The organism is Photobacterium ganghwense (genome assembly GCF_017329545.1).
Lineage (GTDB): Bacteria > Pseudomonadota > Gammaproteobacteria > Enterobacterales > Vibrionaceae > Photobacterium > Photobacterium ganghwense.
Window position 1 is genome coordinate 1,438,160 of record NZ_CP071325.1, and the last position, 57,671, is coordinate 1,495,830.

Below are 57,671 nucleotides of genomic sequence, written 5' to 3' on the forward strand. Positions count from 1 at the left end.
AATACGACATCCGGGAAGAAAACGTCGCTAAATTCTGGGCCACCCTGTATGAAGGCCCCAACTTTGACAAAGGCTTTATTGTAAAAGAAGAAATTCCGCATCAGATACCGCAGGCGATGCAGGCGTTTGTCTTTAATATTCAGCGTCCGGTGTTCAATAATCCGAAAGTTCGCGAGGCACTGTCTTATGCCATGGACTTTGAGTGGATGAATAAGGCCCTGTTCTATGAGCAGTACACCCGGACCCGCAGTTATTTTCAAAATACCGACTACGAAGCCAAAGGGTTGCCGTCTGCCGGTGAAGTGGCTGTTTTAGCCCCGGTCAAAGAGAAAATCCCGGAAAGGGTGTACGCCGAGGAATACCAGCCGCCGATGACCGATGGCTCTGGCCGTATCCGTTCCCAGTTGCGTACTGCGCTGGTACTAATGAAAGAAGCAGGATGGGAGGTGCGGGATAAGGTGATGACTAACGTGAAATCCGGAGAGCCATTCACCTTTGAGCTGCTGATGTACAGTCCGTCGACAGAACGTATCGCGATTCCGTTTCAGAAAAATCTCAAGCTACTGGGGATAGATATGCGGCTGAGGACTGTCGATACCACCCAGTATATTAAGCGGGTACGCGATCGGGATTTTGACATGGTGTCTTCTGGCTACAGTGCAAATGCTTACCCCAGCCCTAATTTGCTGATCGCCTGGAACAGCAAGTTTTTAGACAGTACTTATAACACTGCCGGGGTCACGAATCCGGCTATCGATTACCTGACTGAACAGATTGCCGAGAATCAGGAGAACCCGGACAAGTTACTGGATTTGGGACGGGCTCTCGACAGGGTGTTGCAGTGGAATTTCTACGTCATTCCGCAATGGCACATCAGTCAGTTTCGGGTCGCCAGCTGGGATAAATTCTCGCGGCCAGCCATTCGACCCAAATATGCGCTCGGTAAAGATACCTGGTGGGTTGATCCCGCCAAAGTTGCCAAGCTACCGGAAAAACGGCGCTAGCGTATGACCGCATATATTATTCGGCGCTTATTGTTGGTGATTCCGACCCTCTGGGCGATCATCACCATTAACTTTTTTGTGATCCAGATTGCGCCCGGCGGGCCGGTGGAGCAGGCTGTGGCGCAGTTGGAAGGGCACGGCTCCGGTATCATGGAGCGCTTTTCCGGTGGCGGGAAAGAAGTTGGCGCGCCCGAGCCGGCAGAAAAGGCATCCGGTTATCGCGGTTCGCGCGGGTTGGATCCGGAAGTGGTGGAGGCGATAAAAAAACAGTTTGGTTTTGATAAGCCGCTGCATGAGCGTTACTTCGACATGCTCAAAAATTACGTCACCTTCAATTTCGGAGACAGTCTGTTTAAGGGCGGAAATGTCATCGATCTGATTATTGAGCGGCTGCCTGTGTCGATTTCGCTGGGGTTATGGAGCACCCTCATCATTTATCTGGTCTCAATACCGCTCGGGATCACCAAAGCTGTCCGGCACGGCTCCCGGTTTGATGTCTGGAGCAGTGCGGTGGTGATCGTCGGTTACGCCATTCCGGGCTTCCTGTTTGCCATTTTGCTGATCATTTTTTTTGCCAGCGGCAATTACGTCAGTTGGTTTCCGCTGCGGGGGCTGGTGTCTGCCAACTTCCACGAGCTGGCCTGGTATCAGCAAATTGCTGACTACTTCTGGCACCTGACGTTGCCCATCCTGGCCATGGTTATAGGGGGATTTGCCACGCTGACCATGCTGACTAAAAACTCCTTTCTCGATGAAATTAATAAGCAGTATGTCGTTACCGCCAGGGCGAAAGGGCTGGACGAACAGCGCATCTTGTATCGGCATGTGTTTCGTAATGCCATGCTGATTATCATTGCTGGGTTCCCGGCGGCTTTTATCAGTATTTTCTTTACCGGCGCGATGCTGATTGAAGTCATGTTCTCATTGGAAGGCATTGGGTTACTGGGCTTTGAAGCGACGATTCAACGGGATTATCCGGTGGTCTTCAGCTCGCTCTATATCATGACGCTGCTCGGCCTGTTGTTGAATATTATCTCGGATATCACTTATACCCTGGTGGATCCACGCATTGATTTTGAGGCACGCTGATGGCTGTGAACCCTCTGACAAGAGAGCGATGGGCGCGCTTCCGGGCACATAAACGCGGCTACTGGTCAATGTGGTTTTTTCTGTTGCTGTTTGTCGTCAGTCTCTTCGCAGAGTTTATTGCCAACGACAAGCCGCTGTTGATTCGGTATCAGTCGGCGTGGCTGTTTCCTGTTTTTACCGCGTATCCGGAAACCCGTTTTGGAGGAGAGTTTCAGTCTGAGGCTGACTACACCGACCCTTATGTGGCGGAGTTAATAGAAGCCGATGGCAAAATCTACTGGCCGCTTATCCGCTTTAGCTACGATACCATCAACTATAACCTGGAGGGACCGGCACCTTCGCCGCCGGATCATGTGAACTGGCTCGGCACTGATGATCGGGGGCGGGATGTACTGGCCAGAATCATCTACGGGTTTCGAATCTCCGTTCTGTTTGGATTTGCGCTGACCATTATCTCCACCATTATCGGTGTGATTGTCGGCGCGTGTCAGGGCTATTACGGAGGCTGGACAGATTTATTCGGTCAGCGGTTTATTGAAGTCTGGTCGGGGATGCCGACCTTGTTCCTGCTGATTATCCTGTCCAGTTTCGTCGAGCCGAATTTCTGGTGGCTGCTGGGGATCATGGTGCTGTTTAGCTGGATGGGACTGGTTGGGGTGGTGCGGGCGGAATTTTTGCGCTGCCGGAACTTTGATTATGTACGGGCGGCACAAGCGCTGGGAGTCGGTGACGGGCGCATCATGCTGCGGCATATGTTACCCAATGCCATGGTGGCATCGTTAACCATGATGCCGTTTATTCTGAGTGGCTCGGTGACTACATTGACGTCACTGGATTTTCTGGGGTTTGGCTTGCCGGCCGGTTCCCCTTCATTGGGGGAGCTCTTGGCGCAGGGGAAAGCCAACTTGCAGGCTCCTTGGCTGGGATTGTCTGCTTTTGTGGTGTTGTCGCTGATGCTGAGTTTGCTGGTGTTTGTCGGTGAGGCGGTACGCGATGCCTTCGACCCCCACCATCAAAGATAATTCATGGCAGTGATAAACTATGTCAGATGGGAATTATGACCAAAGCACTGTTAACGATTAAAGATCTGTCGGTCGGGTTTCAGAGCGGCAAAACGGTGTCGCAGGTAACGGACAATGTCAGTCTGACCTTGCGGCGCGGCGAAACGCTGGCTTTGGTGGGGGAGAGCGGGTCGGGAAAATCGGTAACGGCCAATGCCATCCTACGGTTGTTGCCCAAAGCCAGTGCCCGGTATCTGTCCGGTGAGGTACTGTACGACGGGAAAAACATGCTGCACTGCAGTGAACGGGACATGCGTCAGTTACGCGGCAATTATATCGGCATGATTTTCCAGGAACCGATGATGTCACTTAACCCGTTACACAAAATTGGTCGCCAGCTTTGCGAAACCTTGGCCATTCACCGCGGTATGCGGCCACAGGCCGGAGAAAAGCTGGCACTGGAGTGGCTGCAGAAAGTCGGGATACGCGATCCGGAGAAAAGGCTGCAGGCTTATCCTCATGAGTTGTCCGGCGGTGAGCGCCAGCGCGTGATGATTGCAATGGCACTGATTAACGAACCGGACTTACTGATTGCCGATGAACCAACCACAGCGTTGGATGTGTCGGTGCAGGCACAGATTTTGGACTTGCTGAAAAATCTGCAAAAAGAAATGGGTATGGCGATGTTGTTTATTACCCATGATCTCAGCATCGTGAAAAAAATTGCCGATCGGGTCGCGGTCATGCAGTTGGGCAAGGTGGTGGAAACCAACAGCCGCAGCGAGATTTTTGATAACCCACAAGATCCTTACACCATCAAACTGATCCATTCCGATCCTTCCGGTTCACCTGTGCCGGTGAAGGGGAATGTTGAACCGGTCTTCGAAATCGAAAAACTGCGGGTCTGGTTTCCTATCAAAGGCGGTGTTCTTAAGCGGGTACAGGATCATATCAAAGCCGTGACGGATGTGAGTTTTGTGCTGCGCCGCGGGCACAGCGTTGGTTTGGTCGGAGAGAGCGGGTCGGGTAAATCGACCACAGGGATGGCGATTTTACGGTTGCTCAGCAGCGAAGGTGTGATCCGGTTTGATGGTCACGAGATTTCCCGGTTAGGTCGCAAAGGTATGCTTCCGTACCGGAGTAGAATGCAGGTGGTATTCCAGGATCCTTTTTCGGCGCTGAATCCGCGGATGTCTGTTGCGCAGATCATCGGTGAAGGGCTGAAAGTACACCTTGCATTGTCCCCAGAGGAGGAAGACCGGGTAATCTGTGAGGCGATGCGCGAGGTCGAGCTTGACCCTGAAACTCGCCACCGATACCCGAATGAATTTTCCGGCGGGCAGCGTCAACGCATTGCGATTGCCCGCGCGTTAGTATTAAAGCCTGAATTTATTTTGCTCGATGAGCCGACTTCATCACTGGATCGCACGGTTCAGTTTCAAGTGCTGTCGCTTTTAAAATCCCTGCAGGAAAAATACGGGCTCAGTTACCTGTTTATTAGCCATGATTTAAATGTGGTTAAATCTTTATGCCACTACACGTTAGTCTTGAAAAACGGGCAAGTTGTGGAGCAGGGGGACACGGAAACCTTATTTTCACAGCCGCAACATGCTTATACCCGCCATCTTGTCTCTTTATCGACCACTTAGGTGGTAATACCTGCCACGTCAGGCTAGGCATACAGTCAGTTCTGCCGCATAATGGGGCGCCCAAAAGGCGCAAATGTCACTGCCGACTAAAATATGAGCAGATTTAGATTTTACCTATCGCTCTCATAGGTAAAATCGACTGTTACTTTTTTTTCTTAGTGATAACATTCGCAACACTAATAAAATGAATTACTTGTCCTGATGGATTCAGGCGAGTGGGAAAGCATTATGATTAAGCCTGAAAATAATTGTATCGTCATCTTCGGGGCGTCAGGGGATTTGACCCAACGCAAATTGATCCCAGCCTTCTACCACCTCTATGCGAACGGATTGCTATCTGAAGAGTTTGCAATTTTAGGGGTAAGCCGCACACACTACTCGGATGAGGAATTCCAGCAAAAGCTGAAAGCGTCCCTTACCGCAAACGAGAAAGTGGATCCGGAAACACTTGATGCTTTCTGTCAGCGTCTGCACTATCAAGCCATTGATACTTCAGATGTTGAAGATTACGCCAATCTTAAAAATCGTCTTGAAGATATTGAACAGGCTTATCAGACAGGCGGCAACACCACCTTCTATCTGGCGACACCGCCAAGCCTTTACAGCGTGATCCCGCAATGTCTAGCTCACTACGGTCTGAATACAGAAGATCACGGTTGGAAGCGCCTCATTGTAGAAAAGCCGTTTGGTTACGACCTGGCGACCGCTAAGCAACTCGACAAAGACCTTCACGCTCACTTCCAAGAGCACCAAATCTACCGTATCGACCACTACCTGGGTAAAGAAACCGTTCAGAACCTGCTGGTATTCCGTTTTGCCAACGGTATGTTCGAGCCGCTGTGGAACCGTAACTTTATTGATTACGTTGAAATCACCGCTGCTGAATTCCTGGGCGTGGAAGAGCGTGGCGGATACTACGACGGTGCCGGTGCGGTACGTGACATGTTCCAGAATCACTTGCTTCAGGTGCTGGCGATGGTTGGCATGGAACCCCCTGCCGCTATCAATGCAGACTCCATGCGTGATGAGGTCATGAAAGTCTTCAAGAGCCTTAAACCGCTGTCTGAAACTGATCTGCATAACAACCTGGTACTTGGTCAGTACACCGCTTCTGAGGTTCGTGGTGATCATCTGATCGGTTACCGTGAAGAACCGGGCGTAGCGGAAGATTCCCGTACCGAGACTTACGTTGGCCTGAAAATGTTTATCGACAACTGGCGTTGGAACGGCGTTCCTTTTTATGTCCGTACGGGTAAACGTTTGCCAACACGGGTGACGGAAGTGGTGATCCACTTTAAAAAGACCCCGCACCCGGTATTTGGCGCTAACGCACCGGAAAACAAACTGATTATCCGTATCCAGCCGGATGAAGGCATCCTGATGAGCTTTGGCCTGAAAAAACCAGGCGCGGGCTTTGACGCGAAAGAAGTGTCGATGGATTTCCATTACGAAAGCCTGGAAGAAACCCATATGCTGACAGCGTATGAGCGTCTGCTGCTGGACTCAATGAAAGGGGACGCCACCCTGTTTGCCCGCTCAGATGCCGTGAACGCCTGTTGGCAGTTTGTTCAGCCGATCCTGGACTACAAAGAAAATCCTGAGCACCTTTACGGTTACGCTGCAGGTACCTGGGGACCCAAAGAAGCAGACGAGCTTCTGGCGCGTGATAATCGCGAATGGCGTTTCCCATGTAAGAACCTGACCAATACGGATTATTGTGAACTATGAGTAAGATGAACTACCACGTTTTTGACAGCTCACAGCAGGTTGTTGAAGCGCTGGCGAAAAGCATGCAGGAATACAGTGAACTGGGCCGTCCGGTTCATATCTCCCTGTCGGGGGGCAGCACGCCTTCGCAGCTGTTTTCGTTCCTGGCAGCCTCTGCTTACGCCACCTCTATCAACTGGCAAAACCTGCACTTCTGGTGGGGCGATGAACGTTGCGTGGCACCTGAAGACGAGCAGAGTAACTACGGTCAGGCGAAAGCCCTGTTATTTGATCACATCGAGATTCCGGCGCAGAACATTCATCGCATTCGTGGCGAAGAATTTGCAGCAACGGAAGTAACGCGTTTCGCCGAAGAGATGCTGGACGTCATTCCACACAAAGACGGTGTGCCTGAGTTTGACTGGATTCTGCTGGGTATGGGTACCGATGGCCACACGGCGTCTCTGTTCCCGGGCCAGACTGATTACGAGTCCAAAGAGATTGCGATTATTGCGGCTCATCCGGAATCACGTCAGATCCGTGTGTCGAAAAGCGCCCACCTGCTGGCACACGCCAAACGTATTACCTATTTGGTACTGGGTGCAAGTAAAGCCCCGGTCATTAAAGAAATTGCTGAACAAGCCCCGGCTGCAGAGCAGTATCCTGCAGCAAAAGTCATCGCGAAAGATGGCATTACCGAGTGGTATTTAGATTCAGAAGCAGCCAAAGAGCTGGCATAAGGAGAAGTTAGAATGAAAGCTGATATTGGTGTTATCGGACTGGCAGTAATGGGTCAGAACCTGATCCTGAATATGAACGATAACGGGTTTAAAGTGGTTGCCTACAACCGTACCGTTGAGAAAGTGGAAGAGTTCCTGAACGGTGCAGCAAAAGGCACCAACATTGTCGGTGCAACTTCTCTTGAAGATTTGGTGAGCCAACTGGCAACGCCGCGTAAAGTCATGCTGATGGTGCGTGCAGGTGATGTGGTGGATCAGTTCATCAACAACCTGGTTCCTCTGCTGGAAGAAGGCGACATCATCATTGACGGTGGTAACACTAACTACCCTGATACTAACCGTCGTGTTGCGGCACTGCGTGAAAAAGGTATCCGCTATGTGGGTGCCGGTGTATCAGGCGGTGAAGAAGGCGCGCGTTTCGGACCATCTATCATGCCGGGCGGCGATCCTGAAGCATGGCCACACGTAAAACCGATTTTCCAGGCGATTGCTGCGAAAACCGACAAAGGTGAAGCGTGTTGTGACTGGGTAGGTAATGACGGCGCTGGCCACTTCGTGAAAATGGTTCACAACGGCATCGAATACGGTGACATGCAGCTGATCAGCGAAGCGTACCACTTCATGAAAGAAGGTCTGGGTATGTCTCACGATGAGATGCAGCAGATCTTTGCTGAGTGGAACAAAACTGAGCTGGACAGCTACCTTGTAGAAATCACGGCTGAAATTCTGGGTTACAAAGACGAAGACGGCGAGCCGCTGGTCGAGAAAATTCTGGATACCGCAGGCCAGAAAGGTACTGGTAAGTGGACAGGCATTAACGCCCTGGATCACGGTATTCCGCTGACGCTGATCACTGAATCTGTGTTTGCGCGCTGCCTGTCTTCTTTGAAAGATCAGCGTGAAGAAGCCGAAAAGCTGTTTGATAACCCAATCAGCCACATCGACGGTGACAAGGCTGAGTGGTTGGACGCGCTGCGTCAGGCACTGCTGGCGTCAAAGATCATCTCTTACGCACAAGGCTTTATGCTGATCCGTGAAGCGTCAGAATCTAACAACTGGTCACTGAACTACGGTAACGTAGCGCTGATGTGGCGTGGTGGTTGTATCATTCGCAGCGCATTCTTGGGTAACATCCGTGATGCTTTTGATACGAATCCTGAGCTGGCATTCCTGGGTCTGGACCCATACTTCAAAGATATCCTGCAAGGCTGTCTGCCAGCATGGCGTAAAGTGGTCGCGAAGTCATTTGAAGCAGGCCTGCCAATGCCATGTATGTCTTCTGCCCTGACGTTCCTGAACGGTTACACCACTGCTCGTCTGCCAGCGAACATGCTGCAGGCACAGCGTGACTACTTTGGTGCGCACACTTATGAGCGTACTGACAAGCCACGTGGTGAGTTCTTCCACACCAACTGGACGGGTAAAGGTGGTAACACGGCATCGACAACGTACGATGTGTAATTAATCCTCAGGATTGATTTTACCCTCAAAAAGCGCAGGCCCTGGGTCTGCGCTTTTGTCATTTTTGACCCATTTCACTCATTCCCCAATCATTATCTCGTTAAAATCCCTGCACTTTTTATAAAAAAGACAAGCAAAACTCTGTCATCACTGACTTCGTCTGATATCTTGTGTTGCTTAAATGTGATGAGTTTGATTGAAAAGTGTTGCATTAAGCGTCGGTGTTTGCCATGGAACAGGTAAGCCGAACTCCCAAATGTCTTTTTCATTCTCCGCAGCCTGATGACTCAAAAGCACATTTAAAAACACGATCAAAAGTAGTGCCAAACGAAAAGACACAACACGCAAATACATAAAGACAAATACACAACTCAAAGCCGCTGCAGGCGTGCTCCGAAAACCACAGAGCATGCTATCAGCGAACACTAGACAGACAGGAAGTTATGTTTCTTACTCGTTATGCCATAGCGCGGCCGGCAGTGATCGCTGTCGCCGTAGCGCTGACCGTCCTGTTCGGGCTGCTCAGTATTCGAACCTTACCCATCCAGCTGTTTCCCGATATTACCCGTCCCCAGTTAGCCATCACGGTGTACTGGCACGCCGCTGCGGCCGAAGAAATGGAATCGGAAGTGGCTGAGCCGCTGGAGCAGGTGCTGCAGGGGCTCTCCGGCAATAAGCACATTTTTACTGAAGCCGGAAACGGCAGGGTGGAAATCGGGCTTGAATTTGAGCTTGGGACGGACATGGAAAAGGCGATGATTGAGGTCATCAGCCGGATCAATCAGGCGTCTAATCTGCCTGGTGATATCGACGGCCCGTTTCTGCACAGCGGTTCGAGCAATGACACCCTGACCTCACTGTTTCTGCAGCAACTGCCCGGCAATAACACACCTATTGTGGCGTATCAGGATATGGTTGACAGCCAGATTAAACCTCGGCTGATGGCGATTGAAGGGGTATCGCAGGTTGAGGTCAATGGTGAGAGTGATCGTCAGGTGGAAATCCGGTTTGACCCATACCGGCTGGCAGAGCTGGGGATCACGGTCCCCGAACTGGTTCAGCGAATTTCCGCCGGAAGAGATGCCTCTGCCGGACAGCTGGATATAGGCCGGAAAGAGTACAAGCTGAGATTTGCCGGGCGTTACAGTATCAACGAATTTGGCGACATGGTGGTCGCATGGCGTGACGGACTGCCTGTTTATCTGCGGGATCTGGCAGACGTTGAGATTCGCCGTGATGAATCGCGAACGCTTCGGGTGCAGAACGGTAATCCGGCCATTAACATGTCGGTGAATAAAGAGAGTGGCGCGAATGCCCTCGAAGCCCTGCTGCGGGTCAAAGCAGAGATGCAAGCCCTGAATGACGAAGTGTTGGTCCGAAACGGTATCCAGCTGGAAATGTCTTACGATGCCTCAGTGTTTATCCTGCGGGCACTGAACATGGTCAGCGGCAATCTGATGTTTGGCGTCTTTTTGTCCGTGGCGATTTTATGGGGCTTTATTCGAAAGGCACGAGCCACGCTGATCATTGCTCTTTCCATTCCGGTCAGCATTCTGCTGACGGTATGCGTACTCAAACTGACAGGCCGCACCCTTAATGTCATTTCACTGGCCGGGCTGGCGTTTGCCGTCGGTATGGTGCTCGATGCGGCAATTGTGGTGCTGGAAAACATTATTCGGTTGCGGGAAAAACAGACTCAGCAGCGGCAAACCGGTTCAGAGGATGACTTGCATCAGCGCGAAGACTTGGCCGAGCAGGGTACGAAACAGGTCTGGAGTGCTCTTCTGGCATCAACTCTTACGACGGTGGCGATTTTCCTGCCGATTCTGATGCTCAACGATGTCGAAGGTCAGCTGTTTGCCGATCTGGCGATCACCATCGCAGTGGCGGTCACGATGTCGCTACTGGTGGCGGTGACAGTATTACCTGTGGCGGCATCGCGCTGGCTGACGGACAGCACGCTGAGTGACAGCTATGTGACGATGTGGAAAAGGATGGCTGGTATGAGTATGCGACTGACAGCCACACCGCTGCGGCGGGGACTGGTCGTGATGATACTGCTTGCGTTGCCATTGGGACTGACCCGCCTTGGTATGCCCAAAATGGATTATTTGCCCGATGTGAAGCGTGATGCCGTCGATGTGTGGTTCTCCATTGCGCCGGGCATAGGGATTAACACCGTGCGCGATGAGGTGATGAATACCATGGTCGAGCGGCTGCGTCCTTATATGAACGGCGAGCAGGAGCCGGCACTGAAAAACTACTATTTCATCATGTGGCCGGGCGGCGCGGTGATGGGGGTGAGGGCGGTTGATCAAAACCGGATTAAAGAGCTGGAAGCGCTGGTACGGGAAAAAATTACCGTGGGCTTGCCGGATGTGGAAGCTTTTGCCCGCCAGGGCTCACTGTTCGGCAACTTCGGCTCCGGTAAAAACATCGACGTGATGCTGAAAGCCAATGACATGGCCTCGTTGTTTCAGTCAGCCAAAGAAGCGAAAGCACTGATTGAGAAGGCCATGCCGGAAGCACAGGTCTGGGTTAATGGTTCGCTGGAGTTTACGGCGCCGGAACTGCGTCTGATTCCCAATGATCGCCGTCTGGCGGAAGTCGGCTGGGGGCGGGGTGATCTGCCTGCTGTGATTCGCTCGCTGGGCACTGGCATGATACTCGGCAACTTTTTTGACGGCAGTGAGCAACTCGATATGGTGTTGCTGACCCAGAAAGTGACCTCGCCGGATGAGCTGAGTGCCATCCCACTGGCAACACCGTCGGGAGCGATTGTGCCGCTGGGGGAATTGCTCCGGGTTGAAACCGTGCTGGGCCCGCAGTCTATCGACCGGATTGATGGCAAACGGGCGTTGGTGCTGTCAGTTGTCCCGGATTCAGATATGACGCTGGAATCGGCGATGGAAGAGATGCAGGGCAGCGTCATGGGGCAGATTGAAAACATCCTGCCACCGGGCGGCACGGTTGAATTCTACGGAACCGCTGACAGCCTTAAGCAGGCCATTAATAATATGTTGGCGATTTTTGCTTTTGCACTGTGCATTTTACTGCTGCTTCTGTGGGGATTGTTCGGCACGCTGCGCGATGCGTTGCTGGTGATTCTGACTTTGCCTCTGGCCACGGTGGGCGGTGTGGTCGCCATTCAGGTGATGCACTATCTGGTGGATCAGCCGGTGGATTTGCTGACGATGATTGGCTTTGTGATCCTGCTGGGGCTGGTGGTCAATAATGCCATCCTGCTGGTACACCAGACCAGAACCAGTGAGAAAGCCGGACTGTCCCGGGATCAGGCGGTGGAGGATGCATTGTTACGGCGTATTCGCCCGATCTTTATGACGACGCTGACCAGCGTATTCGGGATGTTACCGCTGCTTTTAAGTCCGGCCACTGGTAGTGAGATATACCGTGGTCTGGCTGCGGTGATTGTCGGCGGTATGCTGGTCAGTACGCTGTTTACACTGATTCTGCTGCCAGCGTTACTGCGAATGGGGAAAGGGGTAACGCACGAACGCGACGCGGCGGAACACATGATAAGACGTAACACCTATTAATAGGGAAGGGGCTCAGCGTCATCACATTAAGCCTGAACCAGCAGTGGGAAAAACACCACTGGCAGATTGAGCGCTGCGCTCGGTTCCTGAAGCCAGCCAATTTTTATCAATGATGCATTGTCTGGTGAGCTGTTAGGCGATGGTAATCAGTGACCTGACCCCAAGAATGCGACACCAAGGACGGAAAGCGATTTATGAAACACGTAATCAGCACACAATTGGAAGAAAGTCAAAACCACTGTCGCCAGAGCTTCAGTGTTCGGTATCGCCCAGCCACTTTTTCCCGCCCGGCAGGGCTGGGTTGGTTAAGAAAGTACCGCCAAACGATGAAGTCAAGGTTGCCCCGGGGTGCCTGGCTGGTCATGGCGTTGGGAGCCATGGGATTAACCGCGTTTTCAGCGCAGGCGGCTAAACCGGTGGCGCTCGCGGTGGTCGAAAAAGTGCAGCATGCGCCAGTCACTTGGTACAGCGGAACAGTACGCAGTCAGCAGGAAGCCCGGCTGAGTATGGAAACAACCGGGCGATTAACCCGATTGGTTGAATTCGGCCAAACGGTGAAGCAAGGACAAGTGCTGGCGGAAGTCAATGCTGATGCACTGGCGCTGGAGCTGAAAATTGCCAAGGTGGCGGCAAAACGGGCTCAGGCGGTTGTGAGTCATCAGGAAACGGAACTGGTGAGGCTGGATAAGCTGGCGACGCGGCGCAATATCTCTGAAACCGAGCAGGCTACAGCGCGCCATGAGCTGTCAATTAGCCGTATAGCGCTCGAAAACGCCCGTCTGGAAGTGGATCTCATCGAAGAGAAGCTGGCACGTACCCGATTGGTGGCACCTTTCGACGGAACGGTAAATGACGTGTTCAAATCGGGCGGGGAATACGTCAATCAAGGGGAAGCGTTGATTCATCTGGTAAATACCCGCCTGCAGGAGATTCGGTTACAAGTACCCATCGCAGTGACGGAAAAGCTGACAACGGGCACGGCATTGAAAGTGGTTGCCGGCGATCAGCCCCTGACGGCCTCGCTGAACACAAAGAGTGCGGGCGCAGACTTACGGTCTCGTTTGATTGAAATGCGATTGCACCCGGAGAATGCCTCCTTGACGGTTGGTCAACCGGTGCGCATTGCGATTCCCGGCCAGTTTGCTGAAGACAGTGTGCTGGTTCCTCGTGATGCCGTGATATCGCAGGCGGGTGGAACGGCGTTGTTTGTTGCCTCCAAAGGGGACGACGACAAAACGACAGTACGAGAGGTGCCGGTTAATGTGCTTTACAGTCTTGACGGTAAAGTTGCTGTGAAAGGCGAAATCGGTATTGGAAAACAGGTGGTTGTACGCGGAGCCTCAGGGCTGACGGATGGTCAGCAGGTTGAGGTGATGTCAGGCAGTTGAGCAACGATGTGATTTTTTATGCGATTCATGTGAAGGTTTATTTGTTACGAACGGATGTTGAAATGGCATGCATCACGCTTTTTAGTGAATTGTGTAGCGATAAATTGTGACAGGAAGAGAAAATTTGGCTCGATTGCTTGTTTTTTGAACACTCAATAAGGGCTGAACTTTCTCTTTTTTAGTCATAATGTCTGAAAAATCGTCTTTTCAAAGAGTGAGGAATTGCTTGTTAATAAATTGTATGTGCATCGTGCTGATGATCACGTTCAATTGAGTGATAAAATAAAAACCTTAACATTTAAGTTACATTCTGCTTATTATACTGACGAAGCATTAACCAAACATACAGGGAGTTTTTTAATGCAGTCGTTAGTAGATTTTCTCAATGGAATAATTTGGAGCCCGGTGCTGATTTATCTATGCTTGGGTGCCGGTTTGTTTTACTCCATCATGACCCGCTTTGTGCAGATCCGTCATTTTCGCGAGATGTGGCGCCTGCTGTTATCAGGAAAAAGTTCAGACGAGGGTATTTCCTCTTTTCAAGCACTAGCCGTTTCTCTTTCTGGACGTGTAGGTACTGGTAACATTGCCGGTGTTGCTGCGGCAATCGGCTTCGGTGGTCCAGGTGCTGTATTCTGGATGTGGGTGGTTGCCTTCCTTGGCGCTGCGACTGCATATACTGAATCTGCTTTGGCTCAGATCTACAAAGAAAAAGATGAAGAAGGCCAGTTCCGTGGTGGTCCGGCTTACTACATCGAAAAAGCCATGGGGCAGAAATGGTATGCATGGGTGTTTGCTCTGGCAACGATCCTGGCTTGTGGTGTGCTGCTGCCGGGTGTTCAGTCAAACAGTATCGGTAATGCGATTGAAACTGCCTTTGGCAGCGGCCCGATGATTGATACCACGATTGGTACTATCAGCTTGGCGAAAATCATGACGGGTACGTTTGTGTCTGTGATTCTGGCTTTCATCATCTTCGGTGGTGTGAAGCGTATCGCGCACTTTACCCAGATTGTGGTTCCGTTCATGGCGCTGACTTACATCATCGTTGCGTTCGTTATCATCCTGCTGAACATTGACATGGTTCCAACGGTTATCAGCATGATCGTCGGTGACGCATTCACACCAATGGCCGGCTTCGGTGCGGCAATCGGGTGGGGTGTTAAACGTGGTGTTTACTCGAACGAAGCCGGTCAGGGAACAGGTCCACATGCCGCTGCGGCTGCGGATGTTCAGCACCCTGCACAACAAGGTCTGGTTCAGTCGTTCTCTATCTACATCGATACACTGCTGGTTTGTTCTGCAACGGCGTTCATGATCATCATCACTGGTGCTTACAACGTACACGGCAGTGAAGAAGGCATGTTCCTGATTCAGAACCTGGCGGCAGATATCGGCGCGAACGGTCCAATGTTTACTCAGCTGGCAATTGAAAACTCAATGCCTGGTTTCGGTAAACCATTCATCGCCTTTGCACTGTTCTTCTTCTCATTCACCACGATCCTGGCTTACTACTACATTGCGGAAACCAACATTGCTTACATCCGCCGTACAGTGAAAGTTCCGGGTATGATGTTTGCTCTTAAAATCGTACTGACCGTTGCGGTGTTCTACGGTACGGTGAAAACAGCAAACCTTGCGTGGGCAATGGGTGATGTGGGTGTAGGCCTGATGGCATGGCTGAACATTGTCGGTATCCTGATTATCTTCTTCATGGCTAAACCAGCGCTGATTGCTCTGAAAGACTATGAAGTACAGCAGAAAGCCGGTGTGAAAGATTTCACTTTCAACCCTGTTCAGCTGGGCATCAAGAATGCGGATTACTGGGAAGAGCGTTGTAAAGAGCAGAACACTGCCACTGAAGCAGCCACAGAGCTGGATGGTGAGCAGGTTAAGCCAACGGCGTAACCCACTGAAAATTTGACAGACAACGTCACTAAAAGGCCAGCGAAAGCTGGCCTTTTTCTTTGGTTCACTGACAGAAGAGCTAGTCGGTCAGGCTGCGTTGCTCGTGACTGAAGAGACACGACCAGTTGCACATCTTATATGATTAATATACATTCCATTTATAAAACGTATTCAAGGTGTATCATGGGAATTGTGAAAATTTCAGATGAGCTGCATGAAGAGATCCGTAAAGCCAGTACGGTGATGGCGCGCTCTATCAATGCCCAGGCTGAGTTCTGGATCAAAATGGGTATGCTGGCTGAGATGAATCCGGGCCTGACTTATAATGAGTTGGTTCGTCAGCTACTGGCCAGCCAAGACGTGAATCTGGCAGGTGTCGTTAATGAATAATGTCACGATCAAAACAGCGCAAGAAGCGGAGCTGATGCGTGAGTCCGGCCGTTTGCTGGCGCAAGTGTTTGCGATGCTGGATGACTATATCCAGCCGGGCATTACGACCATGGACATTAATAATGTTGTCGAGCGCTTCATTACCGATGAACTGAAAGCCCGGCCTGCCAGCAAAGGGCAGTACGGTTATGAGTATTCGCTGAATACTTCGATCAACGAAGTTGTGTGCCATGGTGTTCCCAGTGAGCGGAAAAAGCTGGCCAGTAAAGACATCATTAACGTCGACATAACACTGGAAAAGAATGGCTTTATTGCAGATTCCAGCACCACCTATGTCATGCCTGATGCGACGCCGATAGCAAAAGCGCTGGTGAAAACCACGTATGAAGCGATGTGGGAAGGGATCAAAGTCGTGAAACCGGGTGCCCGACTGGGAGATGTCGGCCACGCTATCCAGCAACATGCTGAAAAACAGGGTTACAGCGTGGTACGCGAATATTGCGGTCATGGCATTGGCCGTGAAATGCATGAAGACCCGCAAGTTCTGCACTACGGGCTGCCAAATACCGGGCTGGTCTTGCAGGAAGGGATGACCTTTACGATTGAACCGATGATCAATGCCGGGACAGAAAAAACCAAAACGAAAAAAGACGGCTGGACGGTGATTACACGCGATAAGAAGCTGTCGGCGCAGTTTGAACACACGGTGCTGGTAACGGCTGACGGGTATGAAGTGCTAACCTTGCGTGCACACGAACAGCAGGGCTGACGTCTGCTTCAAGATGAGTTGAGAGCACGCCCGATAAAAAAGCCACGGCAGATGCCGTGGCTTTTTGTTACGTGAAAAACAATACGGGTACTCAGACGATAAATTTGTTCATGACATCGTCCTGTTCACGAACCCTGCTTATTTGCTCGCCCATGGCTTTGTTGGTGTCTTCCGCCGCGTTGGCCACCTGCACCGACAGCTCTTTGATATTTAAAGTGTTGGTGTTGATTTCTTCTGCGACCAGGCTCTGCTCTTCGGCAGCAGAAGCGATTTGCAGGTTCATATCATTGATCTGTTGAATCGCCGTACTGATACGAATAAGTGCCTCGTCGGCCTCGTTAGATTTCACGACCGTTTCGGCTGCTGTCTCTTTACTCAGTCCCATGACTTCAGCCGCTGAACTGGCACCGCTTTGCAGCTGTTCAATCATCTGGCGGATTTCAGTGGTCGATTCCTGCGTACGCTTGGCTAGGGTGCGAACTTCATCTGCCACGACGGCGAAACCACGACCGGATTCACCAGCGCGGGCGGCTTCAATGGCGGCATTCAGCGCTAGCAGGTTGGTTTGATCCGCAATCTCATTAATGACTTTCAGGATTTTCTCGATATTGCCGGTCGATACTTCAAGCTGACGGACCACTTCAACGGCCTGATCGATCTGGCTGGACAGCGCCGAAATGGCTTCTGCCGTGTGGGATACGACCTGGCTGCCGTCTTTCACTGCTTCATCGGCTTGCTGTGCGGCAGTCGCTGCGTTCTGAGCATTGCTGGCGACTTCAACCGACGAGGTTGCCATTTCGTGCATTGCGGTGGCCAGTTGATCCAGCTCTCTGAGCTGAATGGACATCGCTTCTGCGGATTCCTGTGCACCGCTTGCTGACTGCTCGGTCCCGGTCAGAATCTCACGGCTGAGCGATTTAGACTGGAGGATCAGTGTCTGCAATTTCTCGGTGAACGCATTGAAGCCGGTTGCCAGCTCAGCAAATTCGGCGTCAGTGTTCGTATCCAGACGGCGGGTCAGATCACCGTGACCGGAGGCGACATCCTGGATCGCAGCGTTAAGTTCACGCAACGGTTTCATCAGGATCTTGATCAACAGCAACAGGGCAATGATCCCGGCGATCAACGACACAACGGAATAAATCATAGCTTCATTTTTAAGGGCATTGACTGCCGCGAATGCCTGGTCTTCATCCAGCAGGGCACCGATGTACCAGTCCTGACCATTAATCTGGGTAAAGGACAGCACCATTGATTGCCCGTTCATGTCGAAGCGTTGTGCATCACCGGAAATCTGGTGAGTACCCAGAAAATCGCCCATTGGTTTGCCGTTCAGTTTGGCATCCGGGTGCGCAATCACTGTGCCGGCTTTATCGACAATGAACAGGTAACCGGCATCAAACAATGATACCTGATTAACCAGACTGGCCAGATCGCTCAGGCTCATGTCAAAGAAAATCGAACCTTCGAACTGTCCCTGATGAATCATCGGGCTGGCAATCGAGACCAGAATCTCATTGGAAACTGCATCGGAATACGGTGCGGTCACGATCAGTTTTCTGGCCTGCTTACTTTCGATATACCAGGGGCGGGCACGTGGCTCCCAACCTGCGCCGGGATCCCAGCTTGGATCGTTACTGGTGAAACTTCCGTCTTGCTCGAAACCGAGGCCGGTCAGAAGAAAAGCGTCTCTGACAACAGGCTGGTCAATCACAGTGTGAATGTTTTCACTGGTGAGATCCTGACTGACCAGACTGGTCACATAGCTTGCCAGTGAAAGACTGCTGGTGAGTTTGGCATCCACTGTGTTGCTCATCCCAGTGATGATTTCATCCATGCTGCGCATGACCAGTGTCTGAATATGGTTTTTGGTAGTGAAATATTGATTCGTGGACAGCAGCGACAATGCAGCCAGCATAATTGCTGAGGCTGTCGCGACCACTTTATGACTGAACTTCATTAGATCCCTCAAAAGCGCAGATAAATGCATGTGCTAAGCATTGTGTCGGCCTGGTAATAAAATTGTTAATATCGCTTTTCGGAATATGTGATCTAGATCTTGATTTTAACGGCGTATTTTCACCTCAGTCTCGATACGCACAGCATTTGTGTTTGGTGCTGATATGTAACAAAGTGATTCGTGGTTGTTTTTTGACCTGTTATGGGATTTTGTCAGGCGTGGCTATTTGACCATAACATGGGCAACTTTTGGCACTGTCATGGTTGATGAATGCCCAGGATTGTTATGTGTATTGTTTTATATCTCATATTTTGCAATCCACTGTATTCCGTGCTTGGTGAATGGTGAGCTGTCGCTCATAGTGTGGTTCGTGAAGCAACTCGCGGGCTGATGCTGAACGTGGACAATAAAAGTGCTGGACAACGAACGTGTGGCAATCAAACTTGCTGACGCCTTTTTCCCATATGTCCAGAGACAAGAAATCAACCGAAATCCAAGCGGCTAAATCCGGTTAAGGACAGTTAAGTCAGCCCCAAGCAGAGTTAAAGCCAGTAAAACCAATTAAAGTCAGTAAAAGGAAGGGACATGTACCAGATTGCCATCGTCATTTTTGATGATTTTACGGATGTTGATTTTTTTCTGATGCGAGATGTTCTCGGCCGTTCACAGAAAGACTGGACGGTGAGCGTGCTTGGCACAAAACCTCAGCATCATTCTGCGTTGGGTATGGCGGTCAAAACAGACGGGCCACTTGATGACGCTAACAAGGCTGACGTGGTGCTGTTTACCAGTGGTTACAAAGGTGTCCCTGCCGCTTTGGCGGATGAGGCATTTCTGTCTGCCTTCCGTCTGGATCCGAAACGTCAGTTGATCGGCTCAATTTGCGCGGGAGCCTATATTTTGCAGGCTTTAGGATTACTGGACGGGATACAGGCCACCACACATCCGGATGCCAAGGCGGGCCTTGTGAAATTGGGCGTGGATGTGCTGGATAAACCGCTGGTGGTGGAGGGCAATATTGCAACAGCTGGTGGCTGTTTGTCTTCAATGTACCTGACCGGCTGGATAGCAGAACGCTTGTATGATGCAGATAAACGCCGTGAAGTGCAGCGTCAGCTGATCCCGGCTGGCCAACAAGCGCAGTTTGAGGCACTGATAGCCGGGACGATTGCTGAGGCGATACCAGCTGTTATTGACTAGTTGCCTGAGCAGGTGCTGACTCCAAAGCCAAAGCCAAAGCCAAAGCCAAAGCCAAAGCCAAAGCCAAAGCCAAAGCCGAGGATTGACCTGGCGGCTGAATATGCGTAATCCAAGCCCGAACTGACTATTCCTTCGGGGCTGGATATGATTGGGGCTGGATCATACGTGCTTGGCAGCACGACGCATATTCAATCGCTATCTAAAATGGAATCCGGCCAGCTTTCAGCTTCGATTTTTGCCAGCGCATCCGCCGCACGTTGCAACGCGGGCAAGAAATTCAGGGCTTGATCCGGCTTTAAGCGCATAATGGGGGCTTGTATCGCAATCCCTAGATTTGAGCGCCCGGATGTTGCTGGCACTAGTACCGCCACACAGAATAAGCCCGGTAAAAACTCTTCATTATCGGTAGCAAAACCGTTCCGTTTTATGTGTTCAAGTTCGGTTTCCAGCGCATCAAAATCCGAGATGGTTTTCTCCGTGTATTGGGTCAGCTCAACATTTTTGAGCAGACGTCGTCGCTGTGACGGGGTCATGTTGGCCAGAAATAATTTGCCCGTGGCCGAACAATGAACCGGCACGCGAGAGCCCGGGTGCAGGTAAAACCGCAGCGGAGCTTCTGTTTCAACCCGATCGACATAAATGACCTCACCACCTGACAGGGCGGTAAGGTTACAGCTTTCACCCACTTCTTCTTTCAGCTTACGCAGCACAGCATGGCGTGCGCTGTGAGTGGTGCTGTTCAGCAGTAACCGCTCAGCAAGGCGACGCAGTCTTACACCTGAACTGTAGTGTCGCTCATCACCATCACGCTGAATAATGCCGGCATTTTCCAGTTGCTGAAGCATCCGGTGCAGGGTCGGCTTGGGCAGCCCTGTTTCCTCGACCAGTTTCTGCAGAGAGAAAAATTCATCCTTCTCAGCAATGACTTCCAGTAGAGAAAACAGGCGCAGCGTCGGGGTGTCTCCCTCCACACGCGCTGGTGTCAGGGTCGGTTTATCTTTCACTGTACTCGTCATATTGCTTTGATTTCCTTATGTATCCTAAATACATAATAGCAATTATACCGTTTTTTTGAATATTCGTTGACGATAAACAGGTGAACAATTAATATTCAAATTAAATATCGTTAATCGGAATATATCGTCTCATTATTTGTTGTTTTTGTGGTGAGACCCATAAGGCAGGCACATATGAAGGCAATGAATCGCATCATCGAAAAAGCCAGACAGGACAAGGTTCGCATTGTGCTCAGTGAAGCGGATGATCCGAGAGTGCTTAAAGCGGCAGCGATGGCTGTTGAGCAAGGGATTGCGACAATCAGTCTGGTCGGTGACGTAAGGAGCATGAAGGCGCTGGCTGCACAGGAACACATTGATATTAGCCATTGTGAACTGATTGAGCCCGCCAGTTCGCCATGGCGGGCTGAACTCACCGACGCGTTGTTCCAGTTGCGTGCAGCCAAAGGGATGACCCGCGAGCAGGCAGAAAACGCGGTGATGAATCCGCTCTGTTTTGCCAACCTGATGGTACGACAGGGGATGGCAGATGGGTCGGTGGCCGGAGCTGTGCTGACCACGGCCGAGGTGGTGCGTAGTGCAATTCAGATTATCGGTGTAGCGCCGGGGTGTAAGCTGGTGTCGAGCTTTTTTCTGATGATGCTGTGCGAGCCCTTTCATGACCTGAAAGGCGGTGTCATCTTTTCCGATTGCGGTCTGGTGGTTGATCCCGATGCCGAGCAGCTGGCAGATATAGCCTTGTCTGCCGCTGACAGTGCGCGAGGCTTGCTGATGGAAGAGCCCAAAGTAGCCATGTTGTCGTTTTCTACCAGTGGCAGTGCCAGTCATGCGGCTGTCGATAAGGTGGTACAGGCCGCAGCACGGGTGAAACAGCGTCGACCGGAGCTGGCGATTGATGGTGATGTGCAGCTCGATGCAGCTATTGTGCAAGAAATTGCGGCGCGAAAACTGCCGGAATCGCAAGTGAAAGGGCGATCAAATGTGCTGATTTTCCCCAATCTTGAAGCGGGCAATATTGGCTACAAACTGGCTGAGCGGGTTGGCCGGGCGGTGGCAGTGGGACCGCTGCTGCAAGGGTTGGCCAAACCGGCCAATGATCTGTCTCGCGGATGCAGTATTTCCGACATTTTCAACGTGATTGCCGTTACGGCGGTACAGGCGCAGGCAAATCAGCAGGCGGTGCCGGAGCGAGCATTAACAGAATCTCATGGCTAATTTCTAAGGGGATTCATTACTAGATTCTTTGTGTTAGCCCTTAAAAAGGCATCACATGAAATAATCCTCTGAGTCACGGGCTCGGAGGATGAACAACTGGGTCTGATGTCATGGCGCCGGGCACTGGGGCGTCAGTACAAGTGTGTCATTGTAATTAGCATCATTAGCATCAAGGCAATCTGCCGTACCATTTCGGTGAAAATCCAAGTCAATCGGTCTCTGGTTGCAGTATCTGAGTGAGAGTCAGGCATCATGTCCATCGAAACCTTGTTTACCTTGCTCGCCATAATCATGGTGGGAACGTATTTTCAGACCGTCACCGGATTTGGGATGGGAATAATTGTTGTTGGCGCATCCAGCGCGTTGGGACTGACCACCGTGGCTGTGATTGCTGCGGTGGTCAGCCTGATCACACTGGTCAACTGTGCTGTTGCTCTGCTGGGGGTAGCCCGCCAGACAGACTGGCGGGTGGTTTTTTCTGTGGTATTGGGCGTGCTACCCGGAATTGCAGCTGGGGTTTGGCTGCTGGATATGTTGAGTGACTCGGCGACCAATCTGCTGCAAGGGCTATTAGGCTCAATGATTGTTTACAGTGCGGTGAATTTTTTTATGCGCCCTGAACCCGGACAACGGCAGTCGGGCCGTTCCAGCTTTGTGGTCAGCGGCTTTGGTTCCGGACTGGCTGGTGGCCTGTTTGGTATGGCGGGCCCACCGCTGATCTATCAGTTTTATCGCCAGCCATTTGATATTAAAACTATCCGGAATTTGCTGCTGATCAGCTTTGCGTTTACGTCTTCGATTCGCAGCGTCTTTATCGCGGTTCAGGGCAAGCTGGACACAGAAATTTTGATCTTGGCGGGTATCGCTATTCCGGTCGTAACCCTTAGTACGTACCTGGCCCGGCAATTTCCGCCGCCGCTCAGTGCAGAGGCCATGCGGCGGATGGTGTTTGGTATTTTGATGCTGATTGGCCTCTATTTGCTGGTTATTGCTTTCTCTTCATGGGCTTAATCGGATGATTAGCTCCACTGCAAGCGCCCCGGTAGCTCATATCCACTATCCACTATCCACTATCCACTATCCAGTAGCCAGTAGCCAGTAGCCAGTAGCCAGTAGCCAGTAGCCAGTAGCCAGTAGCCAGTAGCCAGTAGCCATTGGCTACCGGCGTGCCCCTGCAAGCAGTGTCACGATATCTGCCAACAAGCGGTTGTTGACCTCAAGACTGTCACCGATAGCGAGATTCTGTCGGTAGTAGGGACTGAGGTCTAACCCGAGCCCAATTCCCAGCACGGCCACATCTCCCTGGCGCTGTTGCTGTTCCACTACCGCTTTCAAGTGATTATCAAGATAGAACTTATCATTAGTCAGGTTGGTTGCTGTATCCATTGGGCAACCATCCGAAAGTACCAAAAGAAATCGCCGTGCCTCAGGGCGGGCTCGTAACCGCTGGCAGGCCCATTCCACCGCCTCGCCGTCGATGCCTTCTTTGAATAAATCGGCTTTGAGCAAAGCTGCCATTTCTTTGCGGGCATGCCGCCAGTGGCGTTCTGCGGGTTTGAAAATAAGGTGCCGGATCTCACTCAGTCTGCCTGGATAAGCAGGACGCCCCTGACGTAACCAGTCGCTGTAAGCCCGGCCACCATTCCATGCCTGAGTGGTAAATCCCAGCACCTCACTGGAAATACCCGCCATACCCAGTGCCCTGACCATCACATCAATCATCAAAGCCACTTTTTCACTGTGGTCGCGCATCGAGCCGGAACAGTCGATAAGGAAACTGACGATAGCGTTCGCGGTAGGGGGATAACGCTCCTGGCAGAACAGCCTACGTTCCGATGGCGAGCTGATAAGCTGGCTGAGTCGGCGGCCATCAATCCGGCCTTCTTCCTCCCCAAACGTCCAGCCATTGCGCTGTGGCGGATTAAGAGCGGCTGCTAACTGACGTGAAAGATGGCGCAAATTAATACCCTGATTGCGTATTTTCTCGTCGAGTTTATCCCGAAATTCAACCAGCAGGGCATCGCGCACCAGCGAGGATGCCTGAACTTCTTCATCATACTGTCGGGTGTATACCTGATAACGCTGATGATGCTGCGTAAAGGCTTTGCTCTCACCGCTGGCGGCAAGGCTGAGGGTTTCATCGGCAAGGGCTTCGTCACTAAGAAGCAGTGGAAAGGCGGCTAACACCTTGTCCAGCAGATTGTCCGGTTGGGAAGCGTCACTGTTCTCGGCCTGCTGCGCCAACTCGGCATCGATCATCGCGTGGATAGTGTCGGCAATAGCACAGGCATGGATGGCAAACTTTTCCTGGTTATGTATCTGGCGTTTTAATCCGGCCAGATCGGTGCCGATAACCGGCACAATGGCCGCGCGTGTTGCCTCGATGGCGAATTCGGCATACTCAGGCACTGGAATCGTGTGTAACCGCGAACGGGTGATCAGAACCAGGGTATACAGCAAGTTTCCAATCTGGGTTTCCGTCAGACCTGACTGGAAAGTCAGTTGCGCCCAGTGGCTGAAATGTCGGGCCAGATTGGTGCGTACACCCGGCAGGTGGTCCGGCACAATGGCCTCAATACGAAATTGTTCCAGCAGATCAAAAATCAGTCGGGCAACGGGAGGCTGTGGGGCTAACTGCCTATGAAGAGGGCGATTGGAATAGCGCAAATGCAGCGCGATAGCATCCATTTGACCACGTTTGATCATGAAGGGCGTGGCTTCATCGCTAGATTGGACAGGGGGAGCGGGATGCAAATGAACGGCAGGAATGGGCAAGGGGGTATGTTGCCGATACAGCCGGTTGCCGCGAACATGTAGGCCTGGTTCGCCACTCAGAGCACGGGCGCCAGCACTGCAAAGTTCCGTGGCTTTTTGTTGCGCTCGGGAATATGGCTTCATGCAGTTCGCTCCTCACTGAGCGCCCAGGAGGCGTCCAGTTCCTGATCAAAACAGCGCTGGAAGTATTCCGCAATGACCGGGCGCTCTAACTCATCGCATTTATTCAGAAAAGAGAGCTTAAAAGACAGTGCAGGATTGCCGAAAATTTTGCAGTTTTCTGCCCAGGTAATGACGGTTCGCGGTGACATCAGGGTCGAAATGTCGCCAGCGGCAAATCCGTTGCGGGTCAGTTCAGCCACGGCAATCATCTGACGCAGTAAGCGGTGACCCGATTCGGTGTTTTTCTCGGGCACACGAGCCAGTACGATGGCCAGTTCTTCCTCGGCAGGCAGATAATTCAGGGTTGCTACAATGTTCCAGCGATCAATCTGAGCGTGGTTTAGTACCTGAGTGCCGTGATAGAGCCCGGACAGATTGCCAAGGCCAACGGTGTTGGCAGTGGCGAACAGGCGAAAGGCCGGATGTGGCTGAATGACCCGGTTTTGATCCAGTAAAGTGAATTTACCGTCACGTTCAAGGATCCGCTGGATCACAAACATGACGTCTGGTCGGCCAGCGTCATATTCATCGAAAATCAGCGCGACAGGGCGCTGTAACGACCACGGAATGATCCCTTCCTGAAATTCTGTGACTTGTTGACCGTTACGCAGCGTGATCGTGTCTTTCCCGACCAGATCCAGCCGGCTGAGGTGGCCATCCAGGTTCACTCTTACACAAGGCCAGTTTAATCGTGCCGCGACCTGTTCGATATGCGTGGATTTCCCTGTACCGTGCATGCCTTGCACCATGGTTCGGCGATCCTGAGCAAACCCGGCCAGAATCGCTAAGGTGACCTCCGGGTTGAATCGGTAGGCCGGATCGATATCAGGTACATGATCATCACGCACCGAAAAGGCTGGCACCCGAAGATCGGTATCAATTCCGAACACGTCCCTGACTGACACTTCAATATCCGGCTGACTAACTGCTATTTCCATCTCTATTTTCTCCTTGAATTTTACCGATCTGTTTGTATTGGCTTGCTGATCCCGCACGGCGTGATCGGCCTTGGCTTGTGGCTGTCTCGCTGATTTTTGTAAACGCCTCTGCAACGGTTTCTGCATGTGCTTCTGCGTCTATTTCTGCTTTTGCTTTTTTCTGGCTTGCGCGGTGGTCTGTTGTTTTTGCGTATCCCCCGAAAGCTGTTCTTGTACAGGCCTGGAGTGAGCAAACATCAGGCGTCACGCGGGTTTCATTGTTAACGCGAAAGCGGCGATCCCGAAATAATCATAGTGCAACCTTGCTATCAAAATATCACTTTTCGGAATTTTTTTAATCAAAAAGTGAAATTTGTTTGACGGCTTGAAAATGTATGTCTAGGTTTAGATGGAGTTGTTAATAACGAGACAAATGGTTCCGATATTTAATATTTAGTGTTGCTTAACATTTAAAGTTCCATCATCAAGGAGATAGCTATGAGTGAACTCGATACACGCAAGGCCGTTGAAGGACCAACAAAAATGACCCCGTCAGAAGCATTTGTTGAAACCATGGTGGCAAATGGGGTGACCGACATGTTCGGCATCATGGGTTCAGCATTTATGGATGCGATGGACATTTTTGCGCCGGCCGGCATTCGCTTGATTCCGGTTGTCCACGAGCAGGGCGCCGCTCACATGGCTGATGGGTATTCGCGGGTATCCGGCAATCACGGTGTCGTGATTGGGCAAAACGGGCCGGGTATCAGTAACTGTGTGACCGCCATTGCCGCGGCATACTGGGCGCACAGCCCGGTGGTGATTGTGACCCCGGAAACCGGAACCAATACCATGGGGCTGGGTGGCTTCCAGGAATGTAATCAGCTGCCGATGTTCCAGGAATTTACCAAGTACCAGGGGCATGTGACGCACCCGTCGCGTATGGCTGAGTACACCGGGCGTTGTTTTGACCGTGCCATGAGTGAAATGGGGCCGACGCAGCTGAATATCCCGCGTGACTACTTCTATGGCGAAATCACCTGTGAAATTCCAAAACCTGCCCGTCTGGAGCGTGGTGCCGGTGGTGAACAAAGCCTGAACGATGCGGCTGACCTGCTGGCCGAAGCGCGCTTCCCGGTCATCATTTCCGGTGGTGGCGTGGTGATGGGCGATGCAATTGAAGAGTGTAAAGCACTGGCTGAGCGTCTGGGTGCGCCGGTCGTGAACAGCTACCTGCACAACGACTCATTCCCGGCCAGCCACCCGCTGTGGTGTGGTCCTCTGGGGTATCAGGGCTCGAAAGCCGCGATGAAACTGATTTCTCAGGCTGATGTGGTGATTGCACTGGGCTCGCGTCTGGGGCCATTCGGTACACTGCCTCAGCATGGGATGGATTACTGGCCGAAAGACGCCAAGATCATCCAGATTGATGCTGACCATAAGATGCTGGGTCTGGTGAAGAAAATTTCCGTCGGTATTTGCGGTGATGCCAAGGCAGCGGCAGTGGCACTGGCCGATCGTCTGGAAGGGCGCGCTCTGGCTTGTGATGCCACCAAAGACGAACGTTTCAGCAAAGTACAGGCTGAAAAAGAAATCTGGGAAAAAGAACTGGACGATTGGACCCATGAACGTGATCAGTTCAGCCTGGATATGATCGAGAAAAATGCCGGTGAAAAACCATTCTCCGGGGGCGAGTACCTGCATCCGCGTCAAGTGTTGCGCGAACTGGAAAAAGCGATGCCGGACGATGTCATGGTGTCTACCGATATCGGCAACATTAACTCCATTGCTAACAGCTACTTGCGTTTTGAAAAGCCACGCAGCTTCTTCGCCGCCATGAGCTTTGGTAACTGTGGTTACGCGTTCCCGACCATTATCGGGGCCAAAGTGGCCGCTCCGCACCGACCAGCCATTTCCTATGCCGGTGACGGTGCCTGGGGGATGAGTCTGATGGAGACCATGACCTGTGTTCGCCACAACATTCCGGTTACTGCCGTCGTGTTCCATAACCGCCAGTGGGGCGCAGAGAAGAAAAATCAGGTTGATTTCTACAACCGTCGATTTGTGGCCGGTGAACTGGACAACCAGAGCTTTGCTGAGATTGCCCGTGCGATGGGCGCAGAAGGTATCACGGTTGACCGCCTGGAAGATGTCGGCCCAACCCTGCAAAAGGCCATCGACATGCAAATGAACGAAGGGAAAACCACGGTCATTGAGATTATGTGTACACAGGAGCTGGGCGACCCGTTCCGCCGTGATGCACTGTCTAAGCCGGTACGTTTCCTGGATAAATACAAAGATTACGTTTAATCCTTGGTGACACTTCGCCTGGCTCACAGTTGCCCTGATTCAATTGGGGCCAGGCATTTTTCTTCCTTTGTTGAGGACTTCCAGATGACCACAAACACCCTCAGCCATCCCCGTTCCCGCTTCGATGCTTTCACCCGTCTCGTTCCCGGACTGATGTTTTGCACAGTGATTGCTGCCGCAGCGTCTTTTGTGTCAGCGCAATATGGCGGCCCCAAGTTTCTGTACGCGCTGTTAATCGGGATGGCATTTCATTTTCTGGCTGACAACGGCAAGTGCCTGCCCGGCATTGAAGTCGCAGCCAAGAAGCTGGTGCGGATTGGTGTGGCGTTGTTGGGGGTGCGCATTGCTATCAGTGATGTTCACGCGATTGGTACTGTGGGAGTGGTGGCGCTGGCTGGGGCTGTCGCGCTGACCATTCTGTTCAGCCTGTTGCTGGCCCGGTTACTAAAGCTGCCGCCAATGCTGGGATTATTGTCAGGTGGCGCAACCGGTATCTGTGGGATCTCTGCCGCAATGGCAATTTCATCGACGCTGCCGCAGGGCAAGGAAAATGAGCATTTTACGTTGCTTACCGCGATTGGAGTGGCCGCATTTTCCACCGCTGCCATGGTGCTGTATCCGCTGATAGTAACTGCGATGGGGTTGACCACGTCTGAAGCCGGTCTGTTTTTAGGCGGCGCGATCCATGATGTGGCACAGGTCGTCGGGGCCGGATTCATGATCTCGACCGATGTGGGCGACGCCGCCACGCTGGCCAAAATGTTCCGGGTCGCGATGCTAATGCCGGTGGTGGTGATTCTGATGCTGGTGTTTCACAACGCCCGTACGGCTGCTGGTGGCAGCGAAGCAGGCAAGCAGCCTTTGGTCCCTGGATTTCTGCTGGTGTTCATAGCTCTGGTGGCGTTCAACAGCCTGGGCATGTTACCCGCATCGGTAGTGGCGGTCAGCTCCGATCTCTCTAAGTGGTGTCTGGTGATCTCCATTGCAGCGCTGGGGGTGAAAACATCCTTTGAAAAGCTGGCAGAATTGGGTTGGCAACCCGTCGCGTTATTGCTTGGGAACGCGGTATTTATTGCGGCATATATGCTGTCGGTGGTCTTCATGACCCGGCTATGGACAGCGTGATTGATTGACAGGAGTACTGATATGCAGACATCAACCTATATCCGTTCTGTTGCCGGCTTTTTGGCTGCAATACGGGAACACAGCAGCGAGCACGAGCTAACGCTGTTTCGCGGCCAGCCGAACCGCCGCCGCTCGCTGTTACCGGCCATTGCCCGGCAGGCTCACGCCGCAACTCTCGATACCGAACGTCAGGTACTGGACATGTTTCGCCACTACGGTGGGGAAGATGTCGAGGTGGCGGGGCGTTATCACGAGGCTGCTGGCACCCATTCCATGACATCGACCCCTTCACCTTACTGGCACCTGTTGGCGCAGGCTCAGCAGTTCGGGCTGAAAACCCGGTTGCTGGAGTGGAGCAGTAATCCGCTCATTGCGCTCTGGTTTGCGTGCCAGAAAGCCGGGGCAGAACCCTATGTTTACTTGCTGAATGCCAGCAAGCTAAACGACGTTGATTACGATAGTGACCCGTTTGAATTGACCGAAACCCGGGTGTTTCCACCAACATTTGACCATGCTACGCATCCCCAACTTGCGGCGCAGAAAAGCTGGTACACCATTCACCCGTCGCTCTCTGCAGGGTCGGCTGAGTCGGCAGATTTGGCAGAAACACAAACGGGATTTGTGCCGTTGGAAAAAGAAGCGATCTCGCAGGGGCGGTTGGTGGAACTGCCAATTCTGCCGTCGATGAAAACCTCTTTGCTGGCAGAGCTGGCAAGCCACGGTATTGATCAGCGCTCAGTGTCACCGGGTCTGGCCGGATTGTGTCAGCACCTGAACAGTTTGCTGGAGCCTGAGAGTCGATCTGGTGGAGGTGCCGCTCAGGGGCTGGAGCTGCCTCTGATGAAGAATGAAATGATGGGACAGGATACCGCAGCCGCCTTTTCCCGCTTGTCATCGGCCAGGCAGACAGCCTCGTCGTCGGCTGCTTATCGGCATGAACCTCAGGGGGGATTGCGTCAATACCGCAAGCGTTACAGCAGCGATTTTGATTTCGACTGAATGTGTTCGGTATCTGAGAGCGTTTAACGCCAAAGATGGGAAAGAGGACGGATCTGAGAAGCGACTGGTCAGCAGCGAATGATATTAATGCATATCTATTGTTGAGGCTATTTGTATAGGTAAGGTCATTCGTATAGGTAAGACCATTTATTTTATATAGGTACGACCCTTCTTGCATTGACCTGAATAACCATTGGCATCGCCACGTACGTAGAAACGGGACGAAACAGCTCAGAAATTCATACCTGAAGTGGCCGTGATTTTGCATTAGTTGCAGTAGCTTGGAATGGTTGCGGCTGAAAAGGATGAATCAAATAGCGAGCTTTGTTATTAAATTTTATTTTGTGGAATTATTTGTCTCAAATTACGAAATTTAATTTGAACAATACCATAGTCGGGGCTAACTTTAAGTTAAATTTATGTTACTAGTTTGGTGGGTTTCAAAAAGCAGAATACTGGCGAGTTATACGAACAATGCTCCCGGTTGGTGCCCCAAAAAGAAACACCGAACGAAGAAGATGCACCGGCTTTGTTCATCAGTTTGGGTTTCAGTCTTCAAACGGCTTGTTACCCACTGAATATCAAACCCATACGAAAAATCTATTATGTTACTTGTTAATTGAGAAGGAAAGCACTATGAGCACACAAACAAAGGAAATGTTGAACGATCAAGTCAGTGTGGAGTTTTTACAAGCCTTCAGTGCTGCCTGGAACAACCATGATATCGATGCACTGATGAGCTTTGTCACCGATGACTGTGTGTTTCATACTGCGGCCGGCCCTGAAGTATTCGGTAGCACGTTCTCAGGCCGTGACGCGGTTCGAGAGAGTTTTCAGCAGGTCTGGAAAAACTTTCCGGATGCCGCCTGGCTGGATGGTGATCACTTCGTCAGCGGAGACCGTGCCATTTCCGAGTCTACGTTTTGCGCCACCAAACCGGATGGCAGCCGTATCGAAGCTCGCATGGTTGACGTGTTCACACTGAAAGACGGCAAAATTCAGGTGAAAAATGCGTTTCGTAAAGACCGCCCATCACAACTTTCCGAATGACAGCCGCTGAGTGATAACAACCGCGAACGGTGAGTCTGTTCCTGAAGAGAAGGAGTGTGAAATGAGTGTACTGGCGGATAAACAAGAACAGGATGTTGACGTCAATGTGTCATCCAGTGCGGCGGCTAACCGGCAAGAAGCCACCCCGGACGGTAATGACAAACAAGCCACCCCGGCACGAGATCAGTATGACCCGGCTTACGATCCGCTAGTGGCCGCCAATCCGGGGCAGGGACGCGATTATGCTCCGACGTACTGGGTCGGCACCGCGGGTGAGCCGCCAGCCGATGACGGCCCGATCACCAGCGATGTCGATGTCGATGTGGTGATCATCGGCTCCGGTTTTACCGGCCTGACCGCGGCCATTTTCCTGGCGGAGCAATACGGTATCAAAGCCACTGTGCTGGAAGCTAACCGCGCCAGCTGGGGATGCAGTACCCGCAATGGCGGCCAGGCGCAATGCGCTTCGGGACGCTTGAAACGCTCACAATGGATTCAGCGCTGGGGGGTAGATACTGCGATAAAGATGCACGAAGAGTGTCTGGACGGGATGGCAACCTTCAAATCCCTTATCCAGGACATCGACTGTGATCCGCAGCCGGGAGGGCACCTGTATGTCGCTCACCGACCTCGCGTCATGCCACAACTGGAAAAAGAAGCTAAGTTACTGCGGGAAACGTTCAACTACGATGCCCAGATCCTGGATGCCGACACGGTGAAAAAACAGTTTGTCGGGGATCAGGAAGCCTGCGGGGCAATGCATGAACCGGAAGGCATCGGGATTCATCCCGGTAAGCTGGCATTTGGTTACCTGAAAAAAGCCCGTGCCCTAGGGGCAACCGTGCATCCGGCCAGTCCGGTCATCGGCTGGGAAACGAAGAATGGTGTTCATCATCTTCGTACGCCGGGAGGTATTGTCCGGGCTCGTGCGGTGGGTGTGGCGACCGGCGGGTACACGTCTCAGGGGCTGCACCGCGAGCTGAAAAACCGGTTGTTACCCATTTTGTCCAACTCGATGGTGACCCGGCCACTGACTGATGCGGAAATTGATGCCTGCCAGTTCCGCACCAACCAAGTGATCACCGATACCCGGGTGTTACGTCACTATTATCGCCTGCTGCCGGATAACCGGGTGCAAATCGGAACCCGTAGCGCCATTACCGGCCGTGCGGCACCGAACCAGAAATATGAGGATATGCTCAAAGCCGATTTGACTCGTAAGTTCCCCGCCTTGGAAGGCATTCAGGTGGACTATTCATGGTGGGGTTGGGTCGATGTCAGTCACGACATGATGCCACGAATTTATCAGCCGAATCCGAAAGAATCCATTTACTACGCGATGGGTTATGGCGGCAACGGGGTGATGTACTCAGCCCAGGCTGGTAAGCGTCTGGCCCAGTGGATCGCCGGAGATGCACAGCAGCTCGACTTACCGATTTTCCAGTCACGCCTGCCGTTCCCGAATGTGCGGGAGATGGTCGAGTCGGAAGCCTTTGCGCCATTCCGCCGGTTTGGTCAGCGTTTTCTTTATCGCTGGTACCACCTGAAAGATGAAATGTGACGTGCAATGAAACCATTGAAGATGCGTATACGGAAACAGAGCACATAACAGAAGAATTAAAGAAAGACAGCACACCTGCCCGACATGCAGCCTAAACCGCTGGGGCGACTGAATGATCGGAAATTAATTTTTCGAACAATGAGTTATCTGTAACTGGTTTATCAAACGTGGACATGTAAATGGCCAGGTGGCTCACTGCCATGCTGTACCTGGGTCATTGATTGCGAAATGAATCTGCGACATGACAGAAGGGATATTTTATGACGTTTAATAAGAAAGCATTACTTCCTCTCGTGGCTGCCGTCAGTCTGGCGGTTGCCTCTCCACTGGCACTGGCGAAAACCTTTAAAATGGCGCTGGGCGATGCGGCCGGTGGGACTCAGTATGAGCTCGGGAGCAAGTTTGCGGATCTGCTGAAAGAAAAAACCGACGGTAAAGCCGCAGTGGACCTGTTTCCGAACAGCCAATTGGGTACTGAGCAGGACACCGTCAATAACGCCGCTATCGGGCTACTCGATTTTTCTGTCGTGGCGATCAATAACGTGACGCCGTTTTCCCCTTCCGTTGGCCTGCTCACCATGCCGTATGTGATTCAGAGTGCCGATGAGGCCAAGTTGCTGACGCAGGGTAAAGTCGGCCAGCAGCTGGTGGAAAACACTATCCGCGATGCCGGGGTGCGAATTATCGGTTGGGCCTATTCCGGCTTCCGGGTGCTGACAAACTCCAAGCGCCCGGTGAAATCGCCAGAAGATCTTAAAGGGCTGGTGATTCGGGTACCGCGTAATGAAATTATGATTTCTTCTTATCAGGCATGGGGGGTTAACCCAACACCAATGGCCTGGTCAGAAACCTTCACCGGTTTGCAGCAGGGCGTGGTCGATGGTCAAGATAACCCTTACATTACCATCCATGCGATGAAGTTCGACGAAGTGCAGAAGTATGTCACTAATATTCGCTACATTTTCTCTCTGGAACCTCTGATTATTAGTGAATCCGTTTTCCAGCAGCAATCTCCGGAAATGCAGCAGGCGATTCTGGCTGCCAGCAAGGAAGCCACTGAGCACAGTTTCAATTACCTGCAGGCAACCGAGCAGAAAATCCGTGATGAGTTAGCCGCGAAAGGCATGGTGTTTACCGACCCAGCCAATGGCGAAAAGGAATGGATGGAAAAGGTCACAACCGCAGTCTGGCCGAAGTACTACGCCAGCATTGGTGGCAAAGAAAAACTGGATGCTGCGCTTGAAGTGCTGGGCCGCTAGTCGCCTTTCTATGTCACGCTGATGATCAGCTCCCGCTGCCTGTCTGATTGCGCCCCGTCACCGAGTGAACGCGGGCGAATCAACTGGCAGGCAGCGGGAGTCCCTTTTCCGGAGGCTATATGTCTGTCATGCACTCTATCCGCAAGCATCTCAACAATGTTGAGGAATACACCTGCTGTCTACTGTTGGCTGCGTTTGTAATCCTGCTGTTCACCCAAATCCTTGTCCGCCAGTTTTTTGAATATTCCATTCCCTGGGGAGACGAAATCGCGACCTACATGTTTGTTTGGTTTGCTTATCTCGGGGCCGTTGTCGCTGCCAAAATGTCAGCTCATAACCGGGTCAGTTTTCACTTCAAGTTCTTTCCGCCCATTGTCAAAACCATCAGTGAAACCATCGCCGATCTGATTTGGGCCGCGTTTAACCTCTACTTTGTTTACCTCAGCTACGATTTTGTCTTCAACAAAATGAACCTGTTCTGGAAATCGCAGACCACAGGGATCCCAATGAAATACTTCTATCTGATCCTGCCTATCGCATTTTCGCTGATGACAGTCCGCATTTTGTGGAACAACTATGAGCGCCTGTTCAAAGGCGTAGAAGCCAGTGATCCGGAAACCAAGGAGTTGCAAAAAATGCAGCAGCAACAATCCATCCGGCAAACGGCTGCGCAGTAACGGCGAGGGAGGAGGAATCTCATGGAAGACTATTTAACCCTTATCCTGTTCGGTGGCTTTCTGGTGCTGCTGATTTTGGGAGCACCGATTACGGTGTCGTTGGCTGGCGCCTCGATGGCGGCCTACCTGATTCTGGATAAAAACCCGATTGCCCTGGTGCAGATTGCGTTCACTTCAGTCGGTAACTTTCCGCTGATGGCGCTGCCAGCATTTGTTCTTGCCGGTGCTTTAATGGAGGCGGCTGGGATTTCTAAACGGCTGGTTGATATTGCCGAAAGTCTGGCCGGCCCTGTGACTGGCGGGCTAGGGGCTGCCACGGTCTGTGCATGTTTGTTCTTCGGGGCCATTTCGGGCTCGGGCCCGGCGACCACGGCAGCGGTCGGGATGCTGATGGTTCCGGCAATGGTGAAGCGTGATTATGAACGCAGCTATGCCTCAGCGGTGACCGCCGCGTCTGGCGGGCTGGGAATCATTATTCCACCGTCGATTCCGATCGTGATCTTCGGGATTTCGGCAATGGGGCTGATGCCGCCACCGGAAGCGATTGCCCAGCACGGCCAGTTTGCGTCGCTGTCGATTCCCAAACTGTTTGTCGCCGGGGTGATTCCGGGGCTGATTATGGCGTCCACGCTGATTTTCACGAACTACCTGATTGCGAAAAAGCGCGGGTACAAAGGCCTGACGGAAACCTGGTCAGTCACCGATATCAAAGTGACGTTGCAGCGTGGCATATGGTCGATTCTGGCACCTTTCCTGATTCTGGGAGGGATTTACAGCGGTCTGTTTACCCCTACTGAATCGGCGATTGTGGCGATTTTTTACTCCCTGTTTGTCGGGTTCTTCCTGCATCGCGAACTGGCAGTGAAAAGTATCTTTAAGTCGCTGACCACGACGACCTGGATTACCGGACGCGTACTGTTGATCCTGTTTGCAGCGACGGTATTCGGTCGTCTGCTGATTGAACAGAAAATACCGGTTGTGGTGGCAGAATCGCTGCTCAGTCTGACCGACAACATGTACATGGTCTGGGCGCTGGCCATCCTGATGCTGCTGTTTGTCGGGATGTTTATGGAAACGCTGGCCGCCATCATGATTATTGTGCCGGTACTGCTGCCCATCATGTATATGTTGGGTGCAGACCCTACACACGTCGGTATCGTGGTGGTGTGTGCACTGTCTATCGGCTTTGCGACACCACCACTGGGGGAAAACATCTTCGTGGCATCGGGGATCGGCGGGTCAACGGTGGAGCAGATTACCGCAAGAATACATCCGTTTGTTATGGCGTCGGTGGTTGGGGTCTTTCTGATCGCGTTTTTCCCGCAGCTGACACTCTGGTTGCCTTCTGTCGTCGGCTACTGACCGGCAACCAACAGGTACAAATACATATTTAATTGGGAGCGAAACAATGATTAAAACAATGTCGCTTGCGTGGAAAGGGAGTATGGCTCTGCTGATACTGGCCGTGGCGGCGATTGCGTGGGCCAACACTGCCGAAGTGGAGCATGTCCTGAGTAAAGATGAACGACGTGCCATGGTACTGCTCAACAAAGCGGTACGGCATATCGAACAACAGGGAGTGGATGCCGTTACAGATTTTAATGCCAACCCCAACTTTATTGATAAGGAGCTGTATGTATACGCCTTGCGTGTTGACGGGCGGTTTCTTGCCAGCGGCGGGTCGTCGACCGTGCTGGCCGGCGACACGGTGCTGGACACAGTCGATGTGTTTGGTAAGCCGTTTTTCCGGGAAATGATTCAAACGGCGGTCGAGGCTGGGAAAGGGGTCATTGAATACCACTGGACCAACCCGACAGACAGCCGCGGCGAGGCGAAACGCACCTTTTTCATCAGGGAGGGAGATATCATTGTAGCCGTTGGTTATTATCCTTCCCGCTCGACGGATTATGAGGCTCGTCACTTTCTGGATGAAGCCGTGAAAGCGATGGTGAACAATGAGCCGGAGGCCATTGAGCAGTTTAATCAGTCGCAAGGCCCGTTTGTGAAAGACGATTTGTATGTCTTTGTTCTGGATATGCAGCAAGGGCAGTTTATTGCTCATGGCGCAACTCCGTCACTCGTCGGGCAATCGCATGTTGACGTGTTGAGTCCGGATGGCAAACCGGTGATTACGGAAATGCTGGATCAAGCGAGGAAGAACGGAAAAGGCGAGCTGGTGTATCAATGGCAAAACCCGACGACGGGCAAAGTTGAAACCAAGCATACCTATTATCGCGTTCTGGATAACAAGCTGGTAGGGGTGGGGTTTTACAACAAGGGTAACGAGTAACAACACCCGCTTGAGCGGATTGTCGTCACCATTCGGGTTCATATGGTTCTTGCGCTGAAGAGCGCAAGAACCATGGCTGATCCGAAATTAATCGTTGATCAGGTCATACTCGCGACGCAGAATGTCCACGATCTCAGCTTTCGGGTTTTCACTCAGTACGATTTTTTCGCCGGTGATCTTCTCAGCAATGCCGGTGTACACTCGTGACAGTTCCATCATGGCATCAACCGGCAGGTCGTTGTCACGTGCCAGAGCAAAACGTTCTTCCATGCGGTCTTTGTTCAACAGGATGTCCGGATCAGGGAAGTGGTTCAGCAGCATCTGGCGGAAACCTTCTTTCGAGTTTTCCACGATTTCACCATTGCGGTACGCCGCGCCATCCCAGATACGGGATGAATCAGGTGTGCCCACTTCATCCATATAGATCAGTTTTTCTGCGCCATTGGCATCTGTGACGTAACCAAATTCAAATTTGGTATCGACAAAGATCTGATCCAGTTCAGCCAGATCCTTGCTGATCACATTGAAACCATCTCGCAGCAGTTTTTCGTAGTGGCTGATGTCGTCTGGTGAACGGAAGTTGAACGCCGCATAGTTGTTTTCCAGATCGGCGCGGGTCACGTTTACATCATCGACTTCCGGTACTCCCGGAATACCGGTAAGGATCCCTTTGGTTGATGGTGTCATCAGTAGCTCAGGCAGCTTCTGGTCTTTTTCCAGTCCTTCCGGCAGTTCAATACCACAGAAGTTACGCTCGCCATTGGCATAGGCACGCCACATAGAACCGGTAATGTACTGACGGCAAATCGCCTCGACTTTTACCGGTTTGGCTTTTTGTACGATCCAGATGAATGGGTGCGGAATATCCAGAATGTGGCTGTCTGCCAGTCCATTGTCACGGAAACGCTGGAACCAGTGGTTGGAGATGGCATTCAGGGCTGCACCTTTTCCTGGTACGCCTTTCAGGCCACCTTCACCGTGCCAGATGCAGTCAAAGGCAGAAATACGATCACTGATCACCATGATGGCCAGCGGCGCATCCGGCTGAACATTGTAGCCTTTTTCTTTGATCAGACGACGACTATCCGCTTCTGTTAACCAGTAAACAGAACGGACTTTACCGCTGTGCACAGGTTTATCTGTACGGATTGGCAGGTCATCATTAACAGCGAGAACTTGATCAGCAAGGCTCATGGCGAATTCCTATTTCGAAAGTTAAATGAAGGGCACGGACCGTGTCACCGGGCCGCTATCAGGGCCACACCCTAAGATGCTGGCGATAATATCAGAACTTTGTGTGGCTTTCAGCAAGAAAAGCAAACGTTTGCGCAAATTTATTTTTCAGCGGGATGCCAGCGGGTTGGTCATTAAAAAATACACCAGTAACACGGGCAACCTCAGCACGAACTTGAGCTGAAAGGCTCTGGTATTTTTCCGGTTTATTGTTTGAACTGCTTTCAACGTGCTGAAATTTATTCGTCATCCCTGCGTGATATATGGCAGAATCATGGGCCTTTTTGCCGACCTGATTTGCTATGACCCGCTTTACTTCAGAACAGACCGCCTTTATTCACCATCAGCAGGGCAATGCCTTATGTATTGCCGGCGCCGGCACGGGCAAAACGACCACGCTGGTTGGACTGATCGGTGAAAAACTACAGCATGTGTCTGCTGACCAGATGCTCGTTCTGATGTTTAACCGCGATATCCGCACTGACTTTCAGGCCAAACTCAGGGCTGAAGGTATTGATGTGCCGGTACCGGTGCATACGTTCCACAGTTTCTGCCTGCGTTTCCTGAACCAGAGCGGTTTTTTGCGCGAAACCGGTTACCGGGTTGATTACCAGAGCGGGGAAAGTGACAAATCACTGGTCAAAGGCGTTCTGCGTGAGCTGGCCGGGCTGGAGAAAACCTATCAGCGCCAGCAGGTGATTAAAGACCCCAAAACCATTGAGCTGTTGCTGAGTTTTATCGGGCTGGTCAAAGCGTACATGCTTTCACCTTACGAGGTGTTTAAGCTGGCGGAAATCAACCGGGACTATCTGTTCATTATTGATGCGTACGAGAAATTTGAATCGCTCAGAAAGCAACAAAAAATCCTGTTCTTTGATGACTGGCTGGTGGAAACCGTCAAGTTGCTCGAAGGCAACGAGGTCTTGCGGCAGCAGTATCACCAGCGATGCAACATGGTGGTGGTTGATGAGTTTCAGGATATTAATACCGCTCAGTACCGACTGCTAAAGCAATTATTGGGGCCGGCAACCCAGTTGCTTGCCGTGGGTGATGTCGATCAGTGTATCTATAAATGGCGTGGCAGCGCGCCGCAATTCATGCTGAATTTTGAGCAGGATTTTGCGCCGGCGACCGTTTACACCTTGTCCCAGACCTTCCGGTTCGGGCACAGTCTGGCTCTTGCTGCCAGCCATCTGATTGCCAACAATAAGCAGCGTTTCAGCGAATTTCTGACCACGTCTGGTGAGGGCGTGACGGATACGCAGATTGTGGAGTGTGGTTCATCGCGTCAGGTTGGTGAAATTGCCCAGTCGATTCAGCAGTACCTGTCGGAAGGCGGTAAACCGTCGGATGTGGCGATTCTGGTTCGGCGCTGGTCGCAGACCTTGCTGTTTGAACTGGCATTTCTCAGTAAGAATCTTCCATACCAGATGCCGGTGCCGTCAGTGTTGGCAAACAGTCGGGAAGTAAAACTGCTGATGGAGCTAATGAACCTGGCGATCGGTCGTTATTCCGGCTGGGAGGTTAACCAGCGAGCGTCGCTATTGTTCAGCCTGTTTTCGTTTCCTCATTGCTATGTTCCGAATAAGCTGCTGCGACCACTGTGTGAGCAACTGGCAGGAATGGAACCGCTGGGCTGGATGACGTTTCTGGGGCGATATGAAAAAGCAAACCCGACCCTGAAACTGGAAAACCTGACAGAGCGGATTGACCTGCTGACACGCCTGATGCGAAAAGGCAGTTTCAAAGCTGCGGAGGTCTTTTTGCAGTACCGCAAAGAAAGCGGCCTCGACAGCTGGATCTGGAAAACTGAAGCGACCGCTTCGGAAATTGAAGAAGCGGTGGAACGGCTCGACAGTGTGACGACAGTGCTGGAGTCGATGGATCAGAACTGTGAGAAGGCGCTGCAATACTTTGAGTATTATCTGCAGCAATCCCGATCTCATGCGTTAACCGGTAACCCGTCATCGTCTATGGGCAATCAGGCTATGGCAAATCAGGCGGTCTCACCTCAAGCTGTGGCACCTCAGGCAGGGAATGAGGGCAGTGTGCAACTGACCACAATCTTTCGGGCCAAAGGATGCGAATATAAACAGGTCTACTTGCCGTTCTGGGATAAAGACGCTTTTCCTTATATGAATAAATCGTCCGGCAGTATGGGGGCGGATATTGAGGAAGAGCGCCGACTGGCTTACGTAGCCCTGACCCGGGCAAAAGAAAAGGCGAGTGTTTATTACACCAAAACAGATATGCCATCGGGCAGTGTCAGCCACACAGGTAAAGGCATGAGTGCTGTCAAAGCCACGAATGCCAGCCGTTTTGTGCTGGAAGCCAAAGTGCCGATCGCGACTCAGCTTGGCCCGAAACTGTACCACGAGGGGGAGCTGCCGTATTACTCAAGCCCGGTGGTTGAAGAGTACTGCCGTCGTCTCGGGCGCGAAGAGGATGTGGTCGTGCCTGAAAAATTCCACAAAACTGCGCTGCCTAATCATCGTCATGGCTCCAATGCTGACAACAGCGATAACCACGGGAATGACAGTGGGAAGGATGAACATTATAGCCTGAAGTGGGCGCTGGCGCAGCCCTTACCGGACAATGCGGAAAAAGTGATCACCGCCATGGTTAAAACAAAAAATGCCAAATATCTGGATGGCGAAATCGCCCGGATTATCCGTGAGCTGGATTCGACGGCATTGACCAAGAAAAAGGTGCTGGTTAACCGGTTGATCGTTGCTGCTAATGCAAGAACCCGGGTGCGGCGCTGAGACAAATTGAACGGTGAACAGTGAACAAAGGCCAGAAAACACACCGGGTGGTAAAGATAAAGCAAACGCCCTGAACAGACAGTTCAGGGCGTTTTGTTTTTGCACTCTACGATGCTAGTTGAGGTTAGGGGATGTGACTGGCGTTAACCGACCAGGAATATCGCGGTCGGAATCGCCAGAAACAGACTGAGGAATGTCCGGACGAACCAGATCACGACCAGCTTCGCGACCGACAACGGAATACGCGTGGCCAGAATACAAGGGATCGACGCAGAGAAAAACAGCACGGATGAGACACAGACCACACCTGCAGCAAAACGAGCGATGATATCGGCGTCTGCCATCAGCAATGCCGGCAGGAACATTTCAGCCAGACCGGAGGCACTGGCTCGTGCCAGTGCGGCACCGTCTTCAATGCCCCACAGGTAGGTCACCGGATAAAATGCCATCCCCAGCCAGTCAAAAACCGGCGTGTATTTGGCAACCAGTAAGCCAATCAGACCCACTGACATGATGGACGGCAGAATGCTGATCGTCATGATCAGGCCATCTCTCAAGTTCTCAATGATATTTTTAGTCAGACTAGGTGCTTTCTCTGCAACTGCCAGCCCGGTTTCCAACGCCGTTTTGATTCGGTTACCGGGTTCACAATCAGGCTCACGGTGAGTCGCATGGTTGTCCATGGTTGACAGGGGAGGAAGACGGACTGTGATAGCGGTAACGATAAAAGTGATCACCAGTGTTGCCCAGAAGTAGACGTTCCAGATATCCATCAGTCCCAGTGTTTTCGCCACGATCACCATAAAGGTGGCTGACACGGTGGAAAACCCTGTCGCGATTATTGCCGCTTCCCGTGCCGAGTAATGGCCGGCAGTGAATACCCGGTTAGTAATCAGCAGACCAATGGAATAACTGCCGACAAATGAGGCTACAGCATCAATGGCAGAACGCCCCGGTGTGCGCCAGATAGGCTGCATGAGTTTTTGTACCAGAATACCAATGGCTTCAAGCAGCCCGTAACTGACCAGAAAAGCCAGAAAGACCGAGCCAATCGGCACGATTAAGCCAACGGAGATCACCAGTTTGTTGAACAGGAATGGCAGCATATCCGGTGCCTGAAGTGCCGCCGGGCCAACGCCGGTGACCGCCAGTACCGCTGCAATAACCCCTAGCCATTTCAGCCCCAGAAATACCCTATCAGTCATGCTGTTACGCCAGCTTTTTGTGACCAGCGGGTACACCGCGCCAGCCACAATCATCGCTAATGCGTACCAGCTGGTGCCTGCGCCCAACCAGCTTTTCAGCAGGCTAACCAGGTGATCAAGTGGGATACTGGTTTTGCCGTTAAAGCTGACCGGGATGAAAAAGATGAAGATGCCCAGCGCGCTCAGACCGAACAAACGTCCATACTGTTTGGTCTGTACCTGAGAAGTGTCGTTGTACTGCTCCATGTTACCTCCTTGTTAACTGATATAAATGTATATACAAACAAGGTGGCTTGTTATGGATTTGTTTAAATTTCGTGATCTGTATGGGCTAATTTTTATGGACTAGTTTTTGGTGCGGCTTTGCAGTATCTACGTGTCAGGTTTCTGGAGACTAGCTTTGAGTTGTGGTCTGAGGAGTGTAAGTGAAGGAATCGGGAAGCGAGTTTAATTGTATAGATGATAAAAGGAAAACAGCGGAATCAATCAGCACCACTGGATGTAAAAAAAGCCCCCGAAGGGGCTTTGTCGATGAGCTTTGATGACGAGATGTCGGAGAAGGGGATGCCGCGCAGGCATCAGTAATATTCGATCCCTTCGCCTTGCTGGATGAGCGTTCCAGCTTCATTGACCAGGATTTTATCCAGATCAAACAGGGAGCCAATAGCAGCCTTACCGCGGCCACTGTTGACGAATTTACAGACCGCATCCACTTTTGGTCCCATAGAGCCCGCAGGGAAGCTGAAGTGAGACAGGCCTTCCGGCGTTGCCACTTTCATTTCAGCCTGATCCGGCTTGCCATAGTGACGGAAAATGGAACCGTCAGTCAGAATGATAAACAGATCGGCATTGATTGTTTCTGACAGCAGTTCCGCAGTCAGATCTTTATCAATCACACATTCCACGCCTTCTAGGCGCTCGCCTTCACGGCATACTGGCACACCGCCGCCGCCACAGGCAATCACGACGTTACCGGCTTTTAACAGCGTTTCAACTTGTTGCTTTTCAACAATGGCTTTTGGCAGCGGTGAAGGCACGACGCGGCGGAAGTAATTACCGTCGGCTTTAAAGATTTTGTCGGAACATGCCATTAATTCTTTGGCACGCTCTTCGGTATATACCGGGCCAACAAATTTAGTCGGATTGGCAAATGCCGGATCATCTTTGCTGACTTCGGTTTGAGTGACCAGTGTTGCCACTGCAAGGGACGGATCAACGTTACGCAGTTCCTGTTGCAACATATAGCCCACCATACCACATGTCTGCGAACCTAATACGTCCATTGGGTATGGTGTTGTTTCCGGAGAGTACTCCTGATAAGCACTGTTTTGTTCCATTAATAAGCCGACTTGAGGGCCGTTGCCATGCACGATAACAATTTCGTGCTCACGGGCAATGGCCGCGATACTCGCTGCCGCTTTTTGGATATTTTCTCTTTGGTTTTCTGCTGTTAATGCCTGGCCTCTCGCCAACAGGGCATTGCCGCCCAGAGCTAGTACTATGCGCATGATCGTATCTCCGCCGGGAGGAGTGAATCTCCAGCCCGTATTTGCTTTTTATTATTTGATATAGGGTATTTTTTATTTATCGCTCTTGGCGATTTAGACGTAGGTTAGAGAATTTATGGCGGGCTAAATGTGATAATTATCTTGTTTTTGTGCCAGAGATTTTTCAATCAAATTTAAAAATCAGTAAAGCACTGCCTAATTATCCGATAAAGAAATTATACAGGACTTAATATAAGTAATTATTAACAATACCCATGCGAGCAAATCGAATATTCTTTCCGGTTTCTTTAATGAAGAAACTGATAACGCGATCACATGTAAAAACTGAACATTAAAATATACCTCAATTTAGCTGTTAAATTAATGTTGCGTCTAGTTAGATTCAATCAATGTTTTGCCTGATGATAACGGGGTGAACTTGGACTTAGAAATCGGTGATGGGGTATTTATAATTGAATATCTTGTTGTTTAAACCAGGAACCGATACGCAAGAAATACAGACGATAATTATTTTTATTAAAAGTTTTATTTTTAATTTAGCGCTTAATCTGTCTATTTAGACGCTGATCCGGGACTGGCTATGAACGAGGTGAATGATAAATTTATCTACATTATCATTATCGTGTTCTTCGGAGTTCTGTGGTAGGTCATCAATAGTTGTTGGAATTTGCTTTCAAAAAATAATGTATTTTTTCTCGAAAATTTGATAAAAATACGCTTTCTTTAAGGAAGCTTAGGCAGGGAAGAGTAACAATCATATGAATTTTGAGTATGTCTAGCTTTCAGCGTTTGTTTTCCTTTTCATTAAAAACCATTCTGCTTTTCATTTTTTTGAACTGCTCATATTCTGTCAGCGCTACCGTTGATGCAAATTCCACTTGTCTAAAAGATTTGTCTAAAAAATTAGACGCCAGTGAACAACAATACCTGAATTTTTATCTTTTAAGCCAGATAGACCCGAGCGCTGCTATTAAGTTATTGCCGCAGTCGAATGACGCGGTCAAGGCGATGCCTGCCTCCCTCATGGCTAAAGCATTACTCCTGTTAGGAAAGTTGCGGATAGAACAATCGGGTAACGGCAATCGTGAATTAGCTAATCAGTACCTGGAAGCTCTGGATAAGCTTGCGGCTCAGTCCCGCTCTCGCTGGCTGAAATTGGAAGTTGAGTATCGTGAAGCGACCATTTTGGTTGATGAAAACGAGTTTGCACTGGCACAGGTCAAACTAAAAAGCGTGCGTGATGCAGCATTAAAGCAGGGCCATAGACACCTGTATGCCAGAAGCCTGAAGTGGTTGGGCAATATTGACGTTGATTTGGGGGCTTACGAGTCAGCATTGACGAACTATGAGAGGGCCTACCAGACTTTCGAACAATGCGGTGATCAGCAACAATTGATCCTAATCCTGTCAAACATTGCATCTCTCTATATCAACATGGAAGAGTGGCATCAGGCCGACTCGTACATTAGCAGGGCATTTGATCGATACGACAAGGAAGGTAGCGTTCACCCGATCATCGAGTCGGTGTTGCACATTAACGCGGCGGAGATTGAACAAGGTTTGGATAACATTCAACGCCGAAAAATGCATGTTGATCGGGCAATTGAATTGTCCGATAAAGTCAGCTCTCTACGTGTGCAACTTAATGCTCTGGTGAATCTTTCCTCGTACTATCTTGATACTGGTAATGAGGAAGCGGCACTAAAGGCTGCAAATCAATGTTTTGAGCTGGCATCTGGGTATAGCGGTGGGAATGAACTCAATATCGCGCTTTGTCATGAAAGTCTGGCAGACAACTATCTTTCTTCTGGGTGGCAGGAGTTGGCGCTTGAACATGGCTTAACGGCGTTGTCCATCTATGAAGCGGAAAATGACGTTTTGCGTAAGAGCAGAACCTACCTGACGTTGGCAAAAATCTATGAGTCAAAAGGTCAGTTTGAAACGGCACTGGCATTTTATAAACGTTTTTCTGAAGACAACAAGAAATTCCTTTTTGATATCAGGCAGAAAGAACTCTATGCCCTGCAAGAGCGCTTTGATGCCAATGTGAATGAAAAAGAAATTCAGTTGCTGAAAAAAGAGAAAGAATTGGTGGAATTACGTCTGGCTGAAAAGAAAGCCAGCGAAGACATTTTACGCCTAGGCACAGGGTTGATCATCATAGTGCTGTACGTGATGTATCGTCGGTATCGGATGGTGACAAAGCGAAAGCGATTGTTAGAGAAGTTTAACGCTGAGTTGCTGACACAAACGAATCAAGATGCACTAACAGGGCTTCACAACCGCCGATTTTTGGAACAGTGGCTGAATCGTCAGTCCAAAACCTCATTCCAATACGGATATCTGGTGTCAGTTATTGATATTGATCACTTCAAGAAAATCAATGATGAACTGGGACATCAGGTCGGTGATGAGGTGCTGGTGGAGATTGCCAATCGACTGAGAAAAGCGGTGCGTAAAAACGACATTGTCGTTCGCTGGGGTGGTGAAGAGTTTGTGCTGGTTATGGCATGTCAGCCTGAAGAATGTGATGCTTGTTTGACTCGAATTCTGGATTGTGTCCGCTCGAAAGATTTTGAACTCAGCTGTACTGATTTACCTGTCACTATCTCTATGGGGGCGGTATATACCAATGAACCCTCTCAACTTTCGCTGTACTGGAGTGAAATGCTTGTCAGGGCTGACAAAGCTTTGTACGAGGTAAAACGAAGTGGGCGAAATGGCTACCAGTTCAGCGAGTTAGAGCACGAGAAACGAACGCCATAGCTTTCAGAATAAGGTGTTGATCTGGGCTTGGATATGCTTCTGGTTCTGACAATGTTTGATGGAACCAGCCGCTGCCGGAGTGTACTTCTATGCTTGTTCATCGGAGTGATGAAACGGCTGCGGCTGTGAAGTCGTCCCGCAACTGACTGTATTCAGCCACCCCCATAAACGTGCCAGCGAGCCCATTGGCAACTGGCACGGATGTATTTTAGTTCAGGGTAGTTGTTGAACCATCTAAGGACTACGCTGAAACGTCTATGAACCAAGATGGCGCTGCTGTCTCCGCTTTATATTGCCTCTGGCAACCAAATTATCCATTAGTGGCGCGAACAGGTTGGCAAACAAAATCGCCAACATAATCCCTTCCGGATAAGCAGGATTGATGACCCGAATAAAGACCGTCATAACGCCTATCAGCAAGCCATAGGCCCATTTTCCCTTATCGGTGAATGCCGCTGAAACCGGGTCGGTCGCCATAAAGAACATCCCGAATGCAAACCCTCCCAGTACCATGTGCCACCAGAAAGGCATGGCAAACATCGGGTTAGAGTCTGAACCAATTAGGTTCAACAGCGTGGCGGTAACGGCCATCCCCAGGAAGACCCCGGTGACGATACGCCATGAGGCAATGCCCATGAACAGAATGAAGGCACCGCCCAGCATCAGAAATAATGTGGAGACTTCACCAATTGAGCCCGGCATATTCCCAACGAAAGCATCCATCCAGATTAAGGGTTCACCGGTTACATTGTGGATTAGCGCGGGTTGACCAGCATCTGCCCATTGTGACAGGGCCGTTGCACCGGAAAAGCCATCCGCAGCGGTCCATACCTGACCACCGGAAATCTGGGCCGGGTAGGCAAAATAGAGGAAGGCCCGCCCGGCTAAAGCGGGATTCAGAAAGTTTCGGCCTGTTCCCCCAAATATCTCTTTGGCGACCACGATACCAAAACTGATCCCGATGGCGGCCTGCCACAATGGCAGTGTTGGCGGTACGATTAGGGCAAACAGCATCGAAGAGACAAAAAATCCCTCATTGACCTCATGTTTTCGCACCGAGGCGAAAAGCACCTCCCAGAATCCACCAACGACAAAAACAACCGCATAAATCGGGATGAAGTACATGGCGCCGAGCAACATTTTGCTGGCCCAGCCCGCTTCTGCGGTTAAGCTGCCGCCCAGAGTCATGGTCAGCCCGTAGCGCCAGTTTTCAGCAGCGAGTGCGTTGATGTCTGTGGCAGAATACAGGCTCGACAGCCCCAAAATAGTTTGATGCCCAATATTGTAGAGTCCCCAGAACAGAGCGGGGAAAACGGCCAGCCAGACCATGATCATAATGCGCTTGAGATCAATGCTGTCCCGAATATGGGTTTGCTGTCGGGTGACGAGTCCCGGCGTGTACAGAATGGTCGCAACGGCCTCATACAAGGCGTGCCATTTTTCGTATTTGCCACCGGGTTTAAAGGCCGGTTCCATGTTTTCCAGAAAGGATTTGATGCTCATAGTTAGCCCTCACGTTTTACCGCGTGTAAATTGGATAGGAATGGGCTGAGTGGTGAGCAATTCATTTATCCTGAAGTATTGAACTGCAAATCTGGCAGAAACGATCACTGCCGTCCGGTTAAAAATCCCCGTTTGGCTGGGATGAACCATACTTGTAATCTGAACGTAAGACTCCAAGCAAGCAGGCACATTAATTCTTATTCCTCTGGTGGTAGCGCAGGCTACGAGGATGTAAGGAGACATTATGGGTGAGTTAGCTGTTGATCTGGCAAGGTTTCAATTTGCATTTACCGTTTCTTTCCACATCATTTTTCCCGCCTTTACGATTGGTCTTGCCAGCTATCTAGCCGTGCTGGAAGGGTTATACCTGAAAACCGGCAAGCACAAATACATCGAGCTGTATCAATACTGGATAAAGATTTTCGCCATCAGCTTTGGGATGGGGGTGGTCAGCGGGATCGTGATGAGCTACCAGTTTGGTACAAACTGGAGCGTCTTCTCTGATAAAACAGGGCCGGTGCTTGGGCCTTTAATGGGCTATGAAGTGTTCACCGCGTTTTTCCTTGAAGCCGGTTTTCTTGGGGTGATGCTGTTTGGTATGAACCGTGTCGGAAAAACGCTGCATTTCGCCGCCACTCTCATTGTGGCGCTGGGGACACTGATGTCCGCTTTCTGGATTCTGGCGGTAAACAGCTGGATGCAAACTCCCGCTGGCTATGATGTCAACGAAATAGGTCAGTTTATTCCAGTTGACTGGTGGCAGGTTATTTTAAATCCGTCCTTTCCTTACCGCCTGGTACATATGGTGCTGGCAGCCTTCCTGACGACGGCTTTTGTGGTCGGCGGAGTCGGGGCATATCATCTGCTGCGTTCTCAGCATAACCATCTGGCCAGAACCATGTTTTCGATGGCGATGTGGATGGCAGCACTCGTCACGCCGATACAGGTTTTTGTCGGCGATCTGCATGGCTTGAACACGCTTGAGCATCAGCCTGCCAAAGTGGCCGCGATGGAAGGGCACTTTGATACCCATCAGGGTGCGCCGTTAATTCTGTTTGGGATCCCGGATCAGGCAAATAAAGAGGTGGACTATAAAATCCAGATCCCGCATCTAGGGAGCATCATTCTGACGCATGAATGGAATGGCGAAGTCAAAGGGCTGGATGCGTTTCCGGAGGCGGATCACCCGCCGGTTGGTATTGTGTTCTGGAGCTTCCGTGTGATGGTGGCACTTGGTTTCATGATGCTGGCCATCGGCCTCTACAGCCTTTGGCTGCGTAAGCAGGGAGAACTCTTCTACCACACCAATTTCCACCGTTGCTGTTTACTCATGGCGCCGGCCGGTTTTATTGCCTTACTGTGCGGGTGGATCACGACGGAAGTCGGTCGACAGCCTTTTACTGTGTATGGCCTGTTACGTACGGCTGAATCGGCCTCACCGGTTGATGCCTCGGCGATCAGCGTGTCCGTGGCTGCTTTTGTGGTGGTGTATTTTTCAGTATTTGGAGCCGGGATGTTTTATATCCTGCGTCTGATGCGCAAGCCGCCGACGAAATATGAACAGCCACCTAAAGCGCGCGTGCCGGAAACGGAGGCTGACATTGAGAAAAGCAAGCGTGCTATGGGCTCATCCAATCATTTATCTTCTTAACAGTAAGTCTTTGAGTAGTATGAGATGAGTAGTTAGCGGCGGGCTGAGTTGTATGGGGTGGGTTTTGTTCACTGTGGCTAAGACGAGTGTAGCCATTTGGAATCCAGGCTTCGCTGCATGTCAGCCCTGTGGAATCTGGCGAAATGGAATGAAGTGCCACTGGCTCTAAAGTGGCAAAACTTTAAAAGTGAGAAAAAGTAAGGCTTGAAAACTTGCATGGCTTAGAGGCTTAGAGGCTTAGAGGCTTAGAGGCACCAAGGCCAGAGTTAAGGCCCAAGGCTTCAAACTCCGCGATGTCACAATCAGGAGACATCTGGAGCTAACCGGATTGTAAGAGCGGGAGTTGTTATGGATTATGCATTGATATGGTACATCCTGATCGCCATCGCTGTATTTGCCTATGTGATCCTTGATGGGTTTGATCTGGGTATTGGTATCCTGTTTCTGTCAGCCCAAACCACCAAAGAGCGTGATTTGATGATGAACAGTGTGGCGCCGGTTTGGGATGGTAACGAGACCTGGCTGGTGTTAGGTGGGGGTGGGCTGTTTGCGGTGTTTCCGCTGGCTTATTCAGTCGTGATGCCTGCCTTGTATGCCCCGTTGATCATGATGCTGTTAGGGCTGATTTTTCGAGGTGTGGCATTTGAATATCGCTTCAGAACCAAGCGAGGGCAGTTCCTCTGGGACAGTTCATTCTTTATTGGTTCACTGACGGCCACGTTCACGCAAGGCATGATGCTTGGCACCCTGCTGCAGGGCGTGAAAGTCGTGGATCGCCAGTATAGCGGCGGGTGGTTTGACTGGTTTACTCCGTTTAGCCTGTACTGCGGTTTCCTTACTGTTGCCGCTTATGTGCTGCTTGGAGCCTGCTGGCTGCTGATCAAAATGCCGGAACATTATCAGTCCCAGTATTACGTCACTGCAAAACGCAGCGCGATTATTATGGTGGGGATGGTGGCCATTCTCAGCATCTGGTTGCCCATTCGCAATGATTTTATCGCCGACCGCTGGTTTTCATTTCCGCAGGCATTGCTGTTTTTGCTGATCCCGGCATTGTCGATTTATCTGGCTTATTTGCTGTTTAAAGATTTGATTGAACACATGCCGGTAAAGGCGTATCTGGCGAGTCTGGGTCTTTTCTTTTTGGCGTTTTTGGGTTTCGGCGTCAGTACCTATCCGTTTATTGTGCCGCATAGCCTGACTTATGTTCAGGCTGCCGCGCCGGACACCAGCCTGAAATTCCTGTTAAGCGGGGCAGTCTTCTTGCTGCCATTGATTATTGCTTATACCGCCTACTCTTATTATGTGTTCCGGGGCAGACTTAATGAAGATGAGGGGTATCACTGATGAACAATGCATGCGCCAAACGCTGGCTGTGGTTTGTGGTGCTTTATCTCGGGGGTATTCTGGTTATTGGGCTGGTGGCTGTGTTGATACGGTGGGTGTTTCTGGCGGCTTGAGTCTTAATTGAGTCTGATCCAGATTTTTAGTGAGTTAAGCGTAGTAAGTGACGTCTAGTGAGCTAAGTTTAATGCGCTATGTTTATTGAGCTAAGAGTAAACAGTTGCCCCAGCCAAACTAACAAAGTAAGGATGGGGCGACGAGTGTTCAGGCGGTTATTATGTTCCTATCTATTCAGTCCTGCTGTTGCGCCTCTTACAGCTTTTCAGTTTCCTCTTCAGACTGCGGGTGCTTGACCGGATGAGAATCCGATCCAGCGCGAGGCTGAGGAATTTCGCTGCCGGAACCAGTGTCACTGGTAGTTGCTGACGGTTTGGCGACATCTGGGGTATCCGGTTGCTGCTCATTCTGGTCACTTTCCAATGGTCCTTTTTCTCTGCCCAGCATCAGCAGGCAGGGAGTCAGGATCAGAGTCAGCACCGTTGCGAAAGATAGCCCACCCGCAACAGCGGTAGCCAGTTGCGACCACCATTGCGTACTGGGTGCACCAAACTCAATCTGACGATTCGTCAAATCGATATTCATTTCCAGCACCATTGGCATCAAGCCGAGCACCGTGGTGATCGTGGTCAGCATCACAGGACGTAGACGCTGCGCACCGGTGTGCATGATAGCGATGGATTTGGCCACGCCTTGTTTACGAAGCTGGTTATAAGTGTCTATCAGCACGATATTGTTATTCACCACAATCCCCGCCAACGCAATTACCCCGATACCGGACATAACAATGCCGAACGGTCGCTGAAAGACCAGTAATCCGAGGAAAACCCCGACGGTTGAAAACAACACCGCACTCAGGATAAGCAGAGCCTGATAGTAACTGTTGAACTGAGTCACCAGAATCAGCCCCATAACGGCCAGCGCAACTAGGAAGGCGCTCTCGAGAAAGGCTGATGATTTTTCCTGATCTTCATTTTGGCCCCGAACCTTTACTTCGGTACCGGATGGCATGCGCATTTCAGCAATCGCCGCCTGTACAAGCGGTAATTGCAGACTCAGGTTGTAGCCTGTTGCCATATCTGCGGTTACCTCCAGAATGCGTTTGCCATCAATGCGATTGATGGTGCCCTGTTTCGGAGACGGGACGATACTGGAGAAGTTGGTGATGGGTACCATGCCGTAATGGGTTTTGACCCGCAGTTCATCAAACCGACCGATATCACGTGATGAGGCCGGGTAACGCACCAGAATGTCGACCTCGTCATCGGTATCATCAGGCAGGTATTCCCCGATTTTGAGCCCGTTTGTCACGAAGCGCACCGTGTTCCCGACCAGTGTCGCATCCCCGCCGAAGCGGGCTGCATCATCACGGTTGACTTTGATTTCCCAGTCGATGCCGTTTTTATCGGAAGAATCCGAAATATTGGTAAATGCTTCCTGAGATTCCATCCAGTTTCGTACCTGTAGCACCGCGGCAGCCATGCTGTCGGCGTCTCGCCCGGAGACTTCTATGACCAAATCATGCTCACTCGGTGGGCCTGCCTGAGGGTACTTAAATTCCAGTTCAATACCGGCCAGATCTTCGGTGTTTTCCCGCATGGTTGCGATGATGTCTTTGATTGGCGGGCGTTCTTGCCAGTCCAGCGGGTTGACCTGAATCCGACCGATTTGATCCTGACCGCCGGTACGGGTGTAAATGCTGCTGACCCCTTCTGTATTGATGATGCGCTGCTCAATTTGTTTCATCAGGGCATCTTTCTCATAAATGGATAAGTCGCCATGGGAGCGGGCCTTGATAGTGAAGAACGGCGGATCCACATCCGGGAAGAAAACCACACCCAGTCCGGCTTTGGCGTACGCTACCCCCACGACCACGGCCAGCAGCAATGAGCTGAGCAGAATCTTGATGGGGTGGCGAAGGGCAATAGCCAGTGTGTCGAGGTACAGCCGGGTAATCCCTTTTGCCTGTTTAAAATCACCGTTCTCAAGGGCAATTTTACGCTGCGCATCTTTCTGGCTGATGTATTGCTGACGACCGATCACGCTGCCGAGAACCGGGACAAACAACAGCGCCATCACCAGTGAGGCAGACAGGGTTGCGATCAGGGTCAGCGGCAGGTAACGCATAAATTCACCGGTCGTGTCCGGCCAGAAAAGCAGTGGTGCGAAGGCTGCCAGAGTGGTTGCCGTTGAGGCTGTGATTGGCCACGCCATGCGTTTTGCAGCTTCCTGATAAGCTTGTTTACGCGGGATGTTTTCTTGCATCCGCCGATCTGCATACTCGGTAACCACGATCGCGCCGTCGACCAGCATCCCGACGGCCATGATCAAAGAGAACAACACGACGATATTGACGGTAAGTCCGCTGATCGCAAGGATCAATAATCCAGTCAGGAACGATCCGGGGATCGAGATGCCGACCAGCAGCGCTGTTCGGGAACCTAAGATCGCGAGGATGACGACCACCACCAATATGATCGCAGACAGAATATTATTCTGCAGATCATTGAGCATAATATTGACGTCTTTCGATTGATCCCAGGTGTATTCAATCAGCAGGTTATCCGGCCATTCGTCAAGTTTCTGCGCTTCCGCCATGACCGTTTTGACGATTTCCACGGTTTCGATGATATTTTCACCAGCCCGCTTTTTAATATCCAGCACGACTGCGGTTTCCCCGTTCAGGCGGGCAAAACTTTCCGGATCCCGGTACGCGCGGCGAATGGTGGCGATGTCGCCGAAGGTCACGACTTTGCTGCCATCCACTTTGATTGGCAGTTCGAGAATATCTTTCAGTGAATCAAACACCGAAGGCACTTTGACGGAGAAGCGGCCATAACCGGTATCGATGAAGCCTGCGGCAACAACACGGTTATTTCGGGCGACGAGGTTAAACACATCCTCCTGATCCAGGCCATAGCTTTCCATTAGCAAGGGCTCGACCAGTACTTCCACCACGTCTTCACGGTCACCGGCAATGTCGACTTCCAGGATCTGACGGAAGCTCTCCAGTTTATCTTTCAGATCGCGGGCGATCTTGATGGTGGTTCGCTCCGGGACGCTGCCGTAGAGCACCATTGATAACACCGGCTCTTCGCTGGCGAGGGTAATTTCATTGACCGTAGGTTCATCACTGTCATCCGGCAGTTTTACTTTGGCCAGATCAACGGCTTCTCGCACGTCAGTAAGGGCTTCGTTCAGATCCGAGCCTGCGGCAAACTCCAAAACAACAGAGGCATGGCCTTCGGCAGCGGTTGAGGTCATCTCCTTGACCCCTTCAACCGCTTGCAGCTCTTGTTCCAGCGGACGGACTAATAGCCGCTCGGCATCGGCCGGGCTGATACCCTGATGCGTTACCGAGACATAAATAATCGGAATCGTGATGTCCGGGTTCGACTCTTTCGGGATCAGGCGATAGGTGATCAGGCCGGCAATCAAAATCATGACCAGCAGGGTAAGCATGGTGCGTGAGCGGCTGAGTGCCGCATCAATAATGGAATACATTATTTGCTCCCTTGCTCAATCTGTGTGCCTGGTTGTTGATCTGGTGCGGTCAGCGATGCGGTTTGCCGCACCGGAATCACGGTGTCACCGTCGCGGACAAAGCCCTGACCGACAGTAATCACTTCAACGTGTTGCGCCGTGCCACCCAGCCAGACACCATCGGGTTCAACTTTCACAATCGCAATGGGAATAAACTTCACCAGATCGCCATCAGTCAGCGTTTTAATACCCAGATTTCCGGCTTCATCAAGGGCCAGCATAGAAGGGGGAATCTTGATGGCAGATTCGTCTTTCAGTTTCAGTTCGAGATTGGCACTGGCACCGGCCGTCAGGGTCATACCCGGATTGGCGATTTCAATTTCAATCGGGTAGGTATTGGTGGTTTCATTGGCAACGGTTGCGCGGTAGCGTAACTTGCCTTCCGTTGTAAGGCCTGAGACCAGTTCAACGTAGGCCAGCTGGCCTTTATATACTTTTTCGATATGGCGTTCGCTGACATCTGCGCTGATCACCAGCGGGTCTAAATCCACAATGGTCGCAACCGGATCGCCAATGCCCAGATAATCACCTTTCTCGACCAGCAGATGTTCGACAATGCCTTCAAATGGGGCATAGATAACTGTGTTGTTCAGGGTAATTTGCAGGCTGCGAACCGTTGCCTTGGCTTCAATCAGGGCAGCTTCAGCCTGACTGAACGCCACTTCTCCCTGTAGCCCGCGTTTGCGTAATGACTGCGCTGCGGAGTACTCCTGATTACGGACTTTCAGCAGGGCATTGGCACGCTGGAGCTGAAGCTCCCGGTCAGCTTTGTCGAGTTTGACAAGTGGATCCCCGGCCTTTACCCGTTGTCCTTTTTGTACCAGCAGTTGTTCAACGGTTCCTGATACCTCGGCGGCCAGTTTGGCTTCCCGATCCGGTGCTGTTCGGCCATAGAGTGAAAGGGTACGGGTTACTGTTTGAGTCTCAAACGGGCTGACTACCACTTTGGCCAGTGGCGGGGTTTTACTGGTATCCGTTGGGGCATCGCTTGTCGCATCAGACGCCTCATTGTTGGCAGACCCAGATCCGGAACCAGGGAGAAGTGTTCCGCTAATCAGCCAGGCACCGAGTAACAGTAGGATAATGACGGAGAGAATCCACGGCTTGCGGTTGAGAAGCTTTTTTACAGAGAGCATCGGTTACTGTCCTTAGTAAGCGGGTAATTAACCTGCGTCATTATCAATGCCGTTCAATTGTTTGAACAGCCAACGAAAAAAAGCGGCCATCAGACTTTATACTGAAGTAAGTGCATATAATAGCAGCAATTATTTGCATTGTTAATTCGCCTTATCGATACCTGTCTTGAATACCGTTTAAATAAATCATAGTTCCGGTCGCACTGAAGTGAGGTGAGTCATTAACGCAGACTGCCTATGAAAGAACGGATCACAATCTCGGTATCGTCAATTAATGGATCGCGGCATTTTCATCTTTGCAGCAAAACTCAGCTGCGACTGCGCTGGGTGGCAGGCACCTGTCTGGCGTTGACACTGAGTGTGGCGGGTAGCCTGGTCTATCTGAATCATTTGCTTAACTCTGCACAAAGTCAGCAAAAAGCGCTTGTACAACAATCTGAATCGCTGAACGGTGAGCTGGTTTCCCTGAAGCGGCTGAAAGCCGAACTTGAAAATGAGATGGACGAGCGGGAAAACCGTCTGGCCTATGTCGCTGAGCGTTTGGGAGAGCTGGAACATGTGCTGGGTGTCGGATCGCCAGAAGAAAGCTCGCTCGAAAGACGGCTGGATGTGGCAGCCATTAACTCGGCGGTGCGACTGGCCATGTTGGACACTATTCCTAATGGCCTCCCGGTTGTTAATGCCCGTCAGTCTTCCCCGTTTGGCGAAAGAGTTCACCCGGTTACCCGAAAACGCAAAATGCATCGGGGGCTCGATTTTGCTGTTAAAAAAGGGACGCCGGTCTATGCCACGGCTGATGGCGTCGTGGAAACGGTCCGGAGCAGCCAAAAAGGTTATGGAAATTTCATCCGGCTGCAGCACGCTTTCGGTTTCACATCCTCTTATTCCCACCTGAAGTCCTTTGCGGTTCGCCATGGTGACTTTGTTACTAAAGGGGATCTCATTGCCTATTCCGGCAACACCGGCTTATCGTCCGGCCCGCATTTGCATTACGAAGTGCGTTTTGTCGGGCGGGCACTCAATCCCCAGCCATTTGTGCAGTGGGGAATGGATAACTTTGAACACATTTTTGATCAAGAGAGTAAAGTGAAATGGGCTTATTTAGTCGACAGCGTCACTCTGCGGGTGAGCAGACAACTACAACTGTCATCGCAAAAGGATGTGAAGTTCATGGTGAGTTCCGGTTAGCGTCAGATATGCAGTTGGATGGCAGTGTTCACGGTGTCTTAAAATCGGAGCAGGGAGTTGTCGTTAGCTGTTCTGGTCGGCTCAAGGGAGAAGTGTGGGCTGATCGAATTGTCGTGAATGGCCAGGTCGAAGGGAGCTGCCATGCCAATGTTATCGAAATTCTCAATCAGGGGATTGTGAAAGGGGATATCTATTGCGATAACCTGAGCATCGAGCAAGGTGGGAAATTTTTGGGTACGACCCATCCCGGGGAAAGCCAGCAGGTGGTGATGCTGCGAGGGAAGACGACGCATACTGACAATTCAGAGTCCGCAAGAGAGAACGATGAATTAGCCAGGGCTGAGGCCAAAGATTTGGTGTCAGTGGCGGCGAACAGAAAACCCGTTCAGAAAAGTGCTAAGTCTGCCTCTTAGGCGGTTGAATGCCGCCGTAACAGATATTGCGCGAACAAAGGCCGTACTGGAATCAGTGGAATAGTCAAAAAGAAAAAAGCCTGTACTAAGTACAGGCTTTTCAGAAAGTGGTGGGCGATACCGGGCTCGAACCAGTGACCCCCTCCTTGTAAGGGAGGTGCTCTCCCAACTGAGCTAATC

Annotated in this window: 42 protein-coding genes and 1 tRNA gene (2 of these 43 running past the window's edge); 30 read left to right on the forward strand and 13 right to left on the reverse strand. The window is 51.2% G+C overall.

Features of this window, described 5'->3' with window-relative positions:
* The 12 genes from FH974_RS06780 to map form a co-directional block, all read left to right on the forward strand.
* Window positions 1-1,004, forward strand: the 3' portion of a protein-coding gene (locus tag FH974_RS06780) for an extracellular solute-binding protein (protein ID WP_047883557.1). It extends 808 nt beyond the left edge of the window; 1,004 of the gene's 1,812 nt are visible here — the last part of the coding sequence; its start codon lies beyond the left edge, outside the window; it ends in the stop codon at window positions 1,002-1,004.
* A gap of 3 nt (window positions 1,005-1,007) precedes the next feature.
* Entirely contained in the window at window positions 1,008-2,093 is a 1,086-nt protein-coding gene (locus tag FH974_RS06785) for a microcin C ABC transporter permease YejB (protein ID WP_047883558.1), read from the forward strand.
* A complete protein-coding gene (locus FH974_RS06790) occupies window positions 2,093-3,115 on the forward strand; it encodes an ABC transporter permease (protein ID WP_207103601.1) in 1,023 nt (340 codons plus the stop codon). Before FH974_RS06785 ends, FH974_RS06790 begins: the two co-directional genes overlap by 1 nt.
* Window positions 3,116-3,150: 35 nt before the next feature.
* Window positions 3,151-4,743, forward strand: coding sequence for an ABC transporter ATP-binding protein (locus FH974_RS06795; protein ID WP_207103602.1), 1,593 nt, complete (start codon window positions 3,151-3,153; stop codon window positions 4,741-4,743).
* A gap of 228 nt (window positions 4,744-4,971) precedes the next feature.
* Window positions 4,972-6,471 (forward strand): glucose-6-phosphate dehydrogenase, encoded by a 1,500-nt coding sequence (gene zwf / locus FH974_RS06800; RefSeq protein WP_047883651.1) that lies wholly within the window; start codon window positions 4,972-4,974, stop codon window positions 6,469-6,471.
* Entirely contained in the window at window positions 6,468-7,190 is a 723-nt protein-coding gene (gene pgl, locus FH974_RS06805; RefSeq protein ID WP_047883561.1) for a 6-phosphogluconolactonase, read from the forward strand. The genes zwf and pgl overlap by 4 nt, the downstream gene beginning before the upstream one ends.
* A gap of 12 nt (window positions 7,191-7,202) precedes the next feature.
* Window positions 7,203-8,651 carry a decarboxylating NADP(+)-dependent phosphogluconate dehydrogenase gene (gene gnd, locus FH974_RS06810; protein ID WP_207103603.1) on the forward strand — a complete coding sequence of 483 codons (1,449 nt, stop codon included), beginning with the start codon at window positions 7,203-7,205 and terminating at the stop codon, window positions 8,649-8,651.
* A gap of 443 nt (window positions 8,652-9,094) precedes the next feature.
* A complete protein-coding gene (locus FH974_RS06815; RefSeq protein WP_207103604.1) occupies window positions 9,095-12,208 on the forward strand; it encodes an efflux RND transporter permease subunit in 3,114 nt (1,037 codons plus the stop codon).
* Window positions 12,209-12,402: 194 nt separating this feature from the next.
* On the forward strand, window positions 12,403-13,596 hold the full coding sequence (locus FH974_RS06820) for an efflux RND transporter periplasmic adaptor subunit (protein WP_207103605.1): 1,194 nt from the start codon (window positions 12,403-12,405) through the stop codon (window positions 13,594-13,596).
* A gap of 360 nt (window positions 13,597-13,956) precedes the next feature.
* Complete coding sequence (locus FH974_RS06825; RefSeq protein WP_047883565.1) at window positions 13,957-15,504, forward strand: alanine/glycine:cation symporter family protein; 1,548 nt, start codon at window positions 13,957-13,959, stop codon at window positions 15,502-15,504.
* A gap of 183 nt (window positions 15,505-15,687) precedes the next feature.
* Window positions 15,688-15,894 (forward strand): ParD-like family protein, encoded by a 207-nt coding sequence (locus tag FH974_RS06830; protein WP_047883566.1) that lies wholly within the window; start codon window positions 15,688-15,690, stop codon window positions 15,892-15,894.
* Complete coding sequence (gene map, locus FH974_RS06835) at window positions 15,887-16,663, forward strand: type I methionyl aminopeptidase (protein WP_047883567.1); 777 nt, start codon at window positions 15,887-15,889, stop codon at window positions 16,661-16,663. Before FH974_RS06830 ends, map begins: the two co-directional genes overlap by 8 nt.
* 91 nt (window positions 16,664-16,754) lie before the next feature.
* On the opposite strand, the gene FH974_RS06840 is transcribed toward map, so the two are convergent.
* A complete protein-coding gene (locus FH974_RS06840) occupies window positions 16,755-18,623 on the reverse strand; it encodes a methyl-accepting chemotaxis protein (RefSeq protein WP_047883568.1) in 1,869 nt (622 codons plus the stop codon).
* A 585-nt stretch (window positions 18,624-19,208) separates the two neighbouring features.
* On the opposite strand from FH974_RS06840, the gene FH974_RS06845 reads away from it, so the two are divergent.
* Entirely contained in the window at window positions 19,209-19,823 is a 615-nt protein-coding gene (locus FH974_RS06845) for a DJ-1/PfpI family protein (RefSeq protein ID WP_207103606.1), read from the forward strand.
* A 188-nt stretch (window positions 19,824-20,011) separates the two neighbouring features.
* Here the strand turns inward: FH974_RS06845 and FH974_RS06850 are convergent, their stop codons facing one another.
* Complete coding sequence (locus FH974_RS06850; RefSeq protein ID WP_047883570.1) at window positions 20,012-20,839, reverse strand: IclR family transcriptional regulator; 828 nt, start codon at window positions 20,837-20,839, stop codon at window positions 20,012-20,014.
* A gap of 174 nt (window positions 20,840-21,013) precedes the next feature.
* Between FH974_RS06850 and pta the strand changes: the two genes are divergently transcribed.
* Both pta and FH974_RS06860 read left to right on the forward strand, forming a co-directional pair.
* Entirely contained in the window at window positions 21,014-22,054 is a 1,041-nt protein-coding gene (gene pta / locus FH974_RS06855) for a phosphate acetyltransferase (protein WP_047883571.1), read from the forward strand.
* A gap of 252 nt (window positions 22,055-22,306) precedes the next feature.
* Window positions 22,307-23,065, forward strand: coding sequence for a sulfite exporter TauE/SafE family protein (locus FH974_RS06860; protein WP_207103607.1), 759 nt, complete (start codon window positions 22,307-22,309; stop codon window positions 23,063-23,065).
* 147 nt (window positions 23,066-23,212) lie between these two features.
* Here the strand turns inward: FH974_RS06860 and FH974_RS06865 are convergent, their stop codons facing one another.
* From FH974_RS06865 to FH974_RS06875, 3 genes are read right to left on the reverse strand one after another with little or no spacing between them, the layout of a single operon-like run.
* Complete coding sequence (locus tag FH974_RS06865) at window positions 23,213-24,952, reverse strand: cobaltochelatase CobT-related protein (protein ID WP_207103608.1); 1,740 nt, start codon at window positions 24,950-24,952, stop codon at window positions 23,213-23,215.
* Window positions 24,949-25,929, reverse strand: coding sequence for an AAA family ATPase (locus FH974_RS06870; RefSeq protein WP_207103609.1), 981 nt, complete (start codon window positions 25,927-25,929; stop codon window positions 24,949-24,951). The genes FH974_RS06865 and FH974_RS06870 overlap by 4 nt, the downstream gene beginning before the upstream one ends.
* Window positions 25,913-26,176 (reverse strand): hypothetical protein, encoded by a 264-nt coding sequence (locus FH974_RS06875; protein WP_047883575.1) that lies wholly within the window; start codon window positions 26,174-26,176, stop codon window positions 25,913-25,915. Before FH974_RS06875 ends, FH974_RS06870 begins: the two co-directional genes overlap by 17 nt.
* A 230-nt stretch (window positions 26,177-26,406) precedes the next feature.
* Between FH974_RS06875 and xsc the strand changes: the two genes are divergently transcribed.
* From xsc to FH974_RS06920, 9 genes are all read left to right on the forward strand, one after another.
* Window positions 26,407-28,218, forward strand: a complete 1,812-nt coding sequence (gene xsc, locus FH974_RS06880; protein ID WP_047883576.1) for a sulfoacetaldehyde acetyltransferase — start codon at window positions 26,407-26,409, stop codon at window positions 28,216-28,218.
* An 84-nt stretch (window positions 28,219-28,302) separates the two neighbouring features.
* Window positions 28,303-29,343, forward strand: a complete 1,041-nt coding sequence (locus FH974_RS06885; RefSeq protein WP_047883577.1) for a YeiH family protein — start codon at window positions 28,303-28,305, stop codon at window positions 29,341-29,343.
* Between the two features lie 21 nt (window positions 29,344-29,364).
* A complete protein-coding gene (locus tag FH974_RS06890; protein WP_047883578.1) occupies window positions 29,365-30,342 on the forward strand; it encodes an FRG domain-containing protein in 978 nt (325 codons plus the stop codon).
* A gap of 636 nt (window positions 30,343-30,978) precedes the next feature.
* Window positions 30,979-31,392: a nuclear transport factor 2 family protein gene (locus FH974_RS06895; protein ID WP_047883579.1), complete on the forward strand. Its 414-nt coding sequence runs from the start codon at window positions 30,979-30,981 to the stop codon at window positions 31,390-31,392.
* A 61-nt stretch (window positions 31,393-31,453) separates the two neighbouring features.
* Complete coding sequence (locus tag FH974_RS06900) at window positions 31,454-32,953, forward strand: NAD(P)/FAD-dependent oxidoreductase (protein ID WP_047883580.1); 1,500 nt, start codon at window positions 31,454-31,456, stop codon at window positions 32,951-32,953.
* 350 nt (window positions 32,954-33,303) lie between these two features.
* Window positions 33,304-34,212 (forward strand): TRAP transporter substrate-binding protein, encoded by a 909-nt coding sequence (locus FH974_RS06905; RefSeq protein WP_373689495.1) that lies wholly within the window; start codon window positions 33,304-33,306, stop codon window positions 34,210-34,212.
* A 119-nt stretch (window positions 34,213-34,331) separates the two neighbouring features.
* Window positions 34,332-34,889, forward strand: a complete 558-nt coding sequence (locus FH974_RS06910; RefSeq protein WP_047883582.1) for a TRAP transporter small permease — start codon at window positions 34,332-34,334, stop codon at window positions 34,887-34,889.
* A gap of 21 nt (window positions 34,890-34,910) precedes the next feature.
* Window positions 34,911-36,251: a TRAP transporter large permease gene (locus tag FH974_RS06915; protein WP_207103610.1), complete on the forward strand. Its 1,341-nt coding sequence runs from the start codon at window positions 34,911-34,913 to the stop codon at window positions 36,249-36,251.
* An 82-nt stretch (window positions 36,252-36,333) separates the two neighbouring features.
* Window positions 36,334-37,179 (forward strand): cache domain-containing protein, encoded by an 846-nt coding sequence (locus tag FH974_RS06920; protein ID WP_242551878.1) that lies wholly within the window; start codon window positions 36,334-36,336, stop codon window positions 37,177-37,179.
* A gap of 87 nt (window positions 37,180-37,266) precedes the next feature.
* On the opposite strand, the gene FH974_RS06925 is transcribed toward FH974_RS06920, so the two are convergent.
* Window positions 37,267-38,373 (reverse strand): phosphoribosylaminoimidazolesuccinocarboxamide synthase, encoded by a 1,107-nt coding sequence (locus FH974_RS06925; RefSeq protein ID WP_047883584.1) that lies wholly within the window; start codon window positions 38,371-38,373, stop codon window positions 37,267-37,269.
* A 91-nt stretch (window positions 38,374-38,464) separates the two neighbouring features.
* The gene (locus tag FH974_RS06930) at window positions 38,465-38,662 is read right to left on the reverse strand and encodes a hypothetical protein (RefSeq protein ID WP_207103612.1); all 198 of its coding nucleotides are present in this window, start codon (window positions 38,660-38,662) and stop codon (window positions 38,465-38,467) included.
* Between the two features lie 52 nt (window positions 38,663-38,714).
* Between FH974_RS06930 and FH974_RS06935 the strand changes: the two genes are divergently transcribed.
* A complete protein-coding gene (locus tag FH974_RS06935) occupies window positions 38,715-41,177 on the forward strand; it encodes an ATP-dependent helicase (protein WP_207103613.1) in 2,463 nt (820 codons plus the stop codon).
* 143 nt (window positions 41,178-41,320) lie between these two features.
* Here FH974_RS06935 and FH974_RS06940 read toward each other — a convergent pair whose 3' ends face one another.
* Entirely contained in the window at window positions 41,321-42,628 is a 1,308-nt protein-coding gene (locus FH974_RS06940) for a YjiH family protein (protein ID WP_207103614.1), read from the reverse strand.
* 332 nt (window positions 42,629-42,960) lie between these two features.
* On the reverse strand, window positions 42,961-43,890 hold the full coding sequence (locus FH974_RS06945; RefSeq protein WP_047883588.1) for a carbamate kinase: 930 nt from the start codon (window positions 43,888-43,890) through the stop codon (window positions 42,961-42,963).
* Window positions 43,891-44,661: 771 nt separating this feature from the next.
* Between FH974_RS06945 and FH974_RS06950 the strand changes: the two genes are divergently transcribed.
* Complete coding sequence (locus tag FH974_RS06950; protein WP_207103615.1) at window positions 44,662-46,656, forward strand: GGDEF domain-containing protein; 1,995 nt, start codon at window positions 44,662-44,664, stop codon at window positions 46,654-46,656.
* 255 nt (window positions 46,657-46,911) lie between these two features.
* Here the strand turns inward: FH974_RS06950 and FH974_RS06955 are convergent, their stop codons facing one another.
* Entirely contained in the window at window positions 46,912-48,159 is a 1,248-nt protein-coding gene (locus FH974_RS06955; RefSeq protein WP_207103616.1) for an NADH:ubiquinone reductase (Na(+)-transporting) subunit B, read from the reverse strand.
* A 244-nt stretch (window positions 48,160-48,403) separates the two neighbouring features.
* On the opposite strand from FH974_RS06955, the gene FH974_RS06960 reads away from it, so the two are divergent.
* Together FH974_RS06960 and cydB are read left to right on the forward strand one after the other, a co-directional pair.
* Window positions 48,404-49,810, forward strand: a complete 1,407-nt coding sequence (locus FH974_RS06960) for a cytochrome ubiquinol oxidase subunit I (protein WP_277991782.1) — start codon at window positions 48,404-48,406, stop codon at window positions 49,808-49,810.
* A gap of 348 nt (window positions 49,811-50,158) precedes the next feature.
* Window positions 50,159-51,157, forward strand: a complete 999-nt coding sequence (gene cydB, locus FH974_RS06965) for a cytochrome d ubiquinol oxidase subunit II (protein ID WP_207103617.1) — start codon at window positions 50,159-50,161, stop codon at window positions 51,155-51,157.
* A 309-nt stretch (window positions 51,158-51,466) separates the two neighbouring features.
* On the opposite strand, the gene FH974_RS06970 is transcribed toward cydB, so the two are convergent.
* Together FH974_RS06970 and FH974_RS06975 are read right to left on the reverse strand one after the other, a co-directional pair.
* Window positions 51,467-54,715 carry an efflux RND transporter permease subunit gene (locus FH974_RS06970; RefSeq protein WP_084712443.1) on the reverse strand — a complete coding sequence of 1,083 codons (3,249 nt, stop codon included), beginning with the start codon at window positions 54,713-54,715 and terminating at the stop codon, window positions 51,467-51,469.
* On the reverse strand, window positions 54,715-55,890 hold the full coding sequence (locus tag FH974_RS06975; protein WP_047883592.1) for an efflux RND transporter periplasmic adaptor subunit: 1,176 nt from the start codon (window positions 55,888-55,890) through the stop codon (window positions 54,715-54,717). Before FH974_RS06975 ends, FH974_RS06970 begins: the two co-directional genes overlap by 1 nt.
* A gap of 237 nt (window positions 55,891-56,127) precedes the next feature.
* Between FH974_RS06975 and FH974_RS06980 the strand changes: the two genes are divergently transcribed.
* Both FH974_RS06980 and FH974_RS06985 read left to right on the forward strand, forming a co-directional pair.
* Entirely contained in the window at window positions 56,128-57,078 is a 951-nt protein-coding gene (locus tag FH974_RS06980) for a M23 family metallopeptidase (RefSeq protein WP_047883593.1), read from the forward strand.
* An 8-nt stretch (window positions 57,079-57,086) separates the two neighbouring features.
* On the forward strand, window positions 57,087-57,491 hold the full coding sequence (locus FH974_RS06985) for a bactofilin family protein (protein ID WP_047883594.1): 405 nt from the start codon (window positions 57,087-57,089) through the stop codon (window positions 57,489-57,491).
* Between the two features lie 108 nt (window positions 57,492-57,599).
* Here FH974_RS06985 and FH974_RS06990 read toward each other — a convergent pair.
* Window positions 57,600-57,671: transfer RNA gene (locus FH974_RS06990), tRNA-Val, on the reverse strand; it runs 4 nt beyond the window's last position.

What these genes read in the sequence shown, in the direction of transcription:
- FH974_RS06825 (WP_047883565.1), top strand. Translation starts at nt 13,957, where the DNA reads ATGCAGTCGTTAGTAGATTTTCTCAATGGAATAATTTGGAGCCCGGTG.
- gnd (WP_207103603.1), top strand. Translation starts at nt 7,203, where the DNA reads ATGAAAGCTGATATTGGTGTTATCGGACTGGCAGTAATGGGTCAGAAC.
- pta (WP_047883571.1), top strand. Translation starts at nt 21,014, where the DNA reads ATGAAGGCAATGAATCGCATCATCGAAAAAGCCAGACAGGACAAGGTT.
- FH974_RS06945 (WP_047883588.1), bottom strand. Translation starts at nt 43,890, where the DNA reads ATGCGCATAGTACTAGCTCTGGGCGGCAATGCCCTGTTGGCGAGAGGC.
- FH974_RS06820 (WP_207103605.1), top strand. Translation starts at nt 12,403, where the DNA reads ATGAAACACGTAATCAGCACACAATTGGAAGAAAGTCAAAACCACTGT.
- pgl (WP_047883561.1), top strand. Translation starts at nt 6,468, where the DNA reads ATGAGTAAGATGAACTACCACGTTTTTGACAGCTCACAGCAGGTTGTT.
- FH974_RS06930 (WP_207103612.1), bottom strand. Translation starts at nt 38,662, where the DNA reads ATGACGAATAAATTTCAGCACGTTGAAAGCAGTTCAAACAATAAACCG.
- FH974_RS06870 (WP_207103609.1), bottom strand. Translation starts at nt 25,929, where the DNA reads ATGGAAATAGCAGTTAGTCAGCCGGATATTGAAGTGTCAGTCAGGGAC.
- FH974_RS06970 (WP_084712443.1), bottom strand. Translation starts at nt 54,715, where the DNA reads ATGTATTCCATTATTGATGCGGCACTCAGCCGCTCACGCACCATGCTT.
- FH974_RS06845 (WP_207103606.1), top strand. Translation starts at nt 19,209, where the DNA reads ATGTACCAGATTGCCATCGTCATTTTTGATGATTTTACGGATGTTGAT.
- FH974_RS06920 (WP_242551878.1), top strand. Translation starts at nt 36,334, where the DNA reads ATGGCTCTGCTGATACTGGCCGTGGCGGCGATTGCGTGGGCCAACACT.
- FH974_RS06925 (WP_047883584.1), bottom strand. Translation starts at nt 38,373, where the DNA reads ATGAGCCTTGCTGATCAAGTTCTCGCTGTTAATGATGACCTGCCAATC.
- FH974_RS06960 (WP_277991782.1), top strand. Translation starts at nt 48,404, where the DNA reads ATGGGTGAGTTAGCTGTTGATCTGGCAAGGTTTCAATTTGCATTTACC.
- FH974_RS06890 (WP_047883578.1), top strand. Translation starts at nt 29,365, where the DNA reads ATGCAGACATCAACCTATATCCGTTCTGTTGCCGGCTTTTTGGCTGCA.
- FH974_RS06815 (WP_207103604.1), top strand. Translation starts at nt 9,095, where the DNA reads ATGTTTCTTACTCGTTATGCCATAGCGCGGCCGGCAGTGATCGCTGTC.
- FH974_RS06850 (WP_047883570.1), bottom strand. Translation starts at nt 20,839, where the DNA reads ATGACGAGTACAGTGAAAGATAAACCGACCCTGACACCAGCGCGTGTG.
- FH974_RS06910 (WP_047883582.1), top strand. Translation starts at nt 34,332, where the DNA reads ATGTCTGTCATGCACTCTATCCGCAAGCATCTCAACAATGTTGAGGAA.
- cydB (WP_207103617.1), top strand. Translation starts at nt 50,159, where the DNA reads ATGGATTATGCATTGATATGGTACATCCTGATCGCCATCGCTGTATTT.
- FH974_RS06830 (WP_047883566.1), top strand. Translation starts at nt 15,688, where the DNA reads ATGGGAATTGTGAAAATTTCAGATGAGCTGCATGAAGAGATCCGTAAA.
- FH974_RS06795 (WP_207103602.1), top strand. Translation starts at nt 3,151, where the DNA reads ATGACCAAAGCACTGTTAACGATTAAAGATCTGTCGGTCGGGTTTCAG.
- FH974_RS06905 (WP_373689495.1), top strand. Translation starts at nt 33,304, where the DNA reads ATGGCGCTGGGCGATGCGGCCGGTGGGACTCAGTATGAGCTCGGGAGC.
- FH974_RS06900 (WP_047883580.1), top strand. Translation starts at nt 31,454, where the DNA reads ATGAGTGTACTGGCGGATAAACAAGAACAGGATGTTGACGTCAATGTG.
- FH974_RS06940 (WP_207103614.1), bottom strand. Translation starts at nt 42,628, where the DNA reads ATGGAGCAGTACAACGACACTTCTCAGGTACAGACCAAACAGTATGGA.
- FH974_RS06975 (WP_047883592.1), bottom strand. Translation starts at nt 55,890, where the DNA reads ATGCTCTCTGTAAAAAAGCTTCTCAACCGCAAGCCGTGGATTCTCTCC.
- FH974_RS06785 (WP_047883558.1), top strand. Translation starts at nt 1,008, where the DNA reads ATGACCGCATATATTATTCGGCGCTTATTGTTGGTGATTCCGACCCTC.
- xsc (WP_047883576.1), top strand. Translation starts at nt 26,407, where the DNA reads ATGAGTGAACTCGATACACGCAAGGCCGTTGAAGGACCAACAAAAATG.
- FH974_RS06860 (WP_207103607.1), top strand. Translation starts at nt 22,307, where the DNA reads ATGTCCATCGAAACCTTGTTTACCTTGCTCGCCATAATCATGGTGGGA.
- FH974_RS06985 (WP_047883594.1), top strand. Translation starts at nt 57,087, where the DNA reads ATGCAGTTGGATGGCAGTGTTCACGGTGTCTTAAAATCGGAGCAGGGA.
- FH974_RS06980 (WP_047883593.1), top strand. Translation starts at nt 56,128, where the DNA reads ATGAAAGAACGGATCACAATCTCGGTATCGTCAATTAATGGATCGCGG.
- FH974_RS06790 (WP_207103601.1), top strand. Translation starts at nt 2,093, where the DNA reads ATGGCTGTGAACCCTCTGACAAGAGAGCGATGGGCGCGCTTCCGGGCA.
- FH974_RS06840 (WP_047883568.1), bottom strand. Translation starts at nt 18,623, where the DNA reads ATGAAGTTCAGTCATAAAGTGGTCGCGACAGCCTCAGCAATTATGCTG.
- FH974_RS06885 (WP_047883577.1), top strand. Translation starts at nt 28,303, where the DNA reads ATGACCACAAACACCCTCAGCCATCCCCGTTCCCGCTTCGATGCTTTC.
- FH974_RS06915 (WP_207103610.1), top strand. Translation starts at nt 34,911, where the DNA reads ATGGAAGACTATTTAACCCTTATCCTGTTCGGTGGCTTTCTGGTGCTG.
- map (WP_047883567.1), top strand. Translation starts at nt 15,887, where the DNA reads ATGAATAATGTCACGATCAAAACAGCGCAAGAAGCGGAGCTGATGCGT.
- FH974_RS06950 (WP_207103615.1), top strand. Translation starts at nt 44,662, where the DNA reads ATGTCTAGCTTTCAGCGTTTGTTTTCCTTTTCATTAAAAACCATTCTG.
- FH974_RS06865 (WP_207103608.1), bottom strand. Translation starts at nt 24,952, where the DNA reads ATGAAGCCATATTCCCGAGCGCAACAAAAAGCCACGGAACTTTGCAGT.
- FH974_RS06895 (WP_047883579.1), top strand. Translation starts at nt 30,979, where the DNA reads ATGAGCACACAAACAAAGGAAATGTTGAACGATCAAGTCAGTGTGGAG.
- FH974_RS06955 (WP_207103616.1), bottom strand. Translation starts at nt 48,159, where the DNA reads ATGAGCATCAAATCCTTTCTGGAAAACATGGAACCGGCCTTTAAACCC.
- FH974_RS06935 (WP_207103613.1), top strand. Translation starts at nt 38,715, where the DNA reads ATGACCCGCTTTACTTCAGAACAGACCGCCTTTATTCACCATCAGCAG.
- zwf (WP_047883651.1), top strand. Translation starts at nt 4,972, where the DNA reads ATGATTAAGCCTGAAAATAATTGTATCGTCATCTTCGGGGCGTCAGGG.